At 69.2% G+C, this 55792-nt stretch carries 54 protein-coding genes (2 of these 54 running past the window's edge); 33 read left to right on the top strand and 21 right to left on the bottom strand.

Going from position 1 to position 55792, the window contains the following annotated elements:
• Positions 1 to 215, bottom strand: the beginning of a protein-coding gene (locus AC1MED_RS02705) for a hypothetical protein (protein WP_479785314.1). Its footprint begins 301 nt before the window's first position; the window shows 215 of its 516 coding nt (coding positions 1-215); its start codon is at positions 213 to 215; its stop codon lies beyond the left edge, outside the window.
• Between the two features lie 466 nt (positions 216 to 681).
• On the bottom strand, positions 682 to 1971 hold the full coding sequence (locus AC1MED_RS02700; protein ID WP_346958597.1) for an adenylosuccinate synthase: 1290 nt from the start codon (positions 1969 to 1971) through the stop codon (positions 682 to 684).
• 379 nt (positions 1972 to 2350) lie between these two features.
• Between AC1MED_RS02700 and AC1MED_RS02695 the strand changes: the two genes are divergently transcribed.
• Positions 2351 to 3559, top strand: coding sequence for a cobalamin-independent methionine synthase II family protein (locus AC1MED_RS02695; RefSeq protein ID WP_479785313.1), 1209 nt, complete (start codon positions 2351 to 2353; stop codon positions 3557 to 3559).
• Between the two features lie 222 nt (positions 3560 to 3781).
• Positions 3782 to 4411 (top strand): uracil-DNA glycosylase family protein, encoded by a 630-nt coding sequence (locus tag AC1MED_RS02690; RefSeq protein ID WP_479785312.1) that lies wholly within the window; start codon positions 3782 to 3784, stop codon positions 4409 to 4411.
• A 66-nt stretch (positions 4412 to 4477) separates the two neighbouring features.
• Here AC1MED_RS02690 and AC1MED_RS02685 read toward each other — a convergent pair whose 3' ends face one another.
• The 4 genes from AC1MED_RS02685 to AC1MED_RS02670 all read right to left on the bottom strand — a co-directional run bounded on the left by AC1MED_RS02685 (position 4478) and on the right by AC1MED_RS02670 (position 7923).
• On the bottom strand, positions 4478 to 4903 hold the full coding sequence (locus AC1MED_RS02685) for a DUF3151 domain-containing protein (RefSeq protein WP_479778373.1): 426 nt from the start codon (positions 4901 to 4903) through the stop codon (positions 4478 to 4480).
• Positions 4904 to 4905: 2 nt separating this feature from the next.
• Positions 4906 to 5925, bottom strand: a complete 1020-nt coding sequence (gene fbaA, locus AC1MED_RS02680) for a class II fructose-bisphosphate aldolase (protein WP_479785311.1) — start codon at positions 5923 to 5925, stop codon at positions 4906 to 4908.
• Between the two features lie 193 nt (positions 5926 to 6118).
• A complete protein-coding gene (locus AC1MED_RS02675; protein WP_479785310.1) occupies positions 6119 to 7066 on the bottom strand; it encodes a hypothetical protein in 948 nt (315 codons plus the stop codon).
• Between the two features lie 170 nt (positions 7067 to 7236).
• The gene (locus AC1MED_RS02670; protein WP_479785309.1) at positions 7237 to 7923 is read right to left on the bottom strand and encodes a TrmH family RNA methyltransferase; all 687 of its coding nucleotides are present in this window, start codon (positions 7921 to 7923) and stop codon (positions 7237 to 7239) included.
• Between the two features lie 52 nt (positions 7924 to 7975).
• Between AC1MED_RS02670 and AC1MED_RS02665 the strand changes: the two genes are divergently transcribed.
• Positions 7976 to 8842 carry an HAD-IIA family hydrolase gene (locus AC1MED_RS02665; RefSeq protein WP_479785308.1) on the top strand — a complete coding sequence of 289 codons (867 nt, stop codon included), beginning with the start codon at positions 7976 to 7978 and terminating at the stop codon, positions 8840 to 8842.
• 34 nt (positions 8843 to 8876) lie between these two features.
• Here AC1MED_RS02665 and AC1MED_RS02660 read toward each other — a convergent pair whose 3' ends face one another.
• The 4 genes from AC1MED_RS02660 to pyrE all read right to left on the bottom strand — a co-directional run bounded on the left by AC1MED_RS02660 (position 8877) and on the right by pyrE (position 12115).
• A complete protein-coding gene (locus tag AC1MED_RS02660) occupies positions 8877 to 9917 on the bottom strand; it encodes a thioesterase domain-containing protein (RefSeq protein ID WP_479785307.1) in 1041 nt (346 codons plus the stop codon).
• Positions 9918 to 9997: 80 nt separating this feature from the next.
• Positions 9998 to 10549 (bottom strand): hypothetical protein, encoded by a 552-nt coding sequence (locus AC1MED_RS02655; protein WP_346958588.1) that lies wholly within the window; start codon positions 10547 to 10549, stop codon positions 9998 to 10000.
• A gap of 107 nt (positions 10550 to 10656) precedes the next feature.
• Complete coding sequence (locus AC1MED_RS02650; RefSeq protein ID WP_346958587.1) at positions 10657 to 11424, bottom strand: GAF and ANTAR domain-containing protein; 768 nt, start codon at positions 11422 to 11424, stop codon at positions 10657 to 10659.
• Between the two features lie 106 nt (positions 11425 to 11530).
• A complete protein-coding gene (gene pyrE, locus AC1MED_RS02645) occupies positions 11531 to 12115 on the bottom strand; it encodes an orotate phosphoribosyltransferase (protein ID WP_346958586.1) in 585 nt (194 codons plus the stop codon).
• Between the two features lie 135 nt (positions 12116 to 12250).
• On the opposite strand from pyrE, the gene acsA reads away from it, so the two are divergent.
• From acsA to AC1MED_RS02620, 5 genes are read left to right on the top strand one after another with little or no spacing between them, the layout of a single operon-like run.
• A complete protein-coding gene (acsA, locus tag AC1MED_RS02640) occupies positions 12251 to 14146 on the top strand; it encodes an acetate--CoA ligase (protein WP_479785306.1) in 1896 nt (631 codons plus the stop codon).
• A gap of 8 nt (positions 14147 to 14154) precedes the next feature.
• Positions 14155 to 15162 (top strand): pyruvate dehydrogenase (acetyl-transferring) E1 component subunit alpha, encoded by a 1008-nt coding sequence (gene pdhA / locus AC1MED_RS02635; RefSeq protein WP_479785305.1) that lies wholly within the window; start codon positions 14155 to 14157, stop codon positions 15160 to 15162.
• Complete coding sequence (locus tag AC1MED_RS02630) at positions 15159 to 16139, top strand: alpha-ketoacid dehydrogenase subunit beta (RefSeq protein ID WP_479785304.1); 981 nt, start codon at positions 15159 to 15161, stop codon at positions 16137 to 16139. Before pdhA ends, AC1MED_RS02630 begins: the two co-directional genes overlap by 4 nt.
• Positions 16132 to 17520, top strand: coding sequence for a dihydrolipoamide acetyltransferase family protein (locus tag AC1MED_RS02625; RefSeq protein WP_479785303.1), 1389 nt, complete (start codon positions 16132 to 16134; stop codon positions 17518 to 17520). Before AC1MED_RS02630 ends, AC1MED_RS02625 begins: the two co-directional genes overlap by 8 nt.
• A gap of 13 nt (positions 17521 to 17533) precedes the next feature.
• Positions 17534 to 17776, top strand: a complete 243-nt coding sequence (locus AC1MED_RS02620) for an acyl carrier protein (protein ID WP_479785302.1) — start codon at positions 17534 to 17536, stop codon at positions 17774 to 17776.
• Between the two features lie 32 nt (positions 17777 to 17808).
• On the opposite strand, the gene AC1MED_RS02615 is transcribed toward AC1MED_RS02620, so the two are convergent.
• On the bottom strand, positions 17809 to 19062 hold the full coding sequence (locus tag AC1MED_RS02615; protein ID WP_479785301.1) for an FAD-dependent oxidoreductase: 1254 nt from the start codon (positions 19060 to 19062) through the stop codon (positions 17809 to 17811).
• 215 nt (positions 19063 to 19277) lie between these two features.
• Between AC1MED_RS02615 and nadE the strand changes: the two genes are divergently transcribed.
• Positions 19278 to 20102, top strand: coding sequence for an ammonia-dependent NAD(+) synthetase (gene nadE, locus AC1MED_RS02610; protein WP_479785300.1), 825 nt, complete (start codon positions 19278 to 19280; stop codon positions 20100 to 20102).
• Positions 20103 to 20138: 36 nt separating this feature from the next.
• Here the strand turns inward: nadE and AC1MED_RS02605 are convergent, their stop codons facing one another.
• Together AC1MED_RS02605 and AC1MED_RS02600 are read right to left on the bottom strand one after the other, a co-directional pair.
• Positions 20139 to 21104 (bottom strand): plastocyanin/azurin family copper-binding protein, encoded by a 966-nt coding sequence (locus AC1MED_RS02605; protein WP_479785299.1) that lies wholly within the window; start codon positions 21102 to 21104, stop codon positions 20139 to 20141.
• Between the two features lie 302 nt (positions 21105 to 21406).
• Positions 21407 to 22180: an IclR family transcriptional regulator gene (locus AC1MED_RS02600; protein ID WP_346958578.1), complete on the bottom strand. Its 774-nt coding sequence runs from the start codon at positions 22178 to 22180 to the stop codon at positions 21407 to 21409.
• A gap of 230 nt (positions 22181 to 22410) precedes the next feature.
• Between AC1MED_RS02600 and AC1MED_RS02595 the strand changes: the two genes are divergently transcribed.
• The 9 genes from AC1MED_RS02595 to AC1MED_RS02555 all read left to right on the top strand — a co-directional run bounded on the left by AC1MED_RS02595 (position 22411) and on the right by AC1MED_RS02555 (position 30328).
• Positions 22411 to 23145 carry a CoA transferase subunit A gene (locus AC1MED_RS02595; RefSeq protein WP_479785298.1) on the top strand — a complete coding sequence of 245 codons (735 nt, stop codon included), beginning with the start codon at positions 22411 to 22413 and terminating at the stop codon, positions 23143 to 23145.
• 42 nt (positions 23146 to 23187) lie between these two features.
• Positions 23188 to 23889 carry a CoA transferase subunit B gene (locus AC1MED_RS02590; RefSeq protein WP_479785297.1) on the top strand — a complete coding sequence of 234 codons (702 nt, stop codon included), beginning with the start codon at positions 23188 to 23190 and terminating at the stop codon, positions 23887 to 23889.
• Positions 23886 to 25070 (top strand): acetyl-CoA acetyltransferase, encoded by a 1185-nt coding sequence (locus AC1MED_RS02585; RefSeq protein ID WP_479785296.1) that lies wholly within the window; start codon positions 23886 to 23888, stop codon positions 25068 to 25070. Before AC1MED_RS02590 ends, AC1MED_RS02585 begins: the two co-directional genes overlap by 4 nt.
• The gene (locus tag AC1MED_RS02580) at positions 25057 to 25293 is read left to right on the top strand and encodes a hypothetical protein (RefSeq protein WP_346958574.1); all 237 of its coding nucleotides are present in this window, start codon (positions 25057 to 25059) and stop codon (positions 25291 to 25293) included. The genes AC1MED_RS02585 and AC1MED_RS02580 overlap by 14 nt, the downstream gene beginning before the upstream one ends.
• Positions 25286 to 25942 (top strand): RsbRD N-terminal domain-containing protein, encoded by a 657-nt coding sequence (locus AC1MED_RS02575; protein ID WP_479785295.1) that lies wholly within the window; start codon positions 25286 to 25288, stop codon positions 25940 to 25942. The genes AC1MED_RS02580 and AC1MED_RS02575 overlap by 8 nt, the downstream gene beginning before the upstream one ends.
• Entirely contained in the window at positions 25909 to 26445 is a 537-nt protein-coding gene (locus AC1MED_RS02570; protein ID WP_479785294.1) for a PucR family transcriptional regulator, read from the top strand. The genes AC1MED_RS02575 and AC1MED_RS02570 overlap by 34 nt, the downstream gene beginning before the upstream one ends.
• A 169-nt stretch (positions 26446 to 26614) precedes the next feature.
• Complete coding sequence (locus AC1MED_RS02565) at positions 26615 to 27916, top strand: MFS transporter (protein WP_479785293.1); 1302 nt, start codon at positions 26615 to 26617, stop codon at positions 27914 to 27916.
• The gene (locus AC1MED_RS02560; RefSeq protein ID WP_479785292.1) at positions 27913 to 29514 is read left to right on the top strand and encodes a class I adenylate-forming enzyme family protein; all 1602 of its coding nucleotides are present in this window, start codon (positions 27913 to 27915) and stop codon (positions 29512 to 29514) included. Before AC1MED_RS02565 ends, AC1MED_RS02560 begins: the two co-directional genes overlap by 4 nt.
• Before the next feature lie 10 nt (positions 29515 to 29524).
• Positions 29525 to 30328 (top strand): SDR family NAD(P)-dependent oxidoreductase, encoded by an 804-nt coding sequence (locus AC1MED_RS02555; protein WP_479785291.1) that lies wholly within the window; start codon positions 29525 to 29527, stop codon positions 30326 to 30328.
• 27 nt (positions 30329 to 30355) lie between these two features.
• On the opposite strand, the gene AC1MED_RS02550 is transcribed toward AC1MED_RS02555, so the two are convergent.
• Both AC1MED_RS02550 and AC1MED_RS02545 read right to left on the bottom strand, forming a co-directional pair.
• Positions 30356 to 31216, bottom strand: coding sequence for a 3-hydroxyacyl-CoA dehydrogenase family protein (locus AC1MED_RS02550; RefSeq protein WP_479785290.1), 861 nt, complete (start codon positions 31214 to 31216; stop codon positions 30356 to 30358).
• An 11-nt stretch (positions 31217 to 31227) separates the two neighbouring features.
• Positions 31228 to 32442, bottom strand: a complete 1215-nt coding sequence (locus AC1MED_RS02545) for an MFS transporter (protein WP_479785289.1) — start codon at positions 32440 to 32442, stop codon at positions 31228 to 31230.
• A 109-nt stretch (positions 32443 to 32551) separates the two neighbouring features.
• On the opposite strand from AC1MED_RS02545, the gene AC1MED_RS02540 reads away from it, so the two are divergent.
• From AC1MED_RS02540 to AC1MED_RS02515, 6 genes are all read left to right on the top strand, one after another.
• On the top strand, positions 32552 to 33124 hold the full coding sequence (locus AC1MED_RS02540) for a TetR/AcrR family transcriptional regulator (RefSeq protein ID WP_479785288.1): 573 nt from the start codon (positions 32552 to 32554) through the stop codon (positions 33122 to 33124).
• 41 nt (positions 33125 to 33165) lie between these two features.
• Complete coding sequence (locus tag AC1MED_RS02535; RefSeq protein ID WP_479785287.1) at positions 33166 to 34221, top strand: zinc-dependent alcohol dehydrogenase family protein; 1056 nt, start codon at positions 33166 to 33168, stop codon at positions 34219 to 34221.
• 132 nt (positions 34222 to 34353) lie between these two features.
• On the top strand, positions 34354 to 34668 hold the full coding sequence (locus AC1MED_RS02530) for a hypothetical protein (protein ID WP_479785286.1): 315 nt from the start codon (positions 34354 to 34356) through the stop codon (positions 34666 to 34668).
• Between the two features lie 11 nt (positions 34669 to 34679).
• Positions 34680 to 37397, top strand: a complete 2718-nt coding sequence (locus tag AC1MED_RS02525) for a PEP/pyruvate-binding domain-containing protein (protein ID WP_479785285.1) — start codon at positions 34680 to 34682, stop codon at positions 37395 to 37397.
• A gap of 98 nt (positions 37398 to 37495) precedes the next feature.
• Positions 37496 to 38605: an alpha/beta hydrolase gene (locus tag AC1MED_RS02520; RefSeq protein WP_479785284.1), complete on the top strand. Its 1110-nt coding sequence runs from the start codon at positions 37496 to 37498 to the stop codon at positions 38603 to 38605.
• Positions 38606 to 38635: 30 nt separating this feature from the next.
• Positions 38636 to 39580, top strand: coding sequence for an alpha/beta fold hydrolase (locus AC1MED_RS02515; protein WP_479785283.1), 945 nt, complete (start codon positions 38636 to 38638; stop codon positions 39578 to 39580).
• 12 nt (positions 39581 to 39592) lie between these two features.
• Here AC1MED_RS02515 and AC1MED_RS02510 read toward each other — a convergent pair whose 3' ends face one another.
• Positions 39593 to 40336, bottom strand: a complete 744-nt coding sequence (locus AC1MED_RS02510) for a glycosyltransferase family 2 protein (RefSeq protein WP_479785282.1) — start codon at positions 40334 to 40336, stop codon at positions 39593 to 39595.
• A 158-nt stretch (positions 40337 to 40494) separates the two neighbouring features.
• On the opposite strand from AC1MED_RS02510, the gene AC1MED_RS02505 reads away from it, so the two are divergent.
• Together AC1MED_RS02505 and map are read left to right on the top strand one after the other, a co-directional pair.
• Positions 40495 to 40698, top strand: coding sequence for a cold-shock protein (locus AC1MED_RS02505; protein ID WP_013599688.1), 204 nt, complete (start codon positions 40495 to 40497; stop codon positions 40696 to 40698).
• Between the two features lie 150 nt (positions 40699 to 40848).
• Entirely contained in the window at positions 40849 to 41631 is a 783-nt protein-coding gene (gene map / locus AC1MED_RS02500; RefSeq protein ID WP_479785281.1) for a type I methionyl aminopeptidase, read from the top strand.
• Between the two features lie 22 nt (positions 41632 to 41653).
• On the opposite strand, the gene AC1MED_RS02495 is transcribed toward map, so the two are convergent.
• Complete coding sequence (locus AC1MED_RS02495; RefSeq protein ID WP_479785280.1) at positions 41654 to 43630, bottom strand: APC family permease; 1977 nt, start codon at positions 43628 to 43630, stop codon at positions 41654 to 41656.
• 182 nt (positions 43631 to 43812) lie between these two features.
• Here AC1MED_RS02495 and AC1MED_RS02490 point away from each other — a divergent pair, with 182 nt between their 5' ends.
• The 3 genes from AC1MED_RS02490 to AC1MED_RS02480 are packed head-to-tail and all read left to right on the top strand — an operon-like array spanning position 43813 to position 49051.
• Positions 43813 to 46548 carry a DUF4118 domain-containing protein gene (locus tag AC1MED_RS02490; protein ID WP_479785279.1) on the top strand — a complete coding sequence of 912 codons (2736 nt, stop codon included), beginning with the start codon at positions 43813 to 43815 and terminating at the stop codon, positions 46546 to 46548.
• A complete protein-coding gene (locus tag AC1MED_RS02485) occupies positions 46545 to 47219 on the top strand; it encodes a response regulator (protein WP_346958557.1) in 675 nt (224 codons plus the stop codon). The genes AC1MED_RS02490 and AC1MED_RS02485 overlap by 4 nt, the downstream gene beginning before the upstream one ends.
• Positions 47220 to 47266: 47 nt before the next feature.
• Positions 47267 to 49051 carry a sensor domain-containing diguanylate cyclase gene (locus tag AC1MED_RS02480; protein WP_479785278.1) on the top strand — a complete coding sequence of 595 codons (1785 nt, stop codon included), beginning with the start codon at positions 47267 to 47269 and terminating at the stop codon, positions 49049 to 49051.
• Between the two features lie 7 nt (positions 49052 to 49058).
• On the opposite strand, the gene AC1MED_RS02475 is transcribed toward AC1MED_RS02480, so the two are convergent.
• Positions 49059 to 50192, bottom strand: a complete 1134-nt coding sequence (locus tag AC1MED_RS02475) for an acyl-CoA dehydrogenase family protein (RefSeq protein ID WP_479786752.1) — start codon at positions 50190 to 50192, stop codon at positions 49059 to 49061.
• A 276-nt stretch (positions 50193 to 50468) separates the two neighbouring features.
• On the opposite strand from AC1MED_RS02475, the gene AC1MED_RS02470 reads away from it, so the two are divergent.
• The 4 genes from AC1MED_RS02470 to AC1MED_RS02455 all read left to right on the top strand — a co-directional run bounded on the left by AC1MED_RS02470 (position 50469) and on the right by AC1MED_RS02455 (position 53951).
• On the top strand, positions 50469 to 52208 hold the full coding sequence (locus tag AC1MED_RS02470; protein ID WP_479785277.1) for an AMP-binding protein: 1740 nt from the start codon (positions 50469 to 50471) through the stop codon (positions 52206 to 52208).
• Between the two features lie 2 nt (positions 52209 to 52210).
• Entirely contained in the window at positions 52211 to 52717 is a 507-nt protein-coding gene (locus AC1MED_RS02465; RefSeq protein WP_346958553.1) for a MarR family winged helix-turn-helix transcriptional regulator, read from the top strand.
• A gap of 58 nt (positions 52718 to 52775) precedes the next feature.
• The gene (locus tag AC1MED_RS02460) at positions 52776 to 53204 is read left to right on the top strand and encodes a DUF1761 domain-containing protein (protein WP_479785276.1); all 429 of its coding nucleotides are present in this window, start codon (positions 52776 to 52778) and stop codon (positions 53202 to 53204) included.
• Positions 53205 to 53318: 114 nt separating this feature from the next.
• A complete protein-coding gene (locus AC1MED_RS02455) occupies positions 53319 to 53951 on the top strand; it encodes a class I SAM-dependent methyltransferase (RefSeq protein WP_346958551.1) in 633 nt (210 codons plus the stop codon).
• A 10-nt stretch (positions 53952 to 53961) separates the two neighbouring features.
• Here AC1MED_RS02455 and AC1MED_RS02450 read toward each other — a convergent pair whose 3' ends face one another.
• The 3 genes in view from AC1MED_RS02450 to mmsB are tightly spaced (at most 48 nt apart) and all read right to left on the bottom strand, a layout consistent with a single transcriptional unit that may run on beyond the window.
• Positions 53962 to 54516 (bottom strand): hypothetical protein, encoded by a 555-nt coding sequence (locus AC1MED_RS02450; RefSeq protein WP_479785275.1) that lies wholly within the window; start codon positions 54514 to 54516, stop codon positions 53962 to 53964.
• A 48-nt stretch (positions 54517 to 54564) separates the two neighbouring features.
• Positions 54565 to 55341 carry an enoyl-CoA hydratase gene (locus AC1MED_RS02445; protein WP_479785274.1) on the bottom strand — a complete coding sequence of 259 codons (777 nt, stop codon included), beginning with the start codon at positions 55339 to 55341 and terminating at the stop codon, positions 54565 to 54567.
• A protein-coding gene (mmsB, locus tag AC1MED_RS02440) for a 3-hydroxyisobutyrate dehydrogenase (RefSeq protein WP_479785273.1) crosses the window boundary here: on the bottom strand, positions 55338 to 55792 show its end. It continues 532 nt past the right edge of the window; 455 of the gene's 987 nt are visible here — the last part of the coding sequence; its start codon lies beyond the right edge, outside the window; the stop codon is at positions 55338 to 55340. The genes AC1MED_RS02445 and mmsB overlap by 4 nt, the downstream gene beginning before the upstream one ends.

The raw sequence follows: 55792 nt of genomic DNA, 5'->3' as shown, positions 1-55792 counted from the left end.
GCAGCCGGAACGGCGGGGGTGGCCGGAGCGGAGGGCAGCTCCGCGGTGGCCGGGACAGCCGGCACGGCGGGGGTGGCGGGCGTAGCGTGGTTCACTTCAGCCTGCTGGGTGCTGGAGGTCTGGGCCGCGTTGGCCAGGCCGATTCCGGAGAAACCTCCGACCGCGAGAATCGCGGCGCCGACAGCAATCTTGGTGGTCTTGCTAACACTCTTCATGTAAAACGTACATCCTTTGGTTGTTTGAAGGCCGGCCGGCGCCTGATGGGGGCAGGCGCCGGCCGGCACTTACGGTCGAAGTCCTGTCGGCGCCTGATGGGGGCAGGCGCCGGCCGGCACTTACGGTCGAAGTCCTGTCGGCGCCTGATGGGGGCAGGCGCCCGTCGGATCTCTCGCTCGAAGTCCGCAGCGCCTGATGGGGGCAGGCGCCGGGCGGATCTTTCGCTACAAGGCCGTCCGTACCTGGTGGGGGACCAGGGCCCGGGCGGCGCTTACAAAGGAGTAATCGCCGGGGCACCCCGAAAAGTTACGCACCGGTCGGATTTTTTTGGTTTCCTCATCTGCGGCGCGGCGGGGACCCGTCTCCGGCCCTAAAAAACCGCCCCTAGCGACGGCCCCTAACGCCGACGGAGGCGGGCCACCTTTGTCAGGTGACCCGCCGCCGTCGGACGCCAGTTGGCCGGTGTTAGTCGTTAATCAGGTCGTTGACCACGATCGTCTGGTCGCGGTCCGGGCCGACGCCGATCGCGGAGAAGCGCGTGCCGGAGAGCTTCTCGAGGGCCAGCACGTAGTTCCGGGCGTTCTCCGGCAGGTCGTCCAGGGTGCGGGCGCCGGTGATGTCCTCGGTCCAACCCTCGAAGTACTCGAAGATCGGCTTGGCGTGATGGAACTCGGTCTGGGTCATCGGCATCTCGTCGTGCCGCACGCCGTCGACGTCGTAGGCCACGCACACCGGGATCTGCTCAATGCCGGTGAGCACGTCCAGCTTGGTGACGAAGTAGTCGGTGAAGCCGTTCACGCGCGAGGCGTGGCGGGCCAAGACGGCGTCGTACCAGCCGCAGCGGCGCGGCCGGCCGGTGTTGACGCCGAACTCGCCGCCGGTCTTCTGCAGGTACACGCCCATCTCATCGAACAGTTCCGTGGGGAACGGGCCTGCGCCGACGCGCGTGGTGTAGGCCTTGATGATGCCGATGGAGCGGGAGATCCGGGTGGGGCCGATGCCCGAGCCGACGGAGGCGCCGCCCGCGGTGGGGTTCGAGGACGTCACGAACGGGTAGGTGCCGTGGTCTACGTCCAGGAACGTGGCCTGGCCGCCCTCCATCAGGACCACCTTGCCCTCGTCCAGCGCCTTGTTCAGCACGAAGGTGCTGTCAATGACCAGCGGGCGCAGGCGTTCGGCGAAGGACAGGAAGTAGTCCACGATCTCGTCGACCTCGATGTCCCGTCGGTTGTAAACCTTGACCAGCAGTTCATTCTTCTGCCGCAGCGAGCCTTCGACCTTCTGGCGCAGGATGGAGGCGTCGAAGACGTCCTGTACGCGGATGCCGAGGCGGGCGACCTTGTCCATGTAGGCCGGGCCGATGCCACGGCCGGTGGTGCCGATCGCGCGGCTGCCGAGGAACCGTTCGGTGACCTTGTCCAGCACCTGGTGGTAGGGCGCCACCAGGTGGGCGTTGGCGGAGACGCGCAGCTTGGAGGTGTCCGCGCCGCGCGCTTCCAGGCCGTCGATCTCCTGGAACAGGGCTTCAAGGTTCACCACGCAACCGTTGCCGATCACCGGGACTGCGTTCGGGCTCAGGATGCCGGCGGGAAGGAGCTTCAGCTCATACTTCTCACCGCCCACGACGACGGTGTGCCCGGCGTTGTTGCCGCCGTTGGGCTTGACGACGTAGTCGACGCGGCCGCCGAGCAGGTCGGTGGCCTTACCTTTGCCTTCGTCGCCCCATTGGGCTCCGACGATCACGATTGCTGGCATGGGATCCTCCCCCATTCGTTCGGGCCGAACTGTACGTGAATGACCGGGTGGTCAGCGCAGCTCAGCGCCGTTCATGAGAATGCCCCGAATCTACCGCTGTGCTCTTACCATCAACGCCAGAGTCCGGGGCTCTTACCACCCAAGTTTAGCCGAAAACGGTGGGCGGCACCGTTTTGACTCCCTGCGTGGAGGGCCGCGACACATAGTGGGCACAACTTGCGGTGCGGGCACGGCGTGGAATTAAGTGGGAGTGACCATCCCGAGCGGCCGAGGGACCTGGACCGTTGACGCCGCAGCAACCCCGCCGTACGCGGCCCGCCACGTGCGGCCCCGTCCGGCCACGGTGCTACCGCCAGGACCGATGGAAAGGAACCGCACCATGTCCCAGAACACCGACCACATCCGCGTCACCCACGCCGGGTCGTTGCCCCGCACCCCCGAACTCATCGCCGCCAACGAGGCCAAGGAAGCCGACGGCATCACCCCCGAGTTCCTGGACCTGCTGGAAACCTCGGTGGTGGACGTCGTCCAGCGCCAGAAGGACCTGGGCATCGACATCCCCAACGACGGCGAGTACGGCCATTCCATGGCCAGCTCGGTCGACTACGGCGCCTGGTGGAACTATTCGTTCGCCCGGCTTGGCGGCCTGGAACCGACAGACGTGGACCGCTGGGCCGACGCCGCGGTGCACCGCTCCAGCCCCGGCCACATCGTCCTGACCTCATTCCCGGACCGCCGCGACCGGCAGGCCTTCAACGACGCCTACAACGACCCCTCCTCGGGGATCCTGGCCCACCGCAAGGCCGTCACGCAGCCGAAGATCGCGGGCCCGCTGACCTACACCGGGCAGGAACTGGTGGCCTCGGACATCACCAACCTCAAGACGGGCCTGGCCGCGGCCGGCCTCACCGAGGGCTTCGTCGCGTCCCTCTCCCCCGGATCCTGCGCCCGTGTCGCCAACGAGTACTACAAGAGCGATGAGGAACTCCTCTACGCCTGCGCCGACGCGATGCGCGAGGAATACAAGGCCATCATCGACGCCGGCCTGACGGTCCAGCTCGACGATCCCTCCCTGGCCGAGAGCTGGGACCAGATCAATCCCGAGCCGAGCCTTGAGGACTACTTGAAGTTCATCCAGCTGCGCGTCGAGGCCACCAACTGGGCGCTGCGCGACCTCCCGCAGGACAAAATCCGGCTGCACGTCTGCTGGGGCTCCTGGCACGGACCGCACACCACGGACATCCCGTTCGCGGACATCATCGGCTCCGTCCTGCAGGTCAACGCCGGTGCGTACTCCTTCGAGGCCGCCAATGTCCGGCACGAACACGAATGGCGTGTCTGGGAGGACACCAAGCTTCCCGAGGGCAAATCGATTATCCCGGGCGTTGTCTCGCACGCCACCAACGTGGTGGAGCACCCCGACCTCGTGGCCGACCGGATCGTGCGCTTCGCGGAACTGGTGGGCCGTGAGAACGTGATCGCCTCCACGGACTGCGGCCTCGGCGGCCGCGTCCACCCGCAGATCGCTTTCGCCAAGCTCGATGCCCTCGGTGAGGGTGCCCGCCGGGCCAGCAAGCGGCTCTGGTAACCGGTCTAAGCGGACGGTGTTAACCGGTCCGGGCAGTTGGCAGTTGCCGGCTGCCCGGACGACTCGCCGGACATTTCGCGGGGCTTGATAGACTGGTAAAGACCGAACAGGAATCGGTCCACACCACATTTTCAAACCACACCGGCCTCCGCGCGCCCTCCCTTTGGCGTGCCCGGGATCGGTCTGGCAGCTTTACCAATCCCGCAGGAGACCCAGCAATACATGACAGCCCTGGCCACTGAAAATTTCCGCGAACAGCTCCTGAGCCGCCGTTACGAAGCTAACGTCGCGCCGGTGAACGAACTGTGCGACACACTGCAGACCGCCAAAGCTGGCACCACGGTCCCCTACGTGGATCCCGCCCACGACATTGACGAGTGCCGCATCATCAGCCTCTTCTCCAACATCGGCACCGCCGATCCGTCCGGCTTCATCACCGCCGGCGACGACGAAGCCGCCACCCGCATGCTGGGCATCCAGTGGAAACTGGGCCTGCGCCCGGAATTTGTGATGCCGTGGAACGTCCACCCGTGGCACGTGGACGGCGAGCCGAACGGCAAGTTCACGCCGGACCAGATCTCGGCGGGCCTCAAGCCGCTGCTGAAGTTCCTCGCCCTGGTTCCGCGCGCCTCCGTGATCGTGGCGCACGGCACCGAGGCCAACCGCCTGGCCAACCTGCTGCTCAAGACCGAGGTGCCGATGATCTGGCGCCGCGGCCTGAAGACGTACAAGGTCCGCTCGCTCAGCGGCCGCGCGTTCGCCGGCACCCCGGCCCGCCAGGAGCAATACCTCGAGGAAATGCGCGTCGCCTACGCCGACGCCATGGCCCGCACCGGGCTGGCCAAGGCCTAATCCGCCCGCAATAACGACGGCGGGCGCCCACCGAATGGTGGACGCCCGCCGTCGTCGTTTAACCCGTTAGCCCTGGGCTTCGATGGCCGCCCTGGCGGTGGGGTCGGAGTCTTTGAGGAACTTCTCGATCCGTTCCGGCTCCTCGGCCTCGCCGATCGCCGCGGAGGCGCGGCCCAGCGAGTACAGGGCGCGCAGGAAACCGCGGTTGGGTTCGTGCTCCCACGGGATCGGGCCGGCGCCGCGCCAGCCGTTGCGGCGCAGCGAGTCCAGGCCGCGGTGGTAGCCGACCCGGGCGTAGGCGTAGGAATCGATGGTCCGGCCTTCCTTCCACGCTTCCTCGGCCAGCACGGCCCAAAGCAACGAGGACGTCGGGTGCTTCTCCACCAGGTCCAGCGCCTCCTGGCCCGCGTCCAGCCCCGCGTTGACCTCGGTCTCGGCGGGCAGCAGGGTCGGCTCGGGTCCCATCAGGTTCCGGCGGAATTCGTCCGACACGGCTAGAACGTCTTGCCGGTGGAGCCGAGCTGCTGGGCTGCCTCCACCACTCGGGCAGCCAGGCCGGCTTCGGCGGACGCGCCCCAGACGCGGGGGTCGTAGAGCTTCTTGTTGCCGACTTCGCCGTCGACCTTCAGCACGCCGTCGTAGTTGCGGAACATGTGGTCGGCGACCGGGCGGGTGTAGGCGTACTGGGTGTCGGTGTCGATGTTCATCTTGATCACGCCGTAGGAGACCGCGTCCGCGATTTCCTGCTCCGAGGAGCCGGAGCCGCCGTGGAAGACGAGGTCGAACGGGCTGGTCTTGCCGATCTTCGCGCCGACCTGCTCCTGGATGTCCTTGAGGATCTCCGGGCGCAGCTTGACGCCGCCGGGCTTGTACACACCGTGCACGTTGCCGAAGGTCAGGGCCGTGATGTAGCGGCCGTTCTCGCCGGAGCCGAGGGCGTCGATGGTCGCGAGGGCGTCCTCGACCGTGGTGTAGAGCTTGTCGTTGATGGCGTTCTCGACGCCGTCTTCCTCGCCGCCAACCGTGCCGATCTCCACCTCGAGGATCATCTTGGCCGAGGCGGTGCGCGCCAGCAGCTCCTGAGCGATCCGGAGGTTCTCCTGCAGGGTTTCGGCCGAGCCGTCCCACATGTGCGAGTTGAAGAGCGGGTTGCGGCCAGCCTTGACCTCGGCCTCGGAGGCTGCGAGCAGCGGCAAGACGAAGCCGTCCAGCTTGTCCTTGGGGCAGTGGTCAGTGTGCAGGGCGATGTTGACGCCGTAGTTCTTGGCGACCTCGCGGGCGAACGCGGCGAAGCCCAGCGAGCCGGCCACCATGTCCTTGGTGGAGGCACCGGACCAGTAGGCGGCGCCGCCGGTGGAGACCTGGACGATGCCGTCGGACTCGGCCTCGGCGAAGCCGCGCAGGGCGGCGTTCAGGGTCTGGGAGGAGGTGACGTTGACGGCCGGGAATGCGAAGCCGCCCGTCTTTGCGCGGTCGATCATCTCGGAGTAGATCTCTGGGGTTGCAATGGGCATGCTGACTCCTAAAGTGAATTTCGTCTGCGGGCTGGGTTGACCCTGGAGTGAACCTCGTCGGCTACGAACCATCCTAGTCATTCCTGCGCCACGGCAGTGTCTCCGGTCACGCCGGAGGTGTAACACTCGCCCGCCCGCCTCCGCCGAGATGGCAGGTCGCGGCAGTGTTTCCGGAAAACACTGCCGCGACCTGTCATCTCGGGCGCCACCCCCGGCTCTCCAGCGCTGCCCGGACTTTCCGGACGACGGCGGGACGGTCGCCGGCCAGGTCGAAGCGGGAAACCCTGAGCTCCTGCCAGCCGGACCGCGCTGCGGTGTCGGCCCTTCGAATGTCCCTCAGGTACTGCTCGTCCCCGTTGTGGTGCGCCCCCTCGTACTGCAGCGCGAGCCGCCACTGCGGGTACGCCGCGTCGGGCCAGAGAACAGGCGCTGCGCCCCCGCCCCACTCAACCTGACCCCAGACCACATGGTTCAGCACCGGCTCGGGCAGCCCCGCCTGCACCAAGGCCAGCCGCATCTGCGTTTCCGGCGCCGAATCGGCCCCCACCCGGACGAGTTCGACGGCGGCTCTGGCTGTGCGCACACCGCGGGACCCCGGATGCCGGGCAACCATCCCCCTCAGGTCCGCGATGCTGCACTGGGCCCGGCGCGGAAAGGGATGCTCCGGCCCGTGTTTGCAGACCAGGGAATCAGCCACTGCCACCAGATCCTCCACCGGCAGCATCCTGGCCAGATCCAGGAAAGTCCGGGCCGGCGAGGTGAGCCGGACGCCGTCGAGCTCCACCACTTCATCCGGCAGAAGCGTCAGAAGATGCCCCACGACGTTTACCCGGCGCGGCATGCTGGCACCCCGGCGGCGGGCCAGGTGGATGCGCCAGTCCTCGCCCTGCCAGGGTGGCAGCGGGGCTTTCCAGAGGCGGGCGGCCGAGCCGAGCGCGAGGATGGAGCCGTCGTCGAGCTCCGTATAGGCGCGCAGGGCCGCGGTGCCGGCGGCCCTTGACGCCAGCGGCATCCGGATGCCGCGCGACACCGTGACCAGGTCGCCGGCGCGGGTGCGCGTCCGGGTGACGCCGGCCTTGTCCGCCGCTCGCAGCGAGAAGGACCCGGCGGAGAGGTGAGGGGGAAGCGGCGCCCGGCGCATGGGCTCATTCTTGCCGCTCCTCGCCCCTTCTGCTCCGGTTATCCACAGGTCCGGCCTTCCGCTGCGCCGAGATGGCATGTCGCGGCAGTATTTCCGGGAAATACTGCCGCGAAGTGTCATCTCGCGCGGACCGGCGGAGCGGACCGCTGGAGCGGAGGGTGCCGGGGCGGTTACCCCGGGAGCTGGTTGAAGACGTGGCGGCGGATCCAGGCGTGCATCGCGATCGCGGCCGCGGAGGCGGCGTTGATGGAGCGCGTGGACCCGAACTGCTCGATCGAGAGCGTCGCCACGGCGGCCTCGTGGACCTCCGGCGTCAGGCCCGGCCCCTCCTGGCCGAACACCAGCACACAGTCCCGGGGCAGCTCGTAGGTTTCCAGCGGGACGGAATCGGGGAAGATGTCGATCCCGATCACGGCCAGCCCCTCCGCCTGCGCCCAGGCGACAAATTCGTCCACAGTGGCGTGGTGGCGGACGTGCTGGTAGCGGTCCGTGACCATGGCCCCGCGGCGGTTCCACCGGCGTCGTCCGATGATGTGGACTTCCTTGGCCAGGAACGCGTTGGCGGTGCGGACCACGGTGCCGATGTTCATGTCGTGCTGCCAGTTTTCGATCGCGATGTGGAAGTTGTGGCGCCGCGAGTCCAGCTCCGCCACAATCGCCTCGTGCTTCCAGTACCGGTACTTGTCCACCACGTTGCGGCGGTCACCGTCCGCCAGCAGGTCCGGGTCCCAGTGTTCGCCCTCCGGCCACTGACCCTGCCAGGGTCCGACGCCGACCTCCGCCTTGGGCTCCGCCTCACCGTCCGGAGCGGCCGGGGTGCCGGCGGGGTGTTCGCTGGGTGTCTCGGGTTCAATCACGACTCAACAGTAGACTGGGACCTGTTGCGGCACACTATCGGCGGAGGGCACCATGGCGGATCAGCACGAAGACCACGGGACAGACCGGCGTTCGGACCCGGACGAGGTGCAGTCCACGTCCTCGGTGTACCGCAGCGGCCAGGAAATCGAATGCTGGCTGACGGACATGGACGGCGTGCTGGTCCACGAAAACCAGCCGATCCCGGGCGCCTCGGAACTCATCCAGCGCTGGGTGGATACGTCCAAACGGTTCTTGGTCCTCACCAACAATTCAATCTTCACGCCCCGCGACCTTGCCGCCCGGCTGAAAAGCTCCGGCCTGGAAATCCCGGAGGAGAACATCTGGACCTCGGCCCTCGCGACGGCCCAGTTCCTCAAGGACCAGGTGCGCGGCTCCGAATCCGGCAACCGCGCCTACACCATCGGTGAGGCCGGGCTGACGACGGCGCTGCATGAGGCGGGCTTCATCCTCACCGACCAGGACCCGGACTTTGTGGTGCTCGGCGAGACCCGGACCTACTCCTTCGAGGCCATCACCATGGCCATCCGCCTGATCCTGGGCGGCGCGCGCTTCATCGCGACCAACCCGGACGCCACCGGCCCGTCCAAGGACGGCCCGATGCCCGCCACCGGTGCGATCGCGGCGCTGATTACCAAGGCGACCGGACGTGAACCCTACATTGTGGGCAAGCCGAACCCGATGATGTTCCGCTCCGCGATGAACCAGATCGACGCCCACTCGGAGACCACCGCCATGATCGGTGACCGGATGGACACCGACATCATCGCCGGTATGGAGGCGGGGCTGCACACGGTGCTGGTGCTCAGCGGCATCACCCACAAGGACGACGTCGCGGCCTACCCGTTCCGGCCCAACCAGATCCTGAACTCGGTCGCGGACCTGAAGAACCAGATCTGAGCGAACGCCGGGTGCCGGCCGGGGGCTACTTCGGCTAGACCGCGGTCTTTTTGCCCCCGCCGGAGGCGAGCGGCAGGAACTCGTCCTGGAGCTCCTCGATGAGCGGCCGGTAGACGAAGGGGTTCCACTGCGGGCTGGCGTGGGCCGGCCGTGCACCGTCGGTTTGCAGCGAATCCGAGACCATGTTCGCCTTGAACCGCAGCATCCAGGTGTCCCGGGCCGTCTCGTAACTGACGGTCTTGTCCCTGGGGTTGCCGATGAACGCCATCTTCGCGTCCCCCAGCCGGCCGACGAACCGGTTCAGGTCGAAGTGGTAAATGTAGGCCGATTCCGTCTGGATCAGCACACTGGACGGGGCGATCGGCGAGAGCTGCTCCATGGTCTGGTCCAGGATCTGGCCCCAGCTGCGTTCGTGCTTGTTGAGCACCCGCTCGCCGAGTTCATAGCCGCCGCGCAGCACGGTGGGAAACCGGAATCCGCTCTCGTAGAGAAACACCACCCCGTCGAACCAGCTCTGGTCCAGCACGTCGTACCGGCTGGCCGGGCTGGAGTCCAGCAGGATGAACGCCACCTGGACGCCGTGCAGCTCCAGGAGCCGGGCGGCGACCTGCACCGCCACCATGCCGCCGAAGCTGTGGCCATAGAAGTAGACGGTGTCCAGCTGGTGGGCGCGGATGTGTTCGATGACCGCGATCACGATCTTGTCGATGTCCATGCCAACGTTGGAATATCCGACGGCGGCCAGCTGGCCCCGTTTGGTCAGCGCACCGCGCAGCGAGTTCAGGATCCACTGCGCTTCTTCCCAGCTGGTCTTGTACCCGGGAAAGAGGAACCAGGCGGCGTGGGGGAAATACAGCTCCGCGACGTCGTCGGGCACCATCAGGATCTTGTTGACGCGCCGCTCGGCCTGCACCCGGCGGGTGAACAGCATGTCCGCGGCGAGGACGGAGGCAGCGCCGGTTCCGATCAGGAAGTTCCGCCGCGAAAACCGCTCAAGTTCGGCGGCGTGCCGGAGCACGCGGGCCTCCTCGTTCCGGGGTCCGCGCCCGTCGTTCGCTTCGGTCTCATGCGGCACACCTCTACCGTAGCCATTGTGCCGCTGCAGCAGAAAACGCAGGGTGGATCCCCGCTCCGGCGGCCGCGCCGGGCCCGGACTCAGGCGGGTTCGGGCTCGCGCCCGGCTTCGCGCCGGCTGAGTTCCAGGCTGATGTCCTCGTACCGGGCCAGCAGTTCCGAGGGCGCACCGGTGGCGGGATCGTCGAGCTTGCCGAAGACGCAGTCGCTGGCAGCCAGCAGTTCGTCGTCGGAGTAGCGGGCCAGCGTCCGGGTGCCGGACGGGTTGATGGAGGCGGTGAAGTCACCGGAGAGGTCCAGCGGCTGGAACACCTTGCCGAAGTCATCGCCGAACATCTGCAGTTCCAGCGATACTCCGGCCGCGACGGTCAGGGCGCCGGCCACATCCAACTGGCTGAACCGGCCGTCAATGGCGTTCAAGTCGTTGCGCAGGCCCGCCAGGGCCGCTGATTCGACGAACTCGGCGTGGCCGAGGTCCACCCGGATATGGGAGCTGATGCCCATGCGGCGGATGCGCTGGATCAGCTGGATCAGGGCCGGGCGGGAAGTTTGGCTGAGGCGCCCCCGGACATCAATCCGGATGACATCTGAAGCGACGTCGAGCTTGACCTGGGCGTTAAGAGAGTGGTCCATAGGTACTCCAAAGAAAGTGTCTATGGCCGACGGCTCAACCTCACTCAGCGTATCTGCACGATGTAAAGGGCACAAGTCCCCTATTTTTGCCGCTCGTTCACCGGCCCTTATCCGGTGGCCTGCCGTCCGGGCTCCTGGAAGTGGGTCCGCGTGGCGGAGCCGCCGACCGACTCCACCAGCGAGGTGGCGATGTCGCGCAGCTTGACGTTGCCGTTGCTTGACGCGTCCATGAGGATCCGCACCGCCGTCTCCTGGCTGCAGCGGTTCTGGGCCATCACAATCCCGATGGCCATGTCGATGACTGTGCGCGATTCCAGCGTGGCCCGCAGGTTCGTGGCGCTGTCCGTGTGCAGCGAAAAGCGCACGGCCATCCGCAGGGCCTGGGAGATCTGCCGGGTGAAGTCACGCGCACGCGCCGCGACGTCGCCGTCGAATTTGTGCGGCGCGTCCGAATACAGGTTCAGGGCTGCCTGGGCTTCGCCCTGGAGGTGGAACGGCACCGACAGCACCGAGCGCAGCCCGTGGGAGGCCACGGCGGTGGCGTAGTCCGGTCCCCAGCGGTCTTCCTCGAACAGGTCCGGGACGTAGACCTCGCGTTCCTCCTGCGCCGCCGTCAGGCACGGCCCCTGCGCCAGCCGGTACTGGATTTCGTCCACTTCGCGGGCCGAGTCGCTGCTCCAGCCGATGGTGGCGGCCTTCCGGTCCCGCAGCAGGGTGATGCCGCAGAGCGCGTCGTCGCCCTCACCGGCCACCTGGTGCGCGGAGAAGCGCGCGAGTTCGTTAAGGAACTCTTCGAAGTCGGTGCTGTCGAGGATCAGGTTCTGGACCTGGTCAACGGTATTGACGGATGCAGGGGATTCCTGGGGCGGGAGCATAGCGCGTTTCTCCAACTACGGGTACGAATGTACCGACTGGGGGTATGTCAAAAGGATAGGTCACCCCTATAGCACCGTCCACACGTGTCCGCCGCCGGTGAAATGCCTAGTTCAGGCCGAGTTCATCCTTTCCGAAGGCGAACAGGTAGGGGACGCCGGCCTCGGCTTCGATCTTTTCCTTGGCGCCCGTGTCGCGGTCCACAATCACGGCGACGGCGACGACGTTGCCGCCGGCCCGGCGCACGCCCTCGACGGCGGTGAGCGCGGAGCCGCCCGTGGTGGAGGTGTCCTCCAGGACCAGGACCTTGCGGCCTTCGACCGAGGGGCCCTCAACCTGGCGGCCCATGCCGTAGGACTTCTGCGCCTTGCGGACCACGAAGGCGTCCACCGGACGGCCGGCGTCGACGGCGGCGTGCATCACGGCGGTGCCCACCGGGTCCGCCCCCATGGTCAGTCCGCCGGCGCACTCAAAGTCGATCCCGGCGTCGTCCATCAGCGACAGCATGACCTGGCCGACCAGCTTGGAGGCCTCGTGGTGCAGGGTGATGCGGCGCAGGTCGATATAGTAGTCGGCTTCGGCGCCGCTGGAGAGGATGACCTTGCCGCGGACGACGGCCAGCTCCTTGATCAGTTCCAGGAGGCGGGCACGGGCGGCAGCAGCGTCGGCTGCAAAGTCACTGGTGGCAGTCATGGGACCCAGTTTAGTGGCTGGCCGCGGCCCGAATCCCAGTCCGGACCGCAGATGTCGGGGCGGGCCGCACGCCACGGCGCGTGCACGGGACTTACGGCACTGGCAGCCGGCGCGGGGCGGGCGTCCGATGTAAGCATGACGGCAGGAACCGAACCTTCCACCCGCTGGCCGGCGATCCCCAAGGACCCGGGCAGCTTCCGGGTCCGGCCCAACCTGCTGGATTATGACGCAAGCTGCGCGGCCTTTTCATGGGAGGATGCCCGCCGGGAACTGTCCGGACTGCCCGGGGGCCGGGGCCTGAACATCGCCTTCGAGGCCGCGGACCGGCATGCGGCCGGCGGACGCGGCGGCCGGGAGGCGCTGCGGTTCATCCGCGCCGACGGGACCAGCCATGCGCTCACCTACGGGCAGCTGGCCGAGCAAAGCAGCCGGTTCGCCGCGGTGTTGCGCAGCCTCGGCGTCGGGCGCGGCGAGCGCGTCTTCTCGCTCAGCGGCCGCACCCCCTCCCTCTACATCGCGATGCTCGGCACATTCAAGAACGCGAGCGTGTTCTGCCCGCTGTTCTCGGCATTCGGGCCGGAGCCCGTGCGGCAGCGGCTGAAGCTGGGCTCCGGGCGGGTGCTCATCACCACCCGCGCGCTGTACCGGCGGAAGGTGGCGCAGCTGCGCGGTTCGCTGCCGGAGCTGCGGCATGTGCTGCTGACCGACGCCGGCGGCGTCGCGGAGCCGGGCACCCTGGACCTGGAAGAGCTGATGCAGGCAGCCCCCACGGACGCGGAGATCGCGGCGACCGGGCCCGAGGACATGGCCCTGCTGCACTTCACCTCCGGCACCACCGGCACGCCCAAGGGCGCCATCCACGTGCACGACGCCGTCACCGCCCACCACGCGACCGGCACCTTCGCGCTGGACCTGCATCCGGACGATGTCTACTGGTGCACGGCCGATCCCGGCTGGGTGACCGGGACGTCCTACGGTGTCCTCGCCCCGCTCAGCCACGGCGTGACGAGCATTGTGGACGAGGAGGAAATGGACGCGGACCGCTGGTACCGGATCCTCGCCGAGCAGCACGTCACGGTCTGGTACACCGCGCCGACCGCGCTGCGGATGCTGATGAAGGCCGGGGCGGAGCGGGCCGCCGGGCACGACCTGTCAGCCCTGCGCTTTGTGGCCAGCGTCGGCGAGCCGCTCAACCCGGAGGTGGTGGTGTGGGGCAAGGAAGCCTTCGGCCAGCCGGTGCATGACAACTGGTGGCAGACCGAAACCGGCGGCATCATGATCTCGAACTTCGCGGCCACCGAGATCCGGCCGGGTTCCATGGGCCGGCCGCTGCCCGGCATCGAGGCTGCCTTGGTGGCCCGGGACGCGCAGGACAAGCCGGTAGTCCGCGACGGGCGGGCGGTACTGGTCACCGAGCCGGACACCATGGGCGAACTGGCCCTCCGGCCCGGCTGGCCCTCGATGTTCCGTGGCTACCTGCACGAGGACGAGCGCTACCGCCGGTGCTTCGTGGGCGGCTGGTACCTCACCGGCGACCTCGCCAAGCGCGACGCCGACGGCTACTACTGGTTCGTCGGCCGCGGCGACGACGTAATCAAGTCCTCGGGGCACCTGATCGGCCCGTTCGAGGTGGAGAGCTCCCTGATGGAGCACGAGGCCGTCGCCGAGGCCGGCGTCATCGGCGTCCCGGACCCGGTCGCCGGCGAGGTGGTCAAGGCCTTTGTGGAGCTGCGCCCCGGCTGGGAGCCGTCCGAGCAGCTGCAGCTGGACATCATCGGATTCGCCCGCAAACGGCTGGGCCCCGCCGTCGCGCCCCGGCTGCTGGACTTCACCACGGCGTTGCCAAAAACCCGCAGCGGGAAGATCCTCCGCCGCCTGCTCAAGGCCCGCGAACTGGGGCTGCCGGAGGGCGACACGTCCACCATCGAGTCCCCGCAGGGGGCGGTGCCCGAAGGCACTGCGCCGGGCTCAGCACCGGGCTGGGCGGTGCCCGGCAGCCAGCCGGGAGTAGCGCCGGAGGGCCCGCAGTGACCGGGCCCATGGCGGCGCCCGCCGGCCCGCTGGATGCCGCGCACGGCCGGCACCTGCTGCTGCAGATGCTGCGCGTGCGCCGGTTCGAGGAGAAGTGCGTCGAGCTCTACAGCGCCGCCAAAATCCGCGGCTTCCTACACGTCTACATCGGCGAGGAGGCCGTGGCGGCCGGGGTGCTGGAGGCCCTGTCGCCGGAGGACGCCGTCGTCGCCACCTACCGGGAACACGGCCACGCGCTGCTGCGCGGCGTGTCCGCGGGGTCGATCCTGGCCGAGATGTACGGCTGTGTGGAGGGCTGCTGCCGGGGACGCGGCGGTTCCATGCACCTCTTCGACGCCGCCACCCGCTTCTACGGCGGGAACGCGATCGTCGCCGGGGGCCTGCCGCTCGCCGTCGGGCTGGCGCTCGCGGACAAGATGGCCGGGCGTTCCCGGGTCACCGTGTGCTTTTTCGGTGAGGGCGCCGTCGCGGAAGGCGAGTTCCACGAAAGCCTTAACCTGGCCGCGCTCTGGCAGCTGCCGGTGCTGTTCTGCTGCGAAAACAACCTCTACGCGATGGGCACGGCGCTGGGCCGCTCCGAGTCGCAGACGGACATCGCGCTGAAGGCCGCCGGGTACGAGATCGCCGCGTGGGCCGTGGACGGGATGGACGTGCTGGCCGTGGAGGAGACCACCCGGCGCGCGGTCGACGCGGTCCGGGCCGGCGGCGGCCCGCACTTCCTGGAACTGCGCACCTACCGTTTCCGGGCGCACTCGATGTTCGACCCGGAGCGGTACCGGGAGAAGGCCGAGGTGGCCCGGTGGCTGGAACGGGATCCGATCGCGCTGCTGCGCTCGGCGATGGAGTCCGCCGGCCAGCTCACCGGGGAACAGTGGCAGCAGCTGCAGTCCGACGCCGAGGCGGAAGTCGCGGCCGGCGTCGAGTTCGCGGACGCCGGCACGCCCGAGCCGCTCGAGGACCTCACGCGCTTCGTGTACAGCGAGCCCGGCGCCTGGCCGGAAGTGCGCGGATCATGAAATCCAGCTACCGGGAGGCGCTCCGGGCCGGGATCCGCGACGCGCTGCAACGCGACGAGCGGGTGTTCCTGATGGGCGAGGATGTGGGGGCCTACGGCGGATCCTTCGCCGTGAGCCTGGGCCTGCTGGAGGAATTCGGGCCGGAACGGATCCGCGACACCCCGCTGTCCGAGTCCGGCTTCGTCGGCGCCGGAATCGGCGCCGCGCTGGGCGGGATGCGCCCCATCGTGGAGATCATGACCGTCAACTTCAGCCTGCTCGCCCTGGACCAGATCGTGAACAACGCCGCGTCCCTGCTGCACATGTCCGGCGGCCAGTTCCACGTCCCGCTCGTGATCCGGATGACCACCGGCGCCGGCCGACAGCTCGGCGCCCAGCACTCGCACAGCCTGGAGGGCTGGTACGCGCACATCCCCGGCCTGCGGATCCTCACCCCGGCCACCCTCGAAGATGCCCGCGGAATGCTCTGGACCGCGCTTCAGGACCCTGATCCGGTGCTGATCTTCGAGCACGGCTCGCTGTACAACGTCCCGGGCGAGCTCGCCGACGACGCCGGCGCGGTGGACATCACCAGTGCCGCCATCCGGCGCCCGGGCACCGACGTCTCGCTCATCACCTACGGCGGGACGCTTCCGCTCACACTTGAGGCCGCGGCGCAGCTTGCCGCCGACGGCGTCGACGCCGAGGTGCTGGACCTGCGCACCCTGCGCCCGCTCGACGACGCCGCGATCCTCGCCTCCGTGGCCAGGACGCACTGCGCCGTGGTGGTCGATGAGGGCTGGCGCAGCGGCAGCATTTCGGCCGAAATCAGCGCCCGGATCAGCGAACACGCGTTCTTCGAGCTGGACGCACCGGTGGGCCGGGTCTGCAGCGCGGAGGTGCCGATCCCCTACTCCAAGCACCTTGAACTCGCCGCACTGCCCTCCGTGGAACGGGTGGTCGCGGCGGCGCGGGAGGCGGCAGGGACGCGTGGCTGATTTCCTGATGCCCTCGCTCGGGGCGGACATGGAGCACGGCAAGATCGTCGAATGGCTGGTCAAGCCGGGCGACTACGTCCGCCGCGGGGACCTGGTGGCCGTGGTGGACACGGACAAGACGGTGATGGATGTCGAGTCCTTCCAGGAGGGTGTGGTCGCGGACCTGCTGGTGGAGATCGGCGAAACCGTGCCGGTGGGGACGCCGCTGGCCCGGATCACGCAGACCCCGGCCGAGGTCGGGGTTCCGGTCCCGGAGGCGCCGCCGCGGCCCGTGGCCGCGACGCCCACCCCTCCCCCGGCAGCGCCGCCGATCGCGCCGCCGGTCCGGCACCTCGCGCACCGGCTCGGCGTGGACACCGGACGGATCCACGGCACCGGCAAGCACGGAGCCATCACCCGCGCCGACGTGGAACACGCGGTGGCCGCCCGGCCGGCGGCTGCAGGGCGGGTGCGGTCCTCGCCGCGGGCCAGGCGGCTCGCTGCCGAGCTCGGCGTCGAGCTTTCCGCAGTTCCGGGTACCGGGCCGGAGGGCGCCGTGACCGTGGAGGACGTCCAGCGCGCCGCGGCCCGCCCGCCGGCCGGTCCCCCTGAGGCTGAGGCGGCGGTCGGAGTGCCTCCCGCGGCACCGCCGGCGGTTCCGGCGGCAGAAGCCCCGGCTGCGGCGGAACCGGCGACTGCGGCCCCGACGTCAGGACCGGCGTCGGAGGCGCGCGACCGGGTGGCCTCGCTGCGCCGGGCCATTGGCGCGCTGATGTCGCGCTCCAAGCAGACCATCCCGCACTATTACCTGAGCACCACCCTGGACCTGCGCGCCGCCGTCGGCTGGATGCAGACCGTCAACGCGCAGCGGCCCGTGGCATCCCGGCTGGTGCCCTCCGCCCTGCTGCTCAAGGCTGCGGCGCTCGCCGCCAAGGACGTCCCGGAGGTCAACGGCTTCTACGTGGACGGCGTGTACCGGCCCAGCGCCGCGGTGCATCTGGGCGTGGCGGTGGCCCTGCGCCAGGGCGGCCTGGTGGCGCCGGCGATCCACGACGCCGACACCCTGCCACTCGATGAGCTGATGGAACAGCTGCGCGACTTAGTGGGCCGTGCCCGGGCCGGTCGGCTGCAGCGCGCCGAGATGGCAGACCCCACCATCACCGTGACGAACCTCGGCGACCTCGGGGTGGACAGTGTCTACGGCGTGATCTATCCGCCGCAGGTGGCCATGCTGGGCTTCGGCCGCGTGCTGGAGCAACCCTGGGCGGAGAACGGGATGCTGGGCGTCCGGTCCGCCGCGATCGCCACCCTGTCCGCGGACCACCGGGTCAGCGACGGGCTGCGCGGCGGCCGCTTCCTGGCCCGGATCGAAGAGCTGCTGCAAAAACCGGACGAACTGTAGAGACGGAGACGCCATGAACGAACAGGATGCCCGGGCCGCGGTCCGTGCCGCGCTGGGCAAGGTCGCACCCGAGGTGGAGCTGGACGACGTCGACGGCGATGCGCGGCTCCGGCAGGACCTCGAGTTGGACTCGCTGGATTTCCTGCGGCTCGTGGAGACCATCGACGAGGGCGCCGGTGTGGACATCCCGGAGCGGGACTATCCCGCGGTCGCCACGGTCGACGGCCTGATCAGCTACCTCGCCGCGCACGGCTGATCTGCATCCGCTGCCCCGTCCTCCCGTCGAGGTCAGGGGTGCGGCTGCGGCCGGGCCTCGGCACGGCGCGCGAACGCGGGGGCGTGTTCCGGGCGGGGTCCGAAGCCAATGAGTCTGGGAATGATCCTGCGGAGCGCCGGAACGCGCCGGACCAGGAAGAGGGCCGCGGCGGGAAACGTGGCGCGTCTGCCGGCCATGATCGGGCCGAAGACGGCGCGGTGCATGAGCCGTTGGCCGGTCTGCACGATCACGGTGGGGAGCCGCCGTCGTCGTTCCACGCGTCTGAGATCCGCCGCCGTGACCCTGCCCCGGAGCAGCGCCGGGGCCAGGAGCTCCGCCGCCGCCACGGCATCCTGGATGGCGAGGTTGATGCCGACGCCGCCGGCCGGGGACATTGCGTGCGCGGCGTCGCCGATGCAGAGCAGGCCGTTGATGTGCCAGGACTGCAACCGGTCCAGGCGGACGTCGAGCCAGTGCAGGTCGGCGAGGGAACGGATCGCGTCCACCCGGTCCGCGAGATCCGGCCGAAGCCCGGCGATCCGGCGCCGGAACGCTTCGATGCCCTCCGCGCGGATCCTGGCGTCGGTGCCCTTCGGGGCAAGGTAGCCCATCTGGTAGTAGTCGGTGCGGGACAGTGCCACCAGCGCCTCGCCCGGGCCGAAGGCCGGCACCAGCCCGGCCACCTCGCCGGCTTCGGCGGGATACTTGGGCAGCCGGAACCACCAGGTGTCGAACGGCACCGGAAACTCTTTGGGCGCCAGCCCGACGGCGGCCCGGAGAACCGAATGGCGGCCGTCCGTGGCAACCACCAGGTTGGCCCGGAGCTCGTCCGGTGTGCCGTCCGGGGCGCGGAACCGGACCCCGCGGACGCGGCCCCCGTCGCGGACCAGCCCGGTAGCCGTGTGGCTCATCAGCAGCGTGAACCCCGGCTCCTCGGCAGCGGCGGCGGCCAGGAAGTTCAGGAAATCCCACTGCGGCATCATGGCGATGTAGTTGTACGGCGGCCGCAGGGAATCAAAGTCGCCCATGGTCACCGGCGGCCCGCCCGGGACCGGGAACACGACGCTCCGCAGCCGGCTTTGCGGCAGCCGGCGGAACTCCTCGCCGAGGCCGAGCTCGTCGATCAGCCGGATGGTGGACGGGTGCACCGTGTCGCCGCGGAAGTCACGCAGGAAGTCCGCGTGCTTTTCCAGGACCGTCACCTGCACGCCGGCCCGGGCCAGCAGCAGGCCCAGCATCATTCCGGCCGGACCGCCGCCGACCACCACGCATCCCGTCGTCTTCATGGCCATACGCTACGCCTGCCACCGGTGCCGCGGGAGGGGTTTTCGCGGCGGTTCCGGTCACGGGCGGCGGTTCCGGACCGGGGCGCCCGGGATCCGCGTAGCGCTGGTCCGGATGAGCAGCGGCGGTCCGGGAACGCGGCGGAAGCCAGCGCCGGAGCCGCGCCTCGCCGGGCAACAGTTGAGCCGCATTGACACGGCTGGCTAGGCTGTGAGGCATGCGTGAACTCCAGGCGAAGATCATTGAAGAAATGGGCGTGCAGCCCCGGATCGACCCCGCCGGGGAGGTGCGCAAACGCGTCACCTTCCTCAAGGACTACCTCAAGGCCAGCCACACCAAGGGCTTCGTCCTGGGCATTTCCGGCGGCCTCGATTCCTCGCTGGCCGGGCGGCTGGCGCAGCTGGCGGTCGAGGAGCTCGACGCCGAGGGCGTGGAGGCGAATTTCGTGGCCGTGCGGCTGCCCTACGGCGTGCAGCACGACGAGGACGACGCGCAGGCGGCCCTGGACTTCGTGCGGGCCAAGACGGAATGGACCTTCAACATCTCGGCCGCGGTGGATGGCTTCGAGGACGAATTCGAGAAGACCGTGGGCAACGGCATCTCCGATTTCCACAAGGGCAACACCAAGGCCCGCACCCGGATGATCGCGCAGTACGCCCTGGCCGGGGAACACAACTACCTGGTGATCGGCACCGACCACGGCGCTGAATCCGTCACGGGGTTCTTCACCAAGTACGGCGACGGCGGTGCGGACATCCTGCCGCTCTTCGGCTTGAACAAGCGCCAGAACCGGGCCCTTCTCGCCGAACTCGGCGCCCCGGCGCGCATTTGGGAGAAGGTCCCGACGGCGGACCTGCTGGACCACAAGCCCGGCCGCACCGACGAGGAAGAACTCGGCCTGAGCTACGACACCATCGATGACTACCTTGAAGGCCGGGACGTCCCCGACGCCGCGGCCGAGCTGATCGAGCAGAAATACCTGCGGACCCGGCACAAGCGCACCGTTCCGGTCACCATCTTCGACACCTGGTGGAAGCAGTAACACGTCCGCAGGTGTTCCTGCCGGACCAGCGCCCGGCTACCTCCTGACTTCCACGGTGCCCACCATGCCCATGAAGTCATGCAGGCCGCAGATGTAATCAAACTCGCCGGCTTTGGTGAAGGTCACGGTGAACTTGCTGTGCGGGGGCATGATTCCCGAGTTGAGGTCTCCGCCGGCAAATTTGGCCGGATTACCTCGGGGGACGAAGACGTTCGCGGGTTCCTTGCCGAAGGTGACGGTATGCGGAGCGCCCATACCGTTGTTGACGAATGTCACTTTCTCGCCCACACGGATTTCGACCTTCTGCCGGACGAAGCGCATCACCATTGACGTTCCGTTATCCGTTCCCGCGATCACGGTGTGTTCGTCCGCCTGGTCCCGGGCCTCTTCCCAGGCCTGGCGACCGTCCCGCAGGATGGCCCGTTCCTGCTTCTGGGCCTGGCGGTCGTACTGGGACTGGCTGTACGGGTAGTCGGTTCCGGCTGCCCGGACGTGGACCACTCCTTTCATCGCCGCGCCATGGACCAGGCAGTAATAGGTGAAGTTGCCCCTGTGAGGGAACGCCAGGGTGTACTTCTCGACTTGCTTGAAGCCACTGTCGGACACGTTCGTCATGACGCCGGAGTTGTAATACGAGTGCCCGTCGTAGCTTTTCCCGCCCCGCTGGAAGATGTTCTGCGGCAACGACGGGTTGAAGGGCTGGGTGGACCTCAGGGACTGGCCCTTGGCCAGGAACGTCACGGTGTGGATCTCCGCGGAGTTCGCCTCCCACGTGACCTTGTCGCCCGCATTGATGTAAATGTTCGCGGGCAGGAAGGCCATACCTTGGATGGCTTGACTTGAGGATTCGGATCCGACCTGGACGGTCCACGTCGTAGGCGAGTCGTCGTCGTCGGTGGCGGCGGCGCCGCTGACCGCCACTGGCAACAGCAGGGCGGCGGTGAAAGCGATGAGAAGGCGCAGCAAGCGCGGCGCGTGGTGGGGTTCTGCTGGGAGAGTCATGAGACTCATTCCTTGATAGCGGGGCTGACAGGGGGACAGCCGGGGAACCGGCTCGTCGGGTGCGCCGGCACCGCCTTGGGCGACACCGGTTCGCTCCGGCCTGGACTGCGTCCGCCGCGCTCTTCTCCTGCTCCCAGTCCCCCAGCATCAAGGCGGGGAAGTAGTTTGTGGGCCAGACGCGCCACCCGGACTAGGTAATGGGCGCTGTCCAAAGCGCATGCAGCTGCGGCTGCAATTTCCATCGTGCTCCGGGCCTGCCGGTTTGTCGAGAGGAGGGCGGCGCTGCGGCCCTCGCTGCCCGTTTAGGTGCCCTGAAGCTGCAGCGAGATCCGGTGCGCCTCGTCCATCAGCAGGCGGCCCAGGTGTTCCCGGCGGTCTTCGCGGAAACGCGGTTCAATCCCGGTCAGGGACAGCGCCCAGGCAGGCCTGCCCCGCTGGTCGAAGACGGCGGCGCCCATCCCCCAGCTGCCTTCCAGCACCAGGCCCGGGTTAACCGAATAACCCGCCTGCCGGGTCGCCTCCAGATTCGCCCGGACCACTTCCTCGCTGTGGGCAGCGGCAAAGCTCCCGGCATGGGCGGCCCAGCCGGCCAGCAGCGCCTCCTGCTCCGCTGCCGGCAGGAACGCCATGATGGCGGTGCCGGCGGAGGCGACGCCCAGCGGAAAGCGGACGCCCTCATGCAGCACAAAGGATCGCACCGGAAAGCTGCCCTCCTCCCGGAGCAGGCACACCGTCTCTGCGCCGCGCCGGATCGAGAAGAAGGCGCTCTCTCCGGTTTCCTCGGCCAGCCGGCGCAGGCTGGGACGGGCAATGTCCTCCAGCGGGAAGCGCGCCGAGGCCACCGACCCCATCAGCAGGATCTCCGGACCCAGCACCCAGTTGCCGCTCTGCGGGTCCTGGTCCAGCAGCCCCTCGGCCGCCAGGGAGGTCAGCAGCCGGTGGGCGGTGGGCCGGGTGAGCCCGGATTCGCGGACCAGCTCCACCAGCGGGGACCCCTCCGGCTTCCGGCCAACGATCCGCAGCAGGGCCGCGGCACGGCTAACCACCTGCGCTCCCTGAACGGGGACTGGGTTCATCTTTTTCCTCGCGATCCCTCAGAATATCCGTCAAAACATCCACATTGTGGACAGCTCTAAGCCTAGCGTCCACACTGTAAAAAGGCACCGCATGAAGCGTAATTCCAGCGTTGACAGTGCTCCACGCCACACCATAGGCTCCTTCCTCAGGCGAACAGTCCACAACGTGGATCACGGCGGCGGCGCCAGGCCCGGCCGCCGCTGACAACAGGCTCAATGAGGAGATGCAAATGTCAAAGGTGAAATCCGGCGCGGCCTCCGCGCTGCAGGACGTGCTGCGGGACGGCATGACGCTGGCGGTCGGCGGCTTCGGCCTCAGCGGCATCCCGGCGGACCTGATCGAGGCCGTCCGCGATTCCGGCGTCAAGGACCTGACCGTGGTCTCCAACAACATGGGCGTGGACGGCAAGGGCCTCGGCGTGCTCATCGAGGCGGGCCAGGTCCGCAAGGTCATCGCCTCCTACGTGGGCGAAAACAAGCTCTTCGCCGAGCAGTACCTCGCCGGCAAGCTGGAGGTCGAGTTCACCCCGCAGGGCACCCTCGCCGAGCGCCTCCGCGCCGGCGGCGCCGGGATCCCGGCCTTCTACACCAAGACCGGCGTCGGCACCCTCGTCGCCGAAGGCAAGCCGCTGGCGGAGTTCGACGGCGAAACGTACGTCCAGGAACGTGCCATCAAGGCCGATGTCTCCCTGGTCCACGCGCACACCGCCGACACCGACGGAAACCTGATCTACCGCTACACCGCGCAGAACTTCAACCCGGTGGTCGCCACGGCCGGCACCGTCACCGTCGCGGAGGCCGAGGTGATCGTGGAACCCGGCGAGCTCGACCCGAACCACATCGTCACCCCCGGCGTCTTCGTCCAGCGCCTGGTCCAGGCCAGCGACCGGGTCAAGGACATCGAACAGCGCACCGTCCGGCCCCGAGCCGAAGCGGCCGACGCCGCCTCCGCCGTCACCGTCTAATCCGGCCTGAGCGCCGCCACCCCCACTTTCAGGAGAATCATCATGGCTTGGACCCGGAATGAAATGGCCGCCATCGCGGCGGAAGAACTTAACGACGGCGATTACGTCAACCTTGGCATCGGCATCCCCACGCTGGTCGCCAACAACCTGCGCGAGGGCGTCCGGGTGGTGCTGCAGAGCGAGAACGGCCTGCTCGGCATGGGCCCGTTCCCCTACGAGGGCGAGGAAGACGCTGACCTGATCAACGCCGGCAAGCAGACCGTCACCGTCCTGCCCGGCGGAAGCATCTTCGACTCGGCCACCTCCTTCGGCATGATCCGCGGCGGCCACGTCAAGGTCGCCATCCTGGGCGCCATGCAGGTCTCCGGCGCCGGCGACCTGGCCAACTGGACCATCCCCGGCAAGATGGTCAAGGGCATGGGCGGCGCCATGGACCTCGTCGCCGGCACCCCGCGCGTTGTGGTCCTCACCGAACACAACGCCAAGGACGGCACCGCCAAGATCGTTAAGGAATGCACCCTGCCGCTCACCGGGCTGAGCTGCGTGGACCGCATCATCAGCGACCTGGCGGTGTTTGACCTGGAAAAGGTCGACGGCGGCCGCCGCCTCACGCTCACCAGGCTCGCCCCCGGCGTCACCGTGGCGGAGATCCGCGAAAAGACCGAGGCGGAGTTCGACGTCGACCCCTCCCTCGACGGAACCCCCGACCACGACGCCAGCAGCCTGGAAGGAGCCACGGCATGAGCCTCAAGGACCAGTTCGGCAAGGATGTCCTGCTCACCGGCTGGGGCCACAGCCGCTTCGGCAAGCTCACGGAGGAGACCCTCGAGTCCCTGATCGTCCAGGTGGCCAGCGAGGCGATCGGCAACGCGGGGATCGAACCCGGCCAGATCGACGAGATCTACCTGGGCCAGTTCAACTCCGGGATGATGCCGCTGGCCTTCCCGTCCTCCCTGGCGCTGCAGGTTTCCGAGCAACTGGCCAACGTGCCGTCCACGCGCGTCGAGAACGCGTGCGCGTCCGGCTCGGCCGCGTTCCAGCAGGGCACCAAGTCGCTGCTGGCCGGCACCGCCAAGACGGTCCTGGTGATCGGCGCCGAGAAAATGACGCAGGCCGGGGCCGACGTCGTGGGCGCGGCCCTGCTCGGCGCGGACTACGACATGGCCGGCAAGCCCTCCAGCACCGGCTTCACCGGCCTCTTCGCCGAGGTGGCCAAGCACTACGAGAAGCGCTATGGGCCGGTGTCGGACGTCCTGGGCACGATCGCGGCGAAGAACCACCGCAACGGCGTGGACAACCCCTACGCGCAGCTCCGCAAGGACCTCGGCGAGGCGTTCTGCCAGACGGTCTCGGAGAAGAATCCGATGGTCGCCGACCCGCTGCGCCGCACCGACTGTTCGCCCGTCTCCGACGGCGCCGCCGCCGTCGTGCTGAGCGTTGCCCCCACCGGCGGTGCCACCGCGCCGGTGCGGCTCGCCGGCTTCGGCCAGGCCAACGACTTCTTCCCGACCGATCGCCGCGACCCCACCGCCTTCGCCGCGACCCGCGCGTCCTGGCAGCGGGCCCTGGCCATGGCCGGCGTCGGGCTGGAGGACCTGGACTTCGCCGAGGTACACGACTGCTTCACGATCGCCGAACTGCTGATGTACGAGGTCATGGGCCTGACCGAGCCGGGCCAGGGCGCCCGCGCGGTCAAGGAAGGCTGGGTCTTCAAAGACGGCAAGCTGCCGGTCAACGTCTCCGGCGGACTCAAGGCCAAGGGCCACCCGGTCGGGGCCACCGGCGTCTCGCAGCACGTCATCGCGGCCATGCAGCTCACCGGCACCGCCGGGGACATGCAGCTGGCCGACCCGCGCCGCGCCGCGGTGCAGAACATGGGCGGCGTGGGCATTGCGAACTACGTCAGCGTGCTTGAAGCCGTCTGACGCGCCGCCCGCGGACATGGTGCAGGCCACCAACTGGCTTGGCCTGGCGGCCGGCGCACCCGTACTGGTGCGCCGGCCCGGCCGCGTCCCCGCCCCCGCGACGGTGGAACTCGCGACCCCGGACGGAAAGATCCTCTGGGTCAGGTACTGGACCTCGGCCGAGCGCGCCATGCTTCACAAGGCCGACGGCACCCAAGTGTGGTGCGGGGCGAATCTTGGCTGAGAAGACCAGCATTGAAGACGTTGCTGACCTGCTCTTCCGCGACCTGCAGTTCCTGAAGGCTGGCAGCGTGGAGCGCTGCGTCACCGAGGTGGCCGGCTACCGGGGCGTGGCCGAGGCGGACATCAGCTCCTCCGTGGAACAGAATCTGCGGATGGCCATCCAGGCCGTGAAATCCGGGACCGTGCCGGAGTCGTCGCAGCTCGCCCTCGAAGCCAGGGTGGCGCAGGTGCGGTTCCACCAGGGCCTGCGGATCGATGACGTGCTGCGCGGCTACCGCCTGTCCATGGCCGTGATCCAGGACCGGTTCCTCGACATCGCCCAGGAGCTCCGGCTCGGCGACCGGGAGGTCCTCGCCGCGCACCGGGTGCTCTGGGGCGTCAGCGATTCCTACACCGCCGCGCTGGTGCACTCCTACCGCGAGAGCAGCGTGCAGCAGGCCGTGCGCGACCACGAACGGCGCCAGGCCTACCTGCGCGCGGTGCTGGCCGGGGCCCTCGCCGGCGCGGAACTGGTGTCCCGCTCCGCCGACTTCGCATCGATCCGCGGCGCGAATTCCGCGCCCTGCGCGCACGCCCCCGGGCTGGAACGTCTCCGGACGAGCTGCTCGGCGAGCTGGTGGCGCCGCTGCGCAGCGGCGACGGGGTCCTGACGGTCCAATCCGGCGACGTCGTCGGTTTCCTCGCCGCCAAGCCCCCGGCCGGCCGCGCCTCGGCGACCATTGCCGTCGGTCCCCCGCGCCCGCTCACCGCCCTGGCCCAGTCCGACGCCGTCGCAGACCGTGTCTTCGCTGCCGCCTGGCGGCGGCTGGACGGCGGGTCGTTTTGCCTGGAGGACCTGACCTGGCGCACCGCGGCCAGCGATCTGGACGTCACCGCGGTGCTGCGCCGGCGTTACCTGGCGCCGTTCGCCGACGACGCCGAATTCGGCCGGATCGTGCTGGACTCGGTGCAGTCCTACCTGGCCCACGACCGTCGGATTTCCGCCGCCGCGAGGGCCTTGTCCGTGCACGAGAACACGCTGCGCTACCGGCTGCAGAAGTTCGAGCAGCTCACCGGCTCCCGGCTCGACGCGACCGGGACGCTTGTGGAACTCTGCTGGGCGTTCGAGGGCTGCCAGGACGGGACCGCCGCCCCCGGCGACAGGCCGTTGTAGGAATCCACAACCGCCCCCCGAATCCCTTTGAGGTGGCTCCATGTCCGGGGCTGCAGCGCCTCCGTAACGTGGTCTGCATCACAGCCGGACGAACTGCTGACCCTGTGCCCTGCCGGGCCCGGACGGTGCGGCACCCTCGTCCGGACCCATCGGATCTGGGAGTCACCGGATGAGCGTCATCACCGCAGCACCACCTGTCAGCAGGAGCCGCCAACTCGCGGCGGCCACCGTCGGCAACATCGTCGAGTGGTTCGACTGGTACGTCTATTCCATGCTGGCGCTGTACTTCTCCAGCCAGTTCTTCCCCAAGACCGGCGACCCCGTGGTCCCGCTGCTCAGCGCCATGGCGATCTTCGCCGTCGGCTTCTTCATGCGGCCGCTCGGCGGCCTGCTGGGCGGCATGGTGGCGGACCGTATGGGACGGAAGAAGGCGCTCACCGCGACCGTCATGCTGATGGGCGTCGGCAGCCTGTTGGTGGCCGTGGCGCCCACCTACGACCAGGTCGGCGTGCTCTCCCCGATCCTGCTGGTCCTGGCCCGGCTTCTGCAGGGCCTGTCCACCGGCGGCGAATTCGCGGCCTCCTCGACCTTCCTGGTCGAATCGGCTCCGGAGGGCCGCCGCGGCTTCTTCTCCAGCTTCCTCTACATCGGCGCGACGCTCGGAAACGTGGTGGCGATCGCGTCGGTGGCGACGCTCGTGGCCGTGCTGCCGGACGACGCCATGCACGAGTGGGGGTGGCGCGTACCGTTCGCCATCGGCACGCTCGGAGCCGTGGCCGGCCTGTTCATCCGCCGCTTCGCGGAAGAAACGCTGGCGGTCAACGACGACGCCGACCCGTCACTCCCGGCCGGGACCAAGGCCGCCCGGCCCTCGGCCTTCGAATTCATGCGCACCCACCCCAAGGAATGCCTGCTCGTGTTCGGCATCAACGCCGCACCCACCCTGTTCTTCTACGTCTTCTCCTCCTACCTGCCCACCTACGCGCACATCACCGTGGGCTTCGACATGAAGAATGCGCTCTTCGTCGGCCTGATCTCGCTGAGCTACTTCGCGATCCTGCAGCCGCTGATGGGCATCCTCTCGGACCGGATCGGCCGCAAGCCGCTGCTGCTGGCATTCGGTGGCGGCTTCACGGTGCTGACCATCCCGCTGCTCAACATGCTGCAGAACAGCTTTTTGTCCCTGCTGCTGGTGCAGATGGCAGCCCTGACGCTGCTCGCCTGCTATACCTCCATCACTTCCGCCGTGATGTGTGAGCTCTTCCCTGCCCGCATCCGGGCCGCCGGCATCGGCCTTCCCTACGCCCTGGGCGTGGCGTTGGTCGGTGGCACCGGGCCGTACGTGGCCACCTGGCTGGCCGACGCCAAGATGATCGACGCCTTCGGCTGGTACCTGACCATCCTCGCGGCGATCACCACGGCCGTCTTCCTGCGCCTCAAGGAGAGCTACCGGACGGGGCTGCCCCAGTGAGCGTGATCGGATTTTTTGACCGCGGCTGGAGCTGCAACCCGAACGGCGTGGCCTACGTGCAGGAACACAACGCCTTCACGTTCACCGAGGCCGGCGAACTGTCCTGCCGGATCGCCAACGCCTTGCTGGACTCCGGCCTCTCCCCCGACGCCAAGGTCGCGGTGCTCTCTCCAAACGACCCGCTCGCCTGGATCTGCGTGCTCGGTATCTGGCGGGCCGGACTGACCTGGATCCCAGCCAACCCGGCAAGCCCGACGGTTGAAACGGCGCACCTGCTAGCCGGCTTCGACGCCGAACTGGTGATCTTCCATGCCGACCTCGATGAGGCGGCCCGGCAGCTCCAGAACCGACTGCCCAGCGTCCGTCAGTGGATCCGCTTCGGGCCCGACGCCGGTGCGGAGGCCGCCGAAGTCGCCGCCCAGGTGGCCGGACCGGCGCCAGGGACAACCGCCTTTACCCAGTGGATCGCAGCCCAGCCGGCGACCAAGCCCGCCGTCGACGCGTCACCGGAGGACGTGCTCTCACTGGCCCCCACCGGCGGCACGACGGGCTTGCCGAAGGGCGTGATGAACACCAACCGGAGCCTGTCCGCCTTCGTGGCGCACCTGATGATGGCGGCTCACTACGGCTCGGAGGATGCCGTGGTGAACCTCGCCGCCGCGCCCATGACGCACACCGCGGGCCTGCTGAGCCTGGCCGCCACGGCCCGCGGCGGGACCGTGGTGGTCCTGCCCAAAGCGAGCCCGCACGCGGTCCTCGACGCGATCGAAAAGTACGCAGTGACAGACCTGTTCCTGCCTCCCACCGTGATCTACCGGCTCCTGGAGGTACTCAAGGACCACCCGCGGGACCTCTCCTCACTGCATTACCTGATCTACGGCGCTGCCCCGATGTCGGTCGAGAAGCTGCGCCAGGCGCTGACCTCGATCGGCCCGGTGATGATGGAGCTCTACGGACAGATGGAAGCCCCGGCGTCGGTGACCTTCCTGCGCCCGGACGAGCACTTCGTGGGCGGCGCGATCGCCCCGGACTCCCGGCTCTCCTCCTGCGGACGGCCGTATCCGCTGGTCCAGGTCGAAATCCGCGACGACGACGGCCGGGCCGTTCCGGCCGGGACGCCCGGCGAGATCTGTGTCCGCGGCGACCTGGTCATGAAGGGCTACTACAAGAACCCGGAACAGACGGCGCAGGCGCTGCGGGACGGCTGGCTGCACACCGGCGACATCGGAGTCTTCGACGAGGAGGGCTACCTGCACCTGACCGACCGGCGGCGGGACCTGATCATCTCCGGCGGTTTCAACGTCTACCCGAGCGAAGTGGAGCAGGTGATCTGGAGCCACCCGGCCGTGCGCGACTGCGCGGTGGTCGGCTCCCCGCACCCGGACTGGGGCGAGGCAGTGACCGCCGTCGTCGAACTGAACGAGGGCTGCACCGTCACGGAAGCGGAAGTCATCGCCCTGTGCAAGCAGGAGCTGGGGAGCATCCGGGCGCCGAAAGCCGTGCACCTGGTCCCCGCGCTGCCGCGCAGCGTCAACGGCAAAGTCCTGAAGAAGACCATCCGCGAAACCTTTTGGCGCAACGAGAAATCCAAGATCTAGGAGAACACTGATGACGAAGAGACTGCAGGGAAAGATCGCCTTGGTGGTGGGGGCCGGTTCCAGCGCCCCGGGAATGGGCAACGGCAAGGCCACGGCCATCGCATTTGCCCGCGAGGGCGCCACGGTGGTGTGCGCGGACGTCAACGAGGCGGCAGCCAAGGAGACGGAGCGACTGATCCTGGCCGAGGGCGGCCAGGCGCGGCATCTCGCCTTCGATGTGACGGACTCCGGTGCGGTGGGGCGCGCCGTCGCGTCCGTCATCGACGAGTTCGGCCGGATCGACGTCCTCGACAACAACGTCGGCATCGCCAAGGTGGGCGGCGTGGTGGAACTGGACGAGGCCGAATGGGACCGGGTCCATGCCATCAACTTAAAGGGCCCGTTCCTGACCATGAAGCATGTTATTCCGCACATGGTTGCCCAGGGCGGCGGCTCCATCATCAATATTTCGTCGCTGGCGAGTATCCGCTGGACCGGGGTGCCCTATTCCACCTATTACTCCTCCAAGGCGGCGCTGAACCACCTGACCCGCACGACGGCGGCGGAGTACGCTGCAAAGCACGTCCGGATCAACGCCATCCTGCCGGGCCTGATGGAAACCCCGTTTGTCACGGAGTCCGCCGAACTGGCCGGCGCCTACGCGGAGGGGAAGCGCGAGGAAATGCTGAAGAAGCGGCATGCCCAGGTGCCGATGGGGCACATGGGCACGGCCTGGGACGTCGCGAACGCGGCGCTCTTCCTGGCCAGCGACGAATCCGCCTACATCACCGGCATCGAACTGCGGGTCGACGGCGGCATTTCGCTGGGCTTCTAGGGCAACTCTTAGGAGCCCGCGTTGGGGTCAGGAGTAGTCGTTGTAGAAACCGCGGCCGCTCTTGACCCCCAGCCAGCCCTTCCCGATGTAATCCTGCAGCAGCGGCGCCGACTTGTTCTCCATGCCGGCCAGCTCGCAGTAGTGGTTTTCGATGTCGAGGACCACGTCCAGGCCCACCTGGTCCATGAAGCGGAACGGTGCGGTGTCGGCTTTGAACACGTCGAGGAACAGGGCGTCGACGTCTTCGGGTTCGGCAACCCCCTCCGCCACGACCAGCAGGGATTCGCGCTTGATCGCGGCCCAGACGCGGTTGAAGATGAAGCCGGTGCTCTGCTTGCGGACCAGGTGCGGGGCCAGGGCGTACTTCGGCAGCTCGGCCATCAGCAGCTCAATGATCGCCGGGTCAGTGAGGCCGCTGGACATCAGCTCCACCGAGCGCACCGCCGGGGGCATGTAGAAGTGCAGGTTCAGGACGCGTTCCGGCGCGTCCACCCCGTCGATGAACTCCGACGACGCGAACGAGGAGGAATTGCTCGCCAGCACGGCGTCGGGCGCGGCCAGCCGGTCAAGGTCGGCGAAGATTTTCTTCTTGAGTTCGAGCTTTTCCGGCACCGCCTCGACGACGAGCCAGGCGTCCCGGAGGGCGGCGGCGAGATCGTCGCTGGCCGTGAACCGGCCCTCAGGTGTGCCGCCGAACTCCTTCGCGACGCCGGGCCGCTCGGTTCCGATGTAATCGACGGCGGCCTGGGCCACGGCAAGGTTGGTGTCGAAGACGCGCACCTCGGCACCCCGGAGCGAGAGCATCAGCGCGATGCGGCGGCCCAGCGTGCCGCCGCCGATCACGGTGATGGGGCGGCCTGCCATGTCGGCCGGAAGGGTGAAGCTCATGTCGGTTCCTTTCAGGAGGCTGCTGACGTTCCAGCAACCAGGTCGATGGGGTTGTTGCCGGTCGTCGCCTTGGCGGTCAGCACCAAGGCGGGGACGGCGGCCAGCACCAGGGCGGCACCATAGATCAGCGTCGTACCCTTCATGCCGGCCACGGCGACCAGCAGCCCGGCGGCCACGGCGGGGACGCTGAAGCCGAGGTAACAGATCAGGTAGATGCTGGAGAGCATCCCGATGCGCTCGTGCGGCCCGCACAGCGGCAGCGTCATCCGCATCGCGCCGAAGTAGCCGCTGCCGAAGCCGACGCCGGCCACCATGGTGCCGGTGAAGTAGAGCGGCGCGGACCCCAACTGGACGGCGAGGACGGTCAGGGATATCCCGGCGATCAGGGAGACGACGCCGGTCAGGAGCGTGTTCCGGTCGGACCAGGGGCGGACGACGAGGATCGCCAGGGCCCCCGGGACGAAGAGAGCGAACAGGGCCAGCCCGCCCACCAGCACGGAGCTGTCCTTCGTGATCGAATGCGCAAGGGCCGGCCCGAGGGAAAGATAGAACCCTGCGAGCGCCCAGGTCGCGGCCGCCACCGGCATGGTCGCAGCCATCGTCTTGCGCGCGGAACTGGGGACCTTCGCTTCGGGAACCAGAGAACGGAGCCAGCCGGGGGCTTTCCGCCCCGCGCTCGGCAGCCACAGCAGGGCGGTCCCGAGGACCAACAGCAGGGCAGCGAGGAAAAAGTACACGGTCTTGGTTGGTTCCGGCAGGAACCGGACCAGGGACGCCGAGCCGAGCGCGCCGATGGAGAGCCCGACCGGCGAGGCGGCACTGTTCACGAGGGAGCCGCGGCCCCGGCGGCCGGCGCCTTCGAAGGCCAGCAGCGCGGCCCCGGCCGCGCCCATGGCCGCGCCGGTAGCGACGCCCTGCAGGGCCCTCGCCGCGAGGAGCATTTCCGGACCGGGTGCGAACGCGAAGGTCATCATGGCCCCGATCTGCAGCGCCACGGCCCCCAGCAGCACGGGCCGCGTGCCGAGATGGTCCGCCAACGACCCGACCACCAGAAGCGTCAGCAGCACGGCCACCGCGTATACGGCGAAGACGACCGTCACGGCGGCGGAGCCGAGCCCCCATTCCCGCGCGTAAAACTCGTACAACGGCGACGGCGCCGACGAGGCCCCGATGAAGACCGTCAGGAGCGCCGCGTGAAGCCAGAAGGCGGTACCGGTGTTCTTCAATGCTTTCCCTGCCTACTATCAAGAAGGACTAATGCACAATCTGTGCATTTAGAGATTAGCACCGGAAACCGTCACTAAAGCAGAGGTTTTGCTTTAGCATGGTGTGATGATGGCTACAGCGACTCCGCGCCCGGGCGGCCGCAGCGCACGGGTCCAGCAGGCAGTGCACCAGGCGGTCCGCGCGCTACTGGAGGAGCACGGCGGCGACCGCTCGGTCCTGTCGGTGCCGCTGGTGGCGGAACGCGCCGGAGTGAACTCCTCGACCATCTACCGGCGGTGGGGGGACCTGCCGCGGCTGCTCGCCGCCGTCGCCTCCAACCGGATGCTGCCGGAGCAGGTGGAGGACACCGGGTCGCTCAAAGGGGACATGGAGGCCTGGTTTGTCCCGTACGTCGAGGAATTTTCGTCCCCGTTGGGGCGGCAGGTGCTGCGGGACATGCTCGCGGACGGCGCCGTGACCCGGGACTATTTCGCACTCATGCAGGGGCATGTCGAGGAGATCCGGAGGCTGGCCCAAGCGCGCGGCGAGACCGCGCCAGCGGCCCGGGACATCGTCGACACCGTGGTGGCGCCGGTCATTTACCGCATCCTGTTCAACCATGAGTCTGCCCCGGAATTGAGGGTCCAGGACCGGATCAGCCGGTTGCTCCGCCTCGGGACCGCTTCCGACGTCCGGGACTAGACTCGTTTTCAGCCCCATCCACCACCAGGCGAGGAGCCCTCATGCGCGCCACCATCATCCACGGCCCGGGCGACATCCGGGTCGAAGACCGCGAGTACCCCACCGTCCAGCTGCCCACCGATGCCGTCGTCAGGGTCACCGCCTCCTGCGTCTGCGGCTCCGATCTGTGGCCGTACCGGGGCGTCCGGCCCACGCACGAGCCGCGTGCGATCGGCCATGAGTTCATCGGCCTGGTCGAAAGCATCGGCGACGCGGTGACCGAACTGGCCGTGGGCGACCTGGTGATCGCGCCGTTCGTGGTCAGCTGCGGCAAGTGCCCGCAGTGCCTCAACGGCGTCACGGTCGCCTGCGACCACCTGGCCGGCTGGGGCGGCAAGGACGACACAGGGCACGCGATCGACGGCGGCCAGGGCCAGGCGGTCCGGGTTCCGCTGGCCGACGCCACCCTGGTCAAGGTGCCGGGCGTCACCGAGCCCGACGACGCGCTGCGCGCCAGCCTGCTGACCCTCTCCGATGTCATGGCCACCGGCCACCACGCCGCCCTCGCGGCGAAGGCCGGCCCCGGCCGGACCGTCGTCGTGGTGGGCGACGGCGCCGTGGGCCTGTGCGGCGTGCTGGCCGCCAAGCGGCTGGGCGCGGAACGGATCATCGCCATGTCCCGGCACGCCGACCGGCAGGCCATTGCCCGGGAGTTCGGCGCCACGGACATCGTCGCGGAACGCGGGGACGACGGCGTCGCAAAAGTCCGCGAACTGCTCGGCGGGGTGCTGGCCGATTCCGTGCTGGAGTGCGTCGGCACCAAAGAATCCATGGACCAGGCGCTGCACAGCGTCCGTCCGGGCGGTGCCCTCGGTTTTGTCGGCGTGCCGACCGGCGGGGCCGAGATCCCGCTGCGCTACCTTTTCGACACCAACATCTCGATCGGCGGCGGAATGGCCCCGGCCCGGACCTACATCCCGGAACTGCTCGCCGACGTGCTCGACGGCAGCATCAACCCGGGCCGGGTGTTCGACGTCGTCATGCCGCTGGAGGAGGCGCCGGAGGCCTACCGCGCGATGGACGAACGGCGGGCCATCAAGGTCCTGCTCACGCCGTAGCCGCGGGACGGCCGGCGGCTCTCCAGCCGTCCGTCAGCCGGGTGCCTCGGCGGGGTCCCGGGGCCCTTGCACTGCCGGGGCGGCGGGTCTAGCGTGATGCGCATCAGCACCCGCAGCCGTCAAGGAGCCGTCATGGCCAGGTTTGTGCAGATCATTGAATTCCAGTCGTCCCGCATCGAGGAGATCGAAGCCCTCGGCAGGCCTTCCCGGACCGAGGGGGACACCGCCCCGACCTTCCGCCGGATCCTGAACACGGCGGACCGCGATCGGCCCGGCACGTACCTCACCATCGTCGAATTCGATTCCTACGAGTCGGCGATGGAGAATTCCCGGCGGCCGGAGACCTCCGAGTTCGCGGCGCGGATGGCCGCCCTGTGCGACTCCCCGCCCGTGTTCCGCAACCTGGACGTCCAGTGGGAGGACGCCGGCGACGCGGCGACCGCTTAGGCGGCCGGCCCATGCGCACCGAACCGGACGACGATGAACTCAACAACTATGTGCTGACCCTTGGCCGGGCGGGCTCCGCGCCCCTGCGGCTGGTCGGCGGCAAGGCGCTGAACCTTGGGAAACTCATTTCCGCGGGTTTTCCGGTGCCGCAGGGCTTCTGCCTGACCACCGGTGCCTACCGCCTGGCGGTTCCACCCGCGCTGGACGCCCTGGCCGCCCGGCTCGACGCGGAGGCCGACGGCGGTGGCCCGGGCACCGACACAGCGGCCGGTTCCACGGCCGGGCCGGACCCTGCGGAGCTGGACAGGCTCGCGGCCAGCGCCCGTGAGCTGATCGTGTCAGCCGCCGTTCCCGCCGACGTCGACGCGGCAGTCCGGACGGCCTACGCGGCGCTGGGCGCCCAGCCGGCCGTCGCGGTGCGCTCCTCCGCCACCGCCGAGGACCTTCCGTTCGCCAGCTTTGCCGGCCAGCAGGATTCCTTCACCGACATCACCGGCGCCGACGCCGTCGTCGACGCCGTCCGGCGCTGCTGGGCTTCGCTGTGGACCGACCGGGCGGTCGCGTACCGGTCCGCCAACGGGATCAGCCACCGCGAGGTGGGGCTCGCCGTCGTCGTCCAGATCATGGCCGACGCCGCCACTGCCGGCGTGATGTTCACCGCCAACCCGGTGACCGGAACCCGGACCGAAACGGTGATCAACGCCAGTCCCGGGGCCGGACAGGCAGTGGTGTCCGGCGCGGTGAACCCGGACCAGTTCACCCTGGACACGGCGACGGCGGCGGTCCTGCGCCGCGTGCGCGGACATGGCGATCCGGCGCGTGGGTTCAGCCTGGCTGAGAAGGAACTCGGCGAACTGACCAGGCTGGGGGATGCCGTCCAGCGTCTCTTTGGCGCACCGCAGGATGTGGAGTGGGTCATCGACGCCGCGGGCACCCTGTGGCTGACCCAGTCCCGGCCGATCACCACGCTGTATCCGCTGGAGGATCCGCTCTCCGGCGACCCGTCCGCCCTGAACCCGGATCCCGACGGCGGAACCCGGGTCTACCTGTGCGGGACACTCCTGCAGGGGCTCACCCGTCCGATCACACCGATCGGGCTGGCCGCCCTCGGCCTGATGCGGAACCGCAAGGGGCCCTGGCGCTACATCAACCCCGGGCTGAGGATGTACGTGGACCTGACGGCGGTGGTGCACAACAAGTGGGGCCGCCGCTACCTGACCCGGATCCTCCCGCTGGCGGACGGCAGGTCCGCCGCCATCTTCCCCGAACTGCTGGCCGACCCGCGGTTCGCGGCCGCCGAGCAGCCGCGGAAGTCCCGGCCCCGGACGCCCCGCCCCGCTCGCGGGGCGGGGACCCGCGGCACCGAAACCGGCGCCAGCCTCGGCATGGTCCTGGGCCTGGTCCCGGCGCTCATCGGCGCCGCGCTCCGGCCCGCGGCGGAACTCCGCCGGGTGGACGCCTACGGGAAACGCCTCGCAGCGGAACTGGTGTTGCCTGAGCCCGCCACCGCGCTGCAGCGGCTCGACTACGCCGAACAGATCACGAACCGGACCATCGACGGCCTGATCCGGGCCACCCTGCCCGCCCCGTCCGTGGGCTACATCATGCTGGCGGTGGCCCGGCGGCTGCTGCGCGGCATTGCCCCGCCCCGCGAGCTGGAGGCGGTGCTGCGCGGGCTGCCGCACAACGTGACCACGGAGATGGACCTTGAACTTTGGCAGCTGGCCGTGGACATCGGCGCCGCTCCCGCCGCGCGGGAGGCTTTCCTGGCGGAGCAGCCGGCCCGGCTGGCTGAAGCCTACCGCGCAGGCTCCCTCCCCGCACCGGCGCAGGCCGGAGTCCGGGATTTCCTGGCCCGGTATGGCCACCGAGCGGTGGCCGAGATCGACCTCGGCATGCCGCGCTGGTCGGAGGAACCGGACCACATCCTGGGCATGATCTCCAACTACCTGCGCGTGGAGGACCCCGAGCAGGCCCCGGACCGGCAGTTCCGCCGGGCCGCCGAGCATGCGGAGGACAGGATCCGCAGCCTGGTGGACCGGGCCGCCGAGCACGGCAAGTGGCGGGCCCGGCTGCTGGAACTGTCGCTGCATCAGGTTCGCGAGCTGTCCGGCCTGCGCGAACTGCCGAAGTTCCACATTGTGAAGATCCTCGGCGAAATGCACCGCCAGCTGCTGCTGGTCGGCGCGGAACTGGTCCGCACCGGCGCCCTGGCGGCGGCCGGCGACGTGTTCTTCCTGGACTTCGACGAGCTCCGCGTGGCCCTGCGGGGCGCCGGAATGCAGGATCTCGTCGCCGGGCGCCGCCGCCTGTACGACGTCGAACTGCGCCGGCGCCACATTCCCCGGCTGCTGCTCTCCGACGGGACGGATGTGGAGGCCGCCGTGATGGCGAAGAGGCCGGCCACGGGCGCCTTGTCCGGGACGCCGGCCTCGGCCGGCACCGCAACCGGGACGGTCCGGGTGGTCCTGGACCCGGTGGGCGCCCGTCTCGAGCCCGGCGAGATCCTGGTGGCCCCTTCGACGGACCCCGGCTGGACCCCGCTGTTCATGACGGCCGGCGCGCTGGTGATGGAGATGGGCGGCGTTATCTCGCACGGCGCCGTCGTCGCCCGCGAATACGGCATCCCCGCGGTGGTCGGCGTGCCGGACGCCACCACGCGGCTGCACACCGGCCAACGCGTCACCGTCGACGGCGCCGCCGGCACGGTCCGCGAACTGCCGGACTGAGCGCAGCCGCGGCCGTGGGGGCACGGAACAGGCCGCTGCGGAGCCAGGACAGGTTGCCCTCACCCTGGTAGCACAGCCGTGCCAGTTAGAATGGGAGCATGACCCCGGCGGTCCAGCCCCCACCCCAGCAGTCCCCCGCGCTTCCGTCCCGGCCGATGCCCCCTGCGCATTACCCTGCGCAACCGGCCGGCGGGGCCTTCAGCCTGGCCCGCCGCGCGCGCGGTGTGCTGCGCCGGGTTCCGGTGTGGGCCTGGCGGGCCCTGATGCACTCGTTGGGTCCTGGCGAAAAGGCCCGCTTCAACGCCCAGCCCATCACCGGCGTCGACTACGTCCACGACATTGACTTCGTCGGGGACGGCATCAGGGCCCACCGCCTGGACGTGATCACCCCCGCCGGCGCAGCGGCGGTTGACCGCACTGGCGCCGGCGACGGCACGGTTGACGGCGCCGGCCCGCTCCCGGTCTACGTCTACTTCCACGGCGGGGGCTGGACCTCGGGCGACAAGGCCTCGCTGACCAAGTACTGCGCGAGCCAGGCCGAAGGCGGGATGGTGGCGGTCAACGTGAACTACCGCCGGGCGCCGCGCTTCCACATGGGCCATGTCCTCCAGGACGCCAATGCGGCGCTGGCCTGGGTCCGCGACAACATCGCCGGCTACGGCGGGGATCCGGCGCGGATTGTCCTCGGCGGCGACTCCGCCGGCGGCCAGATCGCAGCCCTCCTCGCCGCGGCCAGCTTCCGCCCGGAACTGGCCAGCCACTACGCATTGGAACCGGCAACCCCCGCCCCGAGCCTGCGGGGCCTGGTGCAGCACTGCAGCGTGACGGACTTCTCCGTATTCTTCGACAAGGGCTTCGTGCTCAGCTTGAACTTCGTCCGGATGCTCCTGCCGCGGGCGGCGCGCGGCCCCGGCCGCCGCCGTCTTGCCAGGCTGCGCGCCGCGGCCGACTTCCTGTCGCCGATCGAATGGCTCGATGCGCGGTTTCCGCCGGTCTTCGTGACCACCTCGGAACGGGATTTCTTCTACGCCGCGAACCTGAACTTCGTCGAGCGCCTGCGCGGACATCAAGTACACGTGGACACGCTGATTTACGGCTGGGACGCGCCGAACACCGAGCACACCTGGCAGCAGGACTTCCGCTACCCGGAGTCGCAGGAGGTCTACCGCCGCCTGCACGCGTTCGTGCGCCGGGTGGCCGGCGCCTGAGGCCCACGCCCCGGGGTCTATGTTTAGTCCATGGCGTCAACAGGCCGCAATCTTCCGGGCGCACCGGAACCGGACCCCGGGGTTTTCGGCTCGGGGCTCATCGACGAGGCCGCCCGGCTGGACGCCGCCCTGCCCGACGTCGACTGGTCCGTCCCGCCGCCGGGCTCCATCCGGGGCGAGTTCCGGGCACCCAGTGGTGCGCTGGCGACCTTGTCCATGGGCGAGCCGGGACGTCCGCGGGTGCTGCTGGTTCCCGGGGTCACCGGCTCCAAGGAAGACTTCTCGCTGATGCTGCCCCAGCTCGCCGCGGCCGGCTATTTTGTGCTCAGCTACGACATCGCCGGCCAGTACGAATCGGCCGCCGCCGGGCCGGAGCAGCTCGACCCGCCCCGGGAACACTACGACTACCGGCTCTTCACCGACGACCTGATCGCCCTGCTGGAAGCCGGGGAAGGCGCCGCGCACGTCGTCGGCTACTCCTTCGCCGCGATCGTCGCGCAGCTTGCCTTCGCGCAGCGGCCCGAGCTGTTCCGCAGCCTGACGCTGCTCAGCTGTCCGCCCGAACCCGGCAACAGCTTCCGGGGCGTCCAACGGATCGGCCGGTTCAGCGGCCGGGCCGGCGCCGGGGTGGGTGCGGCGCTGATGGTGTGGGGCATCCGCAGCAACGTGGTCCGTGTGGCGCCGAACCGGATCCGTTTCGTACGGTACCGGTTCCGCTTTACCCGCCGGGCATCCGTGCGGGACATCTTCGGGCTGATGCAGCACGCCCCGGATCTGCGGCCGGTCCTGGCCGCGGCGGCGGTGCCGAAGTTTGTTGCCGTCGGCGAACACGACCTGTGGCCGCTCGCCCTGCACCGCCGCTTCGCCCAGGCGATCGGCGCGAAGATCGCCGTCTACCGGGGCGGCCACAGCCCCAGTGAAACGTCCCCGCACCAGATGAGCCGGGACCTGATCGCCCTCTACGCCGACCGCTGACCGCCGCGGCGATTAGCGCCGGTGGGTACGGTTCCAGCGCCCGCGACGGCGGCGTCGCCGCAGCGGGGGTTCCGACCGGAACTCGACGGCGAACGTCGTCCACGCCATGGACAGCCGGCGCCCGGCGGCGTGCCAGCTGTCGAACGGCCGGGCCGAAACGCCTACCCGCAGCGCGGGCTCCCAGAGCACGGACACCTCGGGAGGAATCTGGTAGGAGATGTCGAGGTCGTCGTGGACCGGCGGCCAGCCCCGGTGGACGCGCCCCCGGATCTTCTCCCAGGCGCCGGCCCGCAGTGCGAAATTGGAGCCGAACAGCGGCGGGTGCCCCAGCAGGAGCCCGACGGCCCAGCGGTAACCGGGAATCCAGACGTTTCCGCCCAGCCAGCGGCCGAATCGCGTCCCGCCGTAGAACTCCCCCGGACCGCTCACCGCTGTCAGCGGACCGGCCCGGTCCAGGATGGCCTCGACGCGTTCCAGCCAGTCCGCAGGCGGGACGGAGTCGGTATCCAGGCGCGCGATGATCTCCGACTCCGCCTCATCAAATCCCCGGGCGGTGGCGGCCGCGATCCCGGGCAGCTCAACAGCGATCCGCCGCACCCCCGCGGCCGCGCAGACCTCGGCAGTGTTGTCCGTGCTGCCGTTGTCCACCACAATCACCTCGTCCGCGCGGCGGCTCTGCCGGGCGAGTGCCTCAAGGCACACCGCCAGCGGCTGCGCATCGTTCCGGGTGGGAATTACCACCGAAATTGTTGACATGGTGAGCCGACTATAGCTTCCACCCGGGACTAACTCCCGCACTCAGACTCTTGCACCGCGGCCCGGCGCCCCGTACGTTGGGGACAGCGGACGAATGTCTCCGCAGCCGTTGGCCTCGTGGCCGCCGGAGATCAGCAGCGTTTCAGAAGGATAAAGGCATGGCTACAGGCACAGTTAAATGGTTCAACGCCGAAAAGGGTTTTGGCTTCATTGCCCCGGATGACGGGTCGGCCGACGTTTTCGCCCACTACTCGGCAATCGCTTCCAGCGGTTACCGCTCGCTGGACGAGAACCAGAAGGTCGAGTTCGACGTCACCCAGGGTCCGAAGGGCCCGCAGGCCGAGAACATCCGCCCGCTCTAAGCTTTCAGGAAAGCCCGGCCTGCCGGACTACTTCTCCTAGAAGAACAGCAGCCCCTCCGGAGAAATATCCGGTGGGGCTGCTGTGTTCCCGGCCGCGCCGGCGGGAAACACAGGCTGGCGGCAAAGAGCCGCGCGTGAGAAAGGCGCCGCATGATCGAGATCCTTAATCCCGCCGAACTGACCCGGGCAAAGGCCGCAGGCGCCCTGGTCGCTGACATTTTGCAGTCACTGAAGAGCCGGAGCCTGGTCGGCACCAACTTGCTGGAGATCGATCAGTGGGCCAGGGCCATGATCCTCGAGGCGGGAGCGCAGTCCTGCTACGTCGACTACGAGCCGTCTTTCGGCCGCGGGCCGTTCGGCCACTACATTTGCACGGGCGTCAACGACGCGGTGCTGCACGGCCTGCCGCACGACTACGCACTGGCCGACGGCGACCTGCTGACCCTCGACCTCGCCGTCTCCCAGGACGGAGTCGCTGCGGATTCGGCGGTCAGCTTCATCGTCGGCGCGTCAAAGCCCCCGGAGAGCGTGGCGATGATCAGCGCCACCGAACGGGCCTTGAGCGCGGGGATAGCCGCTGCCGGACCCGGGGCCCGCATCGGTGACATCTCCCATGCCATCGGTTCCGTCCTCAGCGCGGCGGGGTACCCGATCAACACCCAGTTCGGTGGCCACGGCATCGGATCAACGATGCACCAGGACCCGCACGTTCCCAACACCGGGCGGCCCGGCCGCGGGTACCAGCTGCGCCCCGGGCTGCTGCTGGCCCTGGAACCCTGGGTGATGGCGGACACCGCCACCCTTGTTACGGACGCCGACGGGTGGACGCTCCGCAGCGCGACAGGCTGCCGGACAGCGCACAGCGAGCACACGATCGCCATCACCGACGACGGAGCCGAAATCCTCACCCTGCCGACGCCCTCGCGGGCTTGACCGAGGTTGCCGCCCGGTCCGCCTAGCCAACGTGCACCCAGGGCCGCCGCGTGACATCGGGTTCGGCTTCGCGCAGCACCTCGCGGGTGACCGGCGCGATTTCGCCTTCGCCGAAGGCCAGGAAGCGCAGCAGGTTGGTGAGCGGATTGCCCTCGGTCCAGCGGAAGTAGATGTGCGGCATCAGCCCTGTTACGTCCCGGATGTGCAGCAGCACCGAGGCGATGGTGTTGGCGACGGCGGGTCCGTGCACTTCGAGGATCCGGTAGCCGTGCCGGGTGATGCCGCGGACTTCCAGTTCGGTTTCGAAGTCCGAGGAATCATCCACGACGACTTCCAGGAACAGGGCCCGGTAGTCCAGCGGCAGATGGCTGACCTCAATGGCGGACTCCAGCTTCTGCCGGTACGCCTCCGCGCTGAGGCGCAGCGGCTCGTGCGCGACAATCCGCAGCGGACCCTCCAGCTCATCGGACATGAATTCCAGCGCCTGCCGGTCCAGATGGACGTGGGTGGCGTGCAGCTCGAAGGAGCGCCGGGCACGCGAGAGCAGGGAAATCACGATGATGCCAAGGATGAAGATCGACGCGATCCGGATACCTTCGGGGCGTTCAATGATGTTGGCCACGGTGGTGTAGATAAACACGACGGCAATGACGCCGAAGCCCGCGGTCCGCTTGCGCTGCCGCTGCCGGCGGGCCGAGAGGGTCACGGCCACGGCTGCCGACGTCATCAGCACCAGCACGCCGGTGGCGTAGGCACCGCCCTGGGCGTCGACGTCGGCGTCGAAAATCCACGTGATCAGGAAGCCGATCAGGGTGAAGACCAGGACGAGGGGGCGGACGGCGCGGGCCCAGCCCGGGGCCATGCCGTAGCGCGGCAGGTAGCGCGGAACGAGGTTCAGCAGCCCGGCCATGGCGGACGCTCCGGCGAACCAGAGGATGGCGATGGTGGAGACGTCGTAGACGGTGCCGAAGCCTACGCCGAGCTGTTCGTGGGCCAGGAACGCCAGGGCGCGGCCGTTGGCCTGGCCGCCTGGCTGGAATTCTTGCTCCGGGATCAGCACCACGGTGGTGAAGCTGCTGATGATCAGGAAGGTGCTCATGATCAGCGCCGCCGTCGTCAGCAGCTTGCGGGCGCCCTGGATCCGGCCCTCCGGGTTCTCCTCGGTGTCCTCCGGGTGGCCCTTGATCTGCGGCATCACCGCGACCCCGGTCTCGAACCCGGACAGGCCCAGGGCCAGTTTGGGGAAGACCAGCAGCGCGAACCCAACTGCCAGCAACGGATTCCCGTGGGAGGTGGAGATCGCCTGCCACCAGTTGCCGACCGCCAGCGGATGGGTCAGTACCTCCCCCAGCGACACCGCAACCACCACGACGTTCAGACCCAGGTAAACGCCCACAATCACGACCGCGACGCCGATTGCCTCCTTGAAGCCGCGGAGGAACACCGCGGCGAGCAGGGCCAGCAGGATCAGCGTGATGGCCACGTTTTGGCCGTGAAGCCAGTCCGGGCTGATCGGGTTCTCGACCAGGTGGGCTGTCGCGTCAGCTGCGGAGAGCGTCATGGTGATCATGAAGTCCGTAGCGGCGAAGCCCAACAGCACCAGCACGAAGAGCTTCCCGCCCCAGCGCGGCATCAGCCGTTCCAGCATGGCGATGGAGCCTTCGCCGCGGTGGCTCTCGCCGGCGACCCTCCGGTAGACCGGCAGCGCGCCGAGCAGGGTGATTGCCACCAGGACGAGGGTTGCGAGCGGCGAAATCACCCCGGCGGCGAGCGCGGCGATGGCCGGCTGGTAGCCCAGGGTGGAGAAGTAGTCCACGCCGGTCAGGCACATGACCTGCCACCACGTGTGCTTCTTCTCGTGGGTGGTGGGCACGCCGCCCGGGCCCTGGTGCGCGCCCTTGCTGTCCTGCAGCCCCACCAGCAGCCAGGTCCGCAGCGTGGTGAGGCGGTCCGGTTTCGGCGCCGACGGGTCGGCCGGCGGCCTGCTCAGCGTGGTCATGTCGTCCTTTCTTCGCGGCGCCTCTCTTAACGGGTGGGTTAACGGGCGGGCGCTGCGTTTTGCCCTCCAGTTGCGAAGCTAGCAGCGGCCGTGGCCCCGGCAGCCACCCGGGCGCGGATCTTGATGAATCCTTGACGCCGCGCTCCCCCGCCGGCCTGCGGCCGGAATGGAACAATGGCTGCATGGCACGTGGAACGCTGCGCATCTTCCTGGGATCCGCCCCGGGCGTCGGCAAGACCTACGCCATGCTCCGGGAAGGGCACCGGCTCCGGGGGACCGGCGACGATGTGATCGTCGCCTTCGCACGCGACCGCGGCCGCCGTGACACCCGCGAACTGCTGGCCGGGCTGGAGGCCATCGGGCCCCGGCGGGTGCCCGTTGGCCTGGTCGACGTCGAGGAACTGGACCTGGACGCGGTCCTGCGCCGGGCGCCGGCCACCGCCCTCGTGGACGAGTACGCCCACTCCAACGCCCCCGGCAGCCGGAACCGGCACCGCTGGCAGGACATCGACGAATTGTTGGCGGCCGGGATTAACGTCCTGTCCACCCTCGACATCCACCAGCTTGACTCCCTGGCCGACGTCGTCAGCGCGATCACCCAGGGCCGGCCCGCCGAGACCGTGCCCGACGCGATCGTCCGCCGGGCCGACCAGCTGCAGCTGGTGGACCTCTCCCCCGACCTCCTGCGGCAGCGGCTCGCGGCCGGCAAGATCGTGCCGCCGGACCGGATTGACGCGGCACTGTCCAACTACTTCCGCCCCGGGAACCTGGCGGCCCTGCGTGAGCTCGCGCTGCTGTGGCTGGCCGACCGGGTGGACGAGGGCCTGGCCAGTTACCGGGAGGGAAACCGGATCGATGCCCGCTGGCCGGCCCGCGAACGCATCGTCGTCGGGCTGGCCGGCGGCACGGAGGGTGAGGCGCTGATCCGCCGCGGCGCCCGGCTGCTCAACCGCGTCAGCGGCAACGACCTGCTGGCCGTCCACGTGCGGGCCGCGGACGGGGTCGCCGCCGAGTCGCCGCAGGCGCTCGAGGCGCAGCGGCAGCTGGTCCAGGGCCTCGGCGGCAGTTACCACGTGGTGGTCGGCGAGGACCCGGCCGAGGCACTGCTGGACTTCGCCCGCAGCGTCAACGCCTCCCAGTTGGTCCTCGGGGTCTCCCGCGACGGCGGCGCCGCCCGCCTGGGGGCGCGCCTTCGTGGCGGCGGCACCACCGCCAGGGTGCTCCGCGCCTCCGCCGGACTTGATGTCCATTTGGTGCCGCAGGAGCGTGCGCCAAGCGGTGCACGCCGGAACCGGTACAGGGACCTGGGCCGGCTGCGGGTGGGGGTCGGTTTCGGCCTGGCCGTAATCGTCCCGGCGTTGCTCCAGCTGCTGCTGGCGGTCAATCCGGACAAGAACCTGGCCACCTCCATGTTGGTGCAGCTGACGGGTTCCGTGGCCGTGGCGCTGGTCGGAGGGCTGTGGCCGGCGATCCTTGCCGCGCTGTGGAGCAGCCTGCTGGTGAATTACTTCTCCACCCCGCCGCTGGGAAACCTGACCATCAGCGACGCCCAGAACGTGCTCGCCCTGACGGTGTTTGTGGGGGTGTCAGCCGCCGTCGCCGTCGTTGTTGATCTCTCCGCACGCCGTTCCAAGGAGGCCGCCCGGGCACGGGCCGAAGCCGCCACCCTGGCCGAGCTCTCGCGCGGGGCGGCCGGTTCCGAGGACACCGTCACGGGCCTGCTGGAACAGGCGCTGGACGTCTTCCAGGTCCGCGGCGCCGCCCTGTTCGGCCTGTCCGGCGGCGATGCCGACGCCGAACCGGGCGCGGTCCCGCATGGCGGGGCGCCGTCCGGAGGCGCGGTGCCGCACGAGGGGGCGGGGCAATGGCGGCTGCTGGCCGGCGTCGGCGAGTTTGCATCCGCGGCAGCCACCGACGGCGGCGCTCCCGCGGCGGCGTCCGGCCCGCACGGGGACAACGTGGAGCAGATCAATGCCGGCACGCGGCTGGTGCTGTCCGGCCGCGTGCTGCCGGCCAGCGACCGGCGCCTGCTCGGCGCCTTCGGCGTGCATCTGCTGGCCCAGCTGGAGAACCAGCAACTGCTGGCCAGCCGGAGTCAGCTGGCCCGCCTGGCTGAAAGCAACACCGTGCGCACCTCGCTGCTCCGCGCCGTCTCGCACGACCTCCGCACCCCCCTGGCCGGCATCAAGCTTGCGGTCGGAGGCCTGCGGCAGCCCGGGGTCCACTACTCCAGGGAAGAGGAACAGGAGCTGCTGGAGACCATCGAGGAGTGCTCGGACCGGCTCGATACTCTGGTGGGGAACCTGCTGGACATGTCCCGGATCACCTCCGATTCGGTTGCACCCCTGCTCCGGCCCGTGCGCTGGTACGAGGTGGTGGGCGGCGGCCTGCACGGGGTCGCGGCCGACCGGGTCCGGGTGGAGCTGCCGGCGAACATGCCCGAGGTTGACGCGGATCCCGGAATGCTTGAGCGCGTCATCGCCAATATCGTTGAAAATGCCGTCAAGTACGCCGCGGATTCGGACATTGTGATCACGGGCAGCTCCGGCGGGCTCAGCCCCGCGATGGTGGGCGGGCGGCCCGCCGGGGAGTTGCGGATCATCGACCACGGCACCGGGGTCCCGGCGGACAAGGTGGTGCAGATGTTCCGTCCCTTCCAACGGCTCGACGACGCGGGGAGCGCCGGCGGCGTTGGCCTGGGCCTGGCCGTGGCCAAGGGGTTTACTGAGGCGATGGGCGGCCGGCTGGGGGCGGAGGCCACGCCGGGCGGCGGCCTGACCATGGTGGTCAGCCTGCCGCTCTCCGAGGGCGCCCCGTTCCGGGAGGACCGTGACCAGGCGCCGCTGGAGCCCCAGTCCGCGCTGGTCCGCCGCCACCACGCGCCGCCGATCCTCTCCTCCCCGACGGACGTGCCGTGACCGCGGTGCTGGTGGTGGACGACGACCCCTACCTGCTGCGCGCGCTTCGCATCACCCTGCGGGCCCACGGATACGACGTGACCGTGGCCGAGGACGGGCAGTCCGCGCTGGCGGCGGCGGCACGGACCCCGCCGGCGCTGGTCATCCTGGACCTTGGCCTCCCGGACATGGACGGCACGGCTGTCCTGGCCAAACTCCGCGGCTGGAGCCAAGTGCCCGTGCTGGTGCTCTCGGCCCGCCACGGCTCCGAGGACAAGGTCCGGGCCCTTGACGCCGGCGCGGACGACTACATCACCAAGCCCTTTGGGCTGGACGAACTGCTCGCCCGGCTGCGGGCACTCCTGCGCCGCAGCGCGGACGGCCCGGAGCCGCCCGTCATCACCACCGACGCCTTCACCGTGGATCTGGGACGGCACCGCGTCACCCGCGACGGCGAGGACGTCCGGCTCACCCCGACGGAATGGAAAATGCTCGAAGTGCTGGTCCGGAACCCGGAGAAACTCATCACGCAGCAGCAACTGCTGTCCGAGGTCTGGGGCCCGGCCTACGCGAAGGAGACCAATTATCTCCGCGTGTACATGGCTCAGCTGCGCCGCAAGCTTGAGCCGGATGCCGGCAATCCCCGGCACCTGCTCACGGAGGCCGGGATCGGCTACCGGTTCCTGCCCTGAACGCCGGCGGTTTCACGGCGGGTGTTACCGCAATAGATACTGGGGCAATGAACATTCACAGCGCTCTCGACCGGGAGAACGCACAACCCCCGCGGCTGCTGCCCGAGGTGCCCGCCCAGCTGCGCGCCGTGCTCAACGGCATCCCGGCGATGGTGGGCTACTGGGACTCCGGGCTGCGCAACCGGCTGGCCAATGACGCCTACCGTGACTGGTTCGGGGTCACGCCGGAGGAACTGCACGGCATCCACATCCGGGACCTGCTCAGCGACGCCGTCTACGAGGCCAACTATCCCTACATCGCCAAGGTGCTCGACGGCGAGCCGCAACTGTTCAAGCGCACGCTCACCGACGCCGCCGGGGCAACGCGTTTCGCCGAGGTCTCGTATATGCCCGACCTGCGCGACGGCGACGGCGGCGGCGGGGCGGACAGCCGGGTTCAGGGGTTCTTTGTGATGGTCACGGACATCACCGAGCGGGTGCTGGCCGAACGCCGCCAGCAGCGCGACACCGACCGGTACCGGGCGCTGGCGCGCAGCGTCCCCGGCGTCTTTGTGCTGCTGTTCGATTCGGACCTGCGCTACCTGATCGCCGAAGGCCAGGAGCTGGAATCCTTCGGCTACCGCTCCGCCGAGCTGGAGGGCCGCCGCATCCATGAGGTGCTCGACGGCGCCCTGGCCAACGAACTCGAGCCCCGCTACCGCGCCGCCCTGTCCGGCCAGGAGGTCTCCTGGACCCGGCAGATCGGGCCCCGGACCTACCGGCTGAAGGCCGGCCCCGTGCACTCGGCGGACGATGCCACCACCGGCATGGTGGTGGCCGTGGACGTCACCGACCGGCTCCAGCAGGAACAGACGTGGGCCGCGCTGCACGAGATCGCCACCGCCGTCGCCCGCAACGCCGCACCGGCGGCCATCTCGGAGCAGGTCGCCTTTATTGTCCGGGACCTCTTCCACGTGGATTCGGCCGCCGTCGTCCGCTTCACCGGGGCGCTCTCGGCGGAAGTCGTGGCGATGGCCCCCGCACTGCCTCCCACGCTAAGCCGCACGCACGTTTTTTCACCCACGGACACCTCGGCCACCGTCCGCGTCGCGGTCACCGGCAAGCCCGCCCTGGTGGTCTACGGACCGGAAGGCGGCGCGGCCGCGGACCAGATGCGCGCCGGCGGCTTCCAGTCCGCGGCGGGCGCCCCCATCAGGGTCCACGGCAGTCTTTGGGGCGTGGTCAGCCTGACCTCGAAGTCCAGCACCGGCGTCACCGAGGACATGCTGGAGCGGCTCGCCCAGTTCGCCGAACTGGTCGAGATCGCCATCGGCAACACGGAGGCCCGCGCCAGCCTGGAACTGCAGGCCACCACGGACCAGCTCAGCGGCCTGCCCAACCGGCGCGCCCTGGAGCAGCACCTCTCGCACGAGATCGAGCTGGCGGCATCCCGCGGCACCAGCCTGAGCGCGATCGTGCTCGACATTGACCACTTCAAGAAGGTCAACGACACCTTCGGCCACCTGATGGGCGACGTGGTGCTCGCCGACGTCGCGAACCGGCTCCGCGGCGTCGCCCGCCAGGACGAGATCGTGGCCCGTTTCGGCGGGGAGGAGTTCGTCTGGCTGCTGCCCGGGACGGACTGGCCGGAGGCGCTGGTGGCAGCGGAACGGGCCCGCACGGCCATCGAGGCGGAGCCGTTCGGCGAGGTCGGCATGATCACGGTGTCCGCCGGCGTCTGCGAGCTGCGGGATGCCGGCAGCCACAGCCTGCTGGCCTGCGCGGACCGGGCGTTGTACGCGGCCAAGCACGCCGGCCGCAACCGCAGCGAACGCTACGGCGCCGCCGGCTGAACCCGTCCTAGACGAAGGCGGACTTCCCGGTCACGGCCCTGGCCACGATCAGGGAGTTGATCTCGTAGCTGCCCTCGTAGGTGTAAAGGATCTCGGCGTCGCCGAAGAGCTTGCCCATCTCGTAGTCGCTGCTGATCCCGTTGCCGCCCATCAGCGAGCGCCCCATCGCGACGGAGGCCCGGGCCAGCCGGGTGGTGGTGGACTTCGCCATGGCGGCCTGCACCATTTCCAGCCTGCCCTCCTGCTGGATCCGCGCCAGCTGGGCCATCAGCGCCAGCGAGACGCTGGCGTTGCCCAGGATCTCGGCCAGCTGCTGCTGGACGAGCTGGAAGCGGGCCAGCTCCTTGCCGAACTGCTTGCGTTCCAGCGAGTAGGCCCGGGCGACGTCGAACGCGGCCAGCTGGATGCCGGCGGCCTGCCAGCCCACCCAGGCCCGTGAGTCGCGCAGCAGTTCGTTGGCCCGGGAGAAGTCCGTGGCACCGGGCAGCAGGTTGGCTTCCGGGATGCGGACCTCGTCCAGGACAATGTCCGCGTTCTGCATGATCCGCAGACCGATCTTGTTCGCGATCTTGGTGGCAGTGTAGCCGGGCCGGTCCATCTCCACGATGAAGCCCTTGATCTGCTGGTCCGCGACGTCGCGGGCCCAGACCAGGGCGAAGTCCGCGATGGTGCCGGCGCCGATCCAGCGTTTGGCCCCGTTGATGACCCATTCCCCGTTCTCCAGCCGCGCCGTGGTGGCCAGGCCGCCGGCAATGTCGGAGCCGTGGTCCGGTTCGGTCAGGGCGAACGCGCCGAGCTGGGTGAAGGCGGTGAGACCGGGGAGCCAGCGGGCCTTCTGTTCCGCCGAGCCGAGTTCGTCGATCATGCCGACAATCAGCTCGTTGTGGATGCCTACGAGGGCGGAGAGCGAGACGTCGGCGCGGGCCACCTCGACATACATCAGCCCCTTGAAGAGCTTGGAGCTGCCGTCCGTCTGCAGGCCGCCGAGGCCGTGCTTGCCCAGTTCGGCGAGGAGCCCGAAAGGGAACTCCTCCCGGTTCCAGTAGTCGATCGAGGCGGCGCGGATCCGGGTTTGCAGGAACTCCCGGATCTGCTGGTAGCGCGCCTGCTCGTCCGCGGGCAGCAGGTCCACGATGTACATCAGGTCCGCGTCCGGGAACGGGGGTGCCGCCGGCACCCGGGCTGGGCTTTCCGCGGCGCCGCTGCGGCTTGCGGCGGACTGGACGGCGGTCTGTCCGCTGGCACTTCCTTGTGACTGCACGGGCACGTATCCCTTCGTAATGTGCCACGCACCGGCAGCAACATCGGCTCTTCCAAACCCTTGGATGTCCTAGTATATTGCACAGTGATGTGGATCACTAGGCCAGCGGCGGCCGGCACCGGCCCGCTGGCTGCGACCGGCTGCGAAAGGTGCACCATGACCGTCACTGAGGATTTCCGCGCTGCGAGGGACAGGCTGCTGGCCCTGCGCGGGGACTACACTGCCGCCCGCCAGGAATTCGAATGGCCGCGCTTCCAGGAGTTCAACTTCGCCCTGGACTGGTTCGACCAGATCGCGGCGGATCCCGCCAAGGCGGACCGGCCGGCCCTGGTCATCGTGGAGCAGGACGGAACGGCCACCCGGCGCAGCTTCGCGGATCTCTCGGCGCGCTCCGCGCAGGTGGCTAACTGGCTCCGGGCGCAGGGGGTGCGGCGCGGGGACAGGATGATCATCATGCTGGGCAACCAGGTGGAGTTGTGGGAACTGATGCTGGCCGGCATCAAGCTCGGCATCGTGATGATCCCTACCACCACCCTGATGGGGCCGGCGGACCTGCAGGACCGGGTGGAGCGCGGCGGGGCCAACTGGGCCGCCGTCGGGAGCGCCAACATCGATAAGTTCACCGGCGTTCCGGGTGACTACACCCTGCTCGAAATCGGCGGTGCCGGTGCCGAAAACACCGCCGGCACCCGCGCCGCGCTGCAGTACAGCGAAGCCGCGGGCGCCGCGGAAGACTTCACCCCGGACGCGCCGACGCTGGCGGACGAGACGCTGCTGCTCTACTTCACCTCCGGCACGACGTCCAAGGCCAAGCTCGTGGAGCACACGCACACCTCCTACCCGGTGGGCCACCTGTCCACCATGTTCTGGATCGGGATGGAGCCGGGCGACGTGCACCTGAACGTGGCCTCCCCCGGCTGGGCCAAGCACGCCTGGTCCAACGTATTCACGCCCTGGATCGCCGAGGCCTGCGTGTTTATCTACAACTACGAGCGTTTCGACGCCAAGGCGCTGATGGAGCAGATGGACCGCGAATCCGTGACCAGCTTCTGCGCCCCGCCGACGGTCTGGCGGATGCTGATCCAGGCCGATCTCACACTGCTCAAGAATCCGCCCACCAAGGTGGTCTCCGCCGGCGAGCCGCTCAACGCCGAGGTCATCGACCAAGTCCAGCGCGCCTGGGGCCAGACCATCCGGGACGGCTTCGGCCAGACCGAATCCACCGTGCAGATAGCGAACACCCCGGGCCAGCCGATCAAGATCGGGGCGATGGGCCGCCCACTGCCCGGCTACGACGTCGTCCTCGTGGATCCCGCCACCGGCGAGGAGGCCGACGACGGCGAGCTGTGCCTGCGCCTGGACCCGCGGCCCGTCGGGCTGATGAAGGCCTACTACGGGGACCCGGAGAAGACGGCCGAGGCCTTCCGCGACGGTTACTACCACACCGGGGACATGGCGAGCCGGGACGAACGAGGCATCATCACCTACGTCGGCCGGGGCGACGACGTCTTCAAGTCCTCCGACTACCGGCTCTCCCCGTTCGAGCTGGAGAGTGTGCTGATCGAGCATCCGGCGGTGGCGGAGGCCGCCGTCGTCCCCTCCCCCGACGCGCTCAAGCTGTCCGTGCCCAAGGCCTTTGTGGTGCTGGCGGCGGGCCACGAACCAGGCCCGGAGCTGGCCGAGGACATCCTGCGCTACTGCCGCGAGCACCTGGCACCGTTCAAGCGGATCCGCCGGCTGGAGTTCGCGGAGCTGCCCAAGACCATCTCAGGCAAGATCCGGCGGGTGGAACTGCGGCACAGCGAGGAGCTGCGGCACGGGGCCGGGGGCGTTCCGGAGGGCCTCGGCACGGAGTACTCGGAGGCGGACTTCCCCGGGTTGAAGGGGCAGGCCTAGCCATGGGCACCCCGCTGCCGCGTGACCCGATCGCCGATGCCCAGCGGAACTGGGAACGGCACGGCTGGGCCGACGTCGCCGCCCCGATGGCGGCGATCACGGCCATCATGCGGACCCAGCAGATCCTGCTGGCCCGGATCGAAACCGCCCTCAAGCCCTTCGGCCTGACGTTCGCGCGCTACGAACTGCTGGCCCTGCTCAGCTTCGCCCGCAGCGGGGCGCTGCCCATGAACAAAGCGAGCGCTCTGCTTCAGGTCCACCCCACCTCGGTGACCAACGCCGTCGACCGGCTCCAGGACGCCGGGCTGGTGCTCCGCTCCCCGCACCCCACCGACGGGCGGACCACACTGATCGAGCTCACTTCGGAGGGGCGCACTCTCGCCAAACGGGCGACGGCGGTGCTCAACGCGGAGGTGTTCGGCCAATCCGGTTTCGAGGAGCAGGACGTGGAGCAGCTGATCCGCATCCTGGGCAACTTCCGGCGCAATGCCGGGGACTTCAGCGGCTGAGCCGTACACTTCGTTTGCGGGGCCGTCAGCCGGACGGCCCGGAGCCGAGGAGGGCCCCATGATTCCGGAGATCAACATCTGGGCGGTACTGCTGGCCACACTGTCCAGCATGGTGGTCGGGTCCGTCTGGTACACGCCCAAAGTGCTCGGCAACTACTGGATGCGCATCGCCAAGGTCAGCCCCAGCGGGGATGCCAGGGACGCCGTCAAGCCCATCCTCATCACCCTGCTGGTCAGCTTCGTCAGCGCCTGGGTGCTGGCCGGCTCCGCCGCCATCTCGCAGCACTTCTACGGCGGCAACTTCCTCGCCAACACGCTGGTCACCGCCCTGATCCTCTGGGCCGGGTTCACTGCGGCCCGTTTCATCACGCACGACGCGTTCGAAGGCCGCCCCGTGGGCCTGACCGTGCTCAACTGCGCCCACGAACTCGTCACCCTGATGGTGATGGCTCTGATTATCGGCCTGTTTGGGATCAGCGCCGCGTAGCCAGTCAGCGGCGGCAGGTGCTGCCGTTCCGCGCCCCGGGAAGGTGCGGGCGTGCCTACACTGGATGGGCGGCAGGCGCCCTGCCGCACGGCACGGGCCCCGGAGGAGAGCTGCATGGAATTCGACGAATCGTTCTGGGATGAGCGGTACCGCCAGCACGGCCAGCATGCCCCGGTGTGGAGCGGGCAGCCGAACCCGCAGCTGGTGGCCGAGGCGGCGGACCTGGTGCCCGGTTCCGCGCTCGACGTCGGGGCCGGAGAGGGCGCCGACGCCGTCTGGCTGGCCCGGCGCGGCTGGCGGGTCACGGCGGTGGACATCTCGTCCGTGGCCCTGGGCAGGGCCGCCGCGGCGGTCGACGGCGAGCCGGACACCGCTGCCCGCATCACGTGGCAGCACCAGGACCTGACCGTCTCGCCGCCCCCGGCCGGGACCTTCGACCTCGTCTCGGCCCAGTTCCTGCACCTGCCCGCACCGCAACGGGACGGCGTCTACAGCCGGCTCGCCGCGTCGGTGGCGCCGGGCGGGACGCTGCTGATCGTCGGCCACCACCCCTCGGACCTGGAAACCAGCGTGCGCCGTCCTTCCGCCCCCGGGCTGCTCTTTACCGCCGAGCAGCTCGCGGCGCAGCTCGATCCGGACGAGTGGGAGATCGTGACCTGCACATCGCGGCCGCGGTCCGCGACGGACTCCGACGGTGCCCCGGCCACAGTCCAGGATGCCGTGCTGCGCGCCAGGCGCAGAGCCTAGCGCCCCCGCATCACCTCCGGACGCCCAGCCTTTCCCGCAGCCCGGCCGCGAGCCCGGCGATGGTGAGGAGATCGAACAGGCCGCCCCCGAGTTCGACGAGACGGCGCCGTTTTACACCGGCGAGCCGGAGCCGCAGGTGCACCCGCGTCCCGGTCGCCGGGTCCGCCGTTGGCCTCAGCACAACCGCCCAGCTGATGGCGAGCGCACCGCGTTGCGAGCGGTGCACCAGCGCCCTTGGCGGGTCCACCTCCACAATCTCGAACGTGGCACCGGGGCCGCCCCAATCGGCAATGACGTCCCCGGCGCTGAGGTCCTGGAGTGCGGGATCAATGATCCGGAGGGCGCGGCGCCGGGCCGGAATGAGGGCTTCCGCCCAGCCAGGCAGGTACCAGCCGGAACGTTCCTTGCCCAGCTGGACGATCCACGGCCAGACGGAAACGGGCGGGGCCGGCAGCCCGAAACCCCGGTCCATCACCACATCCGGGACCGGCACCAGCCCGTCGCCGGGAAGAGGCGCCCGGACCTCCTCCGGCGTCGCCCTTAACCCCAGAAAGCCTGCGTGCATGACCGCCTCGCTGTCGAAATTGGAACGCTGCAGCAAGCAGGCGCCGCTTTAGCGGTGGGTGAAGTCGGGCTGCCGCTTTTCGCTGAAAGCCGCCATGCCTTCCTTCTGGTCCTCGGTGGCGAAGAGCGAGTGGAATACCCGCCGTTCGAACAGCACACCCTGGGCCAGCCCGGTTTCAAAGGCGGCGTTGACCGCTTCCTTGGCCACCATGGCTACCGGCTTGGACTTGGAGGCAATCACTTCGGCGGCCTTGACCGCCTCTTCGACGACCTCGGCGGCCGGGACCACGCGGGACACGAGCCCGGCGCGTTCGGCCTCCGTGGCGTCCATAAAGCGGCCGGTGAGGATCATGTCCATCGCTTTGGCCTTGCCCACCGCGCGGGTCAGACGCTGCGAACCGCCCATGCCCGGCAGCACGCCGAGGTTAATTTCCGGCTGGCCGAACTTGGCGTTGTCCCCGGCGATGATGAAGTCGCACATCATCGCCAGCTCGCAGCCGCCGCCGAGGGCGAAGCCGGACACCGCCGCCACCACCGGAATGCGCAGCCGGGTGAAGTTCTCCCAGCCGCGGAACCAGTCCGCCGCGTACATCTCCATGTAGCCCTTGGACTGCATCTCCTTGATGTCCGCGCCGGCCGCGAACGCCTTGGCCGAACCGGTCACCACGACGGCGCCGACCCCGGGGTCGGTGTCCATCGCTGACACGGCGGCCACGAGTTCGTCCATGGTCGCCTTGTTCAGGGCGTTCAGCGCCTCGGGCCGGTTGAGCGTCACCAGGCCCACGCGCCCGCGGCGCTCCACCAGAATGTTTGCGTACTCGGTCATGCCTGTCCCCTCGGCTGGTGTTCGGATTTGTCCCGGATGTCGGTGATGATGCCGGAGAAATCCCGGCCGGCACCGCCCTCCGCGGCAAAGGTATCGTAAATTTCGGAGGCCAGCGGCCCCAGCCGGGCGGCGACGCCGGTGCTCTGGAGCGCGTTGAGCGCCAGTTTCAGATCCTTGGCCATCAGCGCCCCGGCGAATCCGGGCTGGTAGTCGCGGTTGGCCGGGCTGGTCGGTACCGGGCCGGGCACGGGGCAGTTGGTGGTCAGCGCCCAGCACTGGCCGGACGCCGCGGAGGCGACGTCGAAGAGCGCCTGGTGCGTCAGACCGAGTTTCTCGCCGAGCACGAAGGCCTCGCTGACGGCGATCATCGAGACGCCCAGGATCATGTTGTTGCAGATCTTGGCGGCCTGCCCGGCGCCGTGCCCGCCGCAGTGGACCACCCGCTTGCCCA

This window comes from Arthrobacter sp. BI5 (genome assembly GCF_056680065.1).
This window is presented reverse-complemented; position numbering and strand designations above follow the sequence as displayed.

Excerpts from the sequence above, each read along its gene's own strand:
- AC1MED_RS02630 (WP_479785304.1), top strand. The coding sequence starts at position 15,159 with ATGAAATCCAGCTACCGGGAGGCGCTCCGGGCCGGGATCCGCGACGCG.
- AC1MED_RS02515 (WP_479785283.1), top strand. The coding sequence starts at position 38,636 with ATGGCGTCAACAGGCCGCAATCTTCCGGGCGCACCGGAACCGGACCCC.
- AC1MED_RS02595 (WP_479785298.1), top strand. The coding sequence starts at position 22,411 with ATGTCAAAGGTGAAATCCGGCGCGGCCTCCGCGCTGCAGGACGTGCTG.
- AC1MED_RS02555 (WP_479785291.1), top strand. The coding sequence starts at position 29,525 with ATGACGAAGAGACTGCAGGGAAAGATCGCCTTGGTGGTGGGGGCCGGT.
- AC1MED_RS02525 (WP_479785285.1), top strand. The coding sequence starts at position 34,680 with ATGCGCACCGAACCGGACGACGATGAACTCAACAACTATGTGCTGACC.
- AC1MED_RS02700 (WP_346958597.1), bottom strand. The coding sequence starts at position 1,971 with ATGCCAGCAATCGTGATCGTCGGAGCCCAATGGGGCGACGAAGGCAAA.
- AC1MED_RS02590 (WP_479785297.1), top strand. The coding sequence starts at position 23,188 with ATGGCTTGGACCCGGAATGAAATGGCCGCCATCGCGGCGGAAGAACTT.
- AC1MED_RS02520 (WP_479785284.1), top strand. The coding sequence starts at position 37,496 with ATGACCCCGGCGGTCCAGCCCCCACCCCAGCAGTCCCCCGCGCTTCCG.
- AC1MED_RS02490 (WP_479785279.1), top strand. The coding sequence starts at position 43,813 with ATGGCACGTGGAACGCTGCGCATCTTCCTGGGATCCGCCCCGGGCGTC.
- pdhA (WP_479785305.1), top strand. The coding sequence starts at position 14,155 with ATGGCGGCGCCCGCCGGCCCGCTGGATGCCGCGCACGGCCGGCACCTG.
- AC1MED_RS02620 (WP_479785302.1), top strand. The coding sequence starts at position 17,534 with ATGAACGAACAGGATGCCCGGGCCGCGGTCCGTGCCGCGCTGGGCAAG.
- AC1MED_RS02665 (WP_479785308.1), top strand. The coding sequence starts at position 7,976 with ATGGCGGATCAGCACGAAGACCACGGGACAGACCGGCGTTCGGACCCG.
- AC1MED_RS02475 (WP_479786752.1), bottom strand. The coding sequence starts at position 50,192 with ATGTACATCGTGGACCTGCTGCCCGCGGACGAGCAGGCGCGCTACCAG.
- AC1MED_RS02455 (WP_346958551.1), top strand. The coding sequence starts at position 53,319 with ATGGAATTCGACGAATCGTTCTGGGATGAGCGGTACCGCCAGCACGGC.
- AC1MED_RS02550 (WP_479785290.1), bottom strand. The coding sequence starts at position 31,216 with ATGAGCTTCACCCTTCCGGCCGACATGGCAGGCCGCCCCATCACCGTG.
- AC1MED_RS02510 (WP_479785282.1), bottom strand. The coding sequence starts at position 40,336 with ATGTCAACAATTTCGGTGGTAATTCCCACCCGGAACGATGCGCAGCCG.
- AC1MED_RS02465 (WP_346958553.1), top strand. The coding sequence starts at position 52,211 with ATGGGCACCCCGCTGCCGCGTGACCCGATCGCCGATGCCCAGCGGAAC.
- AC1MED_RS02585 (WP_479785296.1), top strand. The coding sequence starts at position 23,886 with ATGAGCCTCAAGGACCAGTTCGGCAAGGATGTCCTGCTCACCGGCTGG.
- map (WP_479785281.1), top strand. The coding sequence starts at position 40,849 with ATGATCGAGATCCTTAATCCCGCCGAACTGACCCGGGCAAAGGCCGCA.
- AC1MED_RS02530 (WP_479785286.1), top strand. The coding sequence starts at position 34,354 with ATGGCCAGGTTTGTGCAGATCATTGAATTCCAGTCGTCCCGCATCGAG.
- AC1MED_RS02480 (WP_479785278.1), top strand. The coding sequence starts at position 47,267 with ATGAACATTCACAGCGCTCTCGACCGGGAGAACGCACAACCCCCGCGG.
- AC1MED_RS02505 (WP_013599688.1), top strand. The coding sequence starts at position 40,495 with ATGGCTACAGGCACAGTTAAATGGTTCAACGCCGAAAAGGGTTTTGGC.
- AC1MED_RS02655 (WP_346958588.1), bottom strand. The coding sequence starts at position 10,549 with ATGGACCACTCTCTTAACGCCCAGGTCAAGCTCGACGTCGCTTCAGAT.
- fbaA (WP_479785311.1), bottom strand. The coding sequence starts at position 5,925 with ATGCCCATTGCAACCCCAGAGATCTACTCCGAGATGATCGACCGCGCA.
- AC1MED_RS02650 (WP_346958587.1), bottom strand. The coding sequence starts at position 11,424 with ATGCTCCCGCCCCAGGAATCCCCTGCATCCGTCAATACCGTTGACCAG.
- acsA (WP_479785306.1), top strand. The coding sequence starts at position 12,251 with ATGACGGCAGGAACCGAACCTTCCACCCGCTGGCCGGCGATCCCCAAG.
- AC1MED_RS02535 (WP_479785287.1), top strand. The coding sequence starts at position 33,166 with ATGCGCGCCACCATCATCCACGGCCCGGGCGACATCCGGGTCGAAGAC.
- AC1MED_RS02565 (WP_479785293.1), top strand. The coding sequence starts at position 26,615 with ATGAGCGTCATCACCGCAGCACCACCTGTCAGCAGGAGCCGCCAACTC.
- AC1MED_RS02695 (WP_479785313.1), top strand. The coding sequence starts at position 2,351 with ATGTCCCAGAACACCGACCACATCCGCGTCACCCACGCCGGGTCGTTG.
- AC1MED_RS02675 (WP_479785310.1), bottom strand. The coding sequence starts at position 7,066 with ATGCGCCGGGCGCCGCTTCCCCCTCACCTCTCCGCCGGGTCCTTCTCG.
- AC1MED_RS02470 (WP_479785277.1), top strand. The coding sequence starts at position 50,469 with ATGACCGTCACTGAGGATTTCCGCGCTGCGAGGGACAGGCTGCTGGCC.
- AC1MED_RS02450 (WP_479785275.1), bottom strand. The coding sequence starts at position 54,516 with ATGCACGCAGGCTTTCTGGGGTTAAGGGCGACGCCGGAGGAGGTCCGG.
- AC1MED_RS02600 (WP_346958578.1), bottom strand. The coding sequence starts at position 22,180 with ATGAACCCAGTCCCCGTTCAGGGAGCGCAGGTGGTTAGCCGTGCCGCG.
- AC1MED_RS02540 (WP_479785288.1), top strand. The coding sequence starts at position 32,552 with ATGGCTACAGCGACTCCGCGCCCGGGCGGCCGCAGCGCACGGGTCCAG.
- AC1MED_RS02495 (WP_479785280.1), bottom strand. The coding sequence starts at position 43,630 with ATGACCACGCTGAGCAGGCCGCCGGCCGACCCGTCGGCGCCGAAACCG.
- AC1MED_RS02690 (WP_479785312.1), top strand. The coding sequence starts at position 3,782 with ATGACAGCCCTGGCCACTGAAAATTTCCGCGAACAGCTCCTGAGCCGC.
- AC1MED_RS02445 (WP_479785274.1), bottom strand. The coding sequence starts at position 55,341 with ATGACCGAGTACGCAAACATTCTGGTGGAGCGCCGCGGGCGCGTGGGC.
- AC1MED_RS02615 (WP_479785301.1), bottom strand. The coding sequence starts at position 19,062 with ATGAAGACGACGGGATGCGTGGTGGTCGGCGGCGGTCCGGCCGGAATG.
- AC1MED_RS02605 (WP_479785299.1), bottom strand. The coding sequence starts at position 21,104 with ATGACTCTCCCAGCAGAACCCCACCACGCGCCGCGCTTGCTGCGCCTT.
- pyrE (WP_346958586.1), bottom strand. The coding sequence starts at position 12,115 with ATGACTGCCACCAGTGACTTTGCAGCCGACGCTGCTGCCGCCCGTGCC.
- nadE (WP_479785300.1), top strand. The coding sequence starts at position 19,278 with ATGCGTGAACTCCAGGCGAAGATCATTGAAGAAATGGGCGTGCAGCCC.
- AC1MED_RS02460 (WP_479785276.1), top strand. The coding sequence starts at position 52,776 with ATGATTCCGGAGATCAACATCTGGGCGGTACTGCTGGCCACACTGTCC.